Annotated in this window: 48 protein-coding genes, 1 rRNA gene and 3 pseudogenes (2 of these 52 only partly in view); 26 read left to right on the plus strand and 26 right to left on the minus strand. The window is 67.9% G+C overall.

Annotated features, from left to right (window positions below; translation table 11 throughout):
- From fabG to ACVWZN_RS13410, 3 genes are all read left to right on the plus strand, one after another.
- On the plus strand, nt 1-613 hold the 3' portion of the coding sequence (gene fabG / locus ACVWZN_RS13400; RefSeq protein ID WP_456954253.1) for a 3-oxoacyl-ACP reductase FabG. Its footprint begins 113 nt before the window's first position; the window shows 613 of its 726 coding nt (coding positions 114-726); the start codon falls outside the window, past its left edge; its stop codon occupies nt 611-613.
- A 124-nt stretch (nt 614-737) separates the two neighbouring features.
- Nucleotides 738-1,331 carry a hypothetical protein gene (locus ACVWZN_RS13405; RefSeq protein WP_456954254.1) on the plus strand — a complete coding sequence of 198 codons (594 nt, stop codon included), beginning with the start codon at nt 738-740 and terminating at the stop codon, nt 1,329-1,331.
- Between the two features lie 58 nt (nt 1,332-1,389).
- Nucleotides 1,390-1,833 carry a hypothetical protein gene (locus ACVWZN_RS13410; protein ID WP_027082287.1) on the plus strand — a complete coding sequence of 148 codons (444 nt, stop codon included), beginning with the start codon at nt 1,390-1,392 and terminating at the stop codon, nt 1,831-1,833.
- Between the two features lie 14 nt (nt 1,834-1,847).
- On the opposite strand, the gene ACVWZN_RS13415 is transcribed toward ACVWZN_RS13410, so the two are convergent.
- Genes ACVWZN_RS13415 through ACVWZN_RS13430 form a run of 4 tightly spaced genes read right to left on the minus strand, consistent with a single transcriptional unit; the run spans nt 1,848 to nt 6,287 of the window.
- Complete coding sequence (locus ACVWZN_RS13415; protein WP_456954255.1) at nt 1,848-3,503, minus strand: NAD(P)/FAD-dependent oxidoreductase; 1,656 nt, start codon at nt 3,501-3,503, stop codon at nt 1,848-1,850.
- A gap of 3 nt (nt 3,504-3,506) precedes the next feature.
- Nucleotides 3,507-4,325, minus strand: coding sequence for a glycosyltransferase family 2 protein (locus ACVWZN_RS13420; RefSeq protein WP_456954256.1), 819 nt, complete (start codon nt 4,323-4,325; stop codon nt 3,507-3,509).
- Complete coding sequence (locus ACVWZN_RS13425) at nt 4,318-5,094, minus strand: beta-ketoacyl synthase chain length factor (protein WP_456954257.1); 777 nt, start codon at nt 5,092-5,094, stop codon at nt 4,318-4,320. The genes ACVWZN_RS13420 and ACVWZN_RS13425 overlap by 8 nt, the downstream gene beginning before the upstream one ends.
- On the minus strand, nt 5,091-6,287 hold the full coding sequence (locus ACVWZN_RS13430) for a beta-ketoacyl-[acyl-carrier-protein] synthase family protein (protein WP_456954773.1): 1,197 nt from the start codon (nt 6,285-6,287) through the stop codon (nt 5,091-5,093). The genes ACVWZN_RS13425 and ACVWZN_RS13430 overlap by 4 nt, the downstream gene beginning before the upstream one ends.
- Before the next feature lie 130 nt (nt 6,288-6,417).
- On the opposite strand from ACVWZN_RS13430, the gene ACVWZN_RS13435 reads away from it, so the two are divergent.
- Nucleotides 6,418-7,098, plus strand: a complete 681-nt coding sequence (locus ACVWZN_RS13435) for a YdcF family protein (RefSeq protein WP_456954258.1) — start codon at nt 6,418-6,420, stop codon at nt 7,096-7,098.
- Nucleotides 7,099-7,183: 85 nt separating this feature from the next.
- Here the strand turns inward: ACVWZN_RS13435 and ACVWZN_RS13440 are convergent, their stop codons facing one another.
- Complete coding sequence (locus ACVWZN_RS13440; RefSeq protein ID WP_456954259.1) at nt 7,184-8,980, minus strand: DUF885 domain-containing protein; 1,797 nt, start codon at nt 8,978-8,980, stop codon at nt 7,184-7,186.
- A 68-nt stretch (nt 8,981-9,048) separates the two neighbouring features.
- Nucleotides 9,049-11,307 (minus strand): DPP IV N-terminal domain-containing protein, encoded by a 2,259-nt coding sequence (locus ACVWZN_RS13445; protein ID WP_456954260.1) that lies wholly within the window; start codon nt 11,305-11,307, stop codon nt 9,049-9,051.
- Between the two features lie 126 nt (nt 11,308-11,433).
- Here ACVWZN_RS13445 and uvrD point away from each other — a divergent pair.
- Both uvrD and ACVWZN_RS13455 read left to right on the plus strand, forming a co-directional pair.
- Nucleotides 11,434-13,613, plus strand: a pseudogene (gene uvrD / locus ACVWZN_RS13450) (DNA helicase II).
- A 122-nt stretch (nt 13,614-13,735) separates the two neighbouring features.
- On the plus strand, nt 13,736-14,287 hold the full coding sequence (locus tag ACVWZN_RS13455; RefSeq protein WP_456954261.1) for a hypothetical protein: 552 nt from the start codon (nt 13,736-13,738) through the stop codon (nt 14,285-14,287).
- Here the strand turns inward: ACVWZN_RS13455 and ACVWZN_RS13460 are convergent.
- Nucleotides 14,277-14,576, minus strand: coding sequence for a DUF2782 domain-containing protein (locus tag ACVWZN_RS13460; RefSeq protein WP_456954262.1), 300 nt, complete (start codon nt 14,574-14,576; stop codon nt 14,277-14,279). The two genes, ACVWZN_RS13455 and ACVWZN_RS13460, sit on opposite strands and share 11 nt — an antisense overlap.
- Nucleotides 14,577-14,667: 91 nt before the next feature.
- Between ACVWZN_RS13460 and polA the strand changes: the two genes are divergently transcribed.
- The 3 genes and pseudogenes from polA to ACVWZN_RS13475 all read left to right on the plus strand — a co-directional run bounded on the left by polA (nt 14,668) and on the right by ACVWZN_RS13475 (nt 18,627).
- Nucleotides 14,668-17,424 (plus strand): DNA polymerase I, encoded by a 2,757-nt coding sequence (polA, locus tag ACVWZN_RS13465; protein ID WP_456954263.1) that lies wholly within the window; start codon nt 14,668-14,670, stop codon nt 17,422-17,424.
- Between the two features lie 626 nt (nt 17,425-18,050).
- Nucleotides 18,051-18,179: pseudogene (locus ACVWZN_RS13470) on the plus strand (hypothetical protein); the annotation flags it as partial.
- A 118-nt stretch (nt 18,180-18,297) separates the two neighbouring features.
- Nucleotides 18,298-18,627 carry a hypothetical protein gene (locus ACVWZN_RS13475; RefSeq protein WP_456954264.1) on the plus strand — a complete coding sequence of 110 codons (330 nt, stop codon included), beginning with the start codon at nt 18,298-18,300 and terminating at the stop codon, nt 18,625-18,627.
- Here ACVWZN_RS13475 and hemF read toward each other — a convergent pair.
- From hemF to ACVWZN_RS13495, 4 genes are all read right to left on the minus strand, one after another.
- A complete protein-coding gene (gene hemF, locus ACVWZN_RS13480) occupies nt 18,588-19,526 on the minus strand; it encodes an oxygen-dependent coproporphyrinogen oxidase (RefSeq protein ID WP_456954265.1) in 939 nt (312 codons plus the stop codon). The two genes, ACVWZN_RS13475 and hemF, sit on opposite strands and share 40 nt — an antisense overlap.
- 105 nt (nt 19,527-19,631) lie before the next feature.
- On the minus strand, nt 19,632-20,021 hold the full coding sequence (locus ACVWZN_RS13485; RefSeq protein WP_456954266.1) for a tautomerase family protein: 390 nt from the start codon (nt 20,019-20,021) through the stop codon (nt 19,632-19,634).
- A gap of 42 nt (nt 20,022-20,063) precedes the next feature.
- Nucleotides 20,064-20,570: a DinB family protein gene (locus ACVWZN_RS13490; RefSeq protein WP_456954267.1), complete on the minus strand. Its 507-nt coding sequence runs from the start codon at nt 20,568-20,570 to the stop codon at nt 20,064-20,066.
- Between the two features lie 36 nt (nt 20,571-20,606).
- Nucleotides 20,607-21,137, minus strand: a complete 531-nt coding sequence (locus ACVWZN_RS13495) for an N-acetyltransferase family protein (RefSeq protein ID WP_456954268.1) — start codon at nt 21,135-21,137, stop codon at nt 20,607-20,609.
- A gap of 225 nt (nt 21,138-21,362) precedes the next feature.
- Between ACVWZN_RS13495 and ACVWZN_RS13500 the strand changes: the two genes are divergently transcribed.
- Genes ACVWZN_RS13500 through ACVWZN_RS13510 form a run of 3 tightly spaced genes read left to right on the plus strand, consistent with a single transcriptional unit; the run spans nt 21,363 to nt 23,145 of the window.
- Complete coding sequence (locus ACVWZN_RS13500) at nt 21,363-22,055, plus strand: pseudouridine synthase (RefSeq protein ID WP_456954269.1); 693 nt, start codon at nt 21,363-21,365, stop codon at nt 22,053-22,055.
- A 46-nt stretch (nt 22,056-22,101) separates the two neighbouring features.
- Nucleotides 22,102-22,518: an alternative ribosome rescue aminoacyl-tRNA hydrolase ArfB gene (gene arfB, locus ACVWZN_RS13505; protein WP_456954270.1), complete on the plus strand. Its 417-nt coding sequence runs from the start codon at nt 22,102-22,104 to the stop codon at nt 22,516-22,518.
- A gap of 3 nt (nt 22,519-22,521) precedes the next feature.
- Nucleotides 22,522-23,145, plus strand: coding sequence for a 1-acyl-sn-glycerol-3-phosphate acyltransferase (locus tag ACVWZN_RS13510; protein ID WP_456954271.1), 624 nt, complete (start codon nt 22,522-22,524; stop codon nt 23,143-23,145).
- A 7-nt stretch (nt 23,146-23,152) separates the two neighbouring features.
- Here the strand turns inward: ACVWZN_RS13510 and ACVWZN_RS13515 are convergent, their stop codons facing one another.
- Nucleotides 23,153-24,073 carry a LysR family transcriptional regulator gene (locus ACVWZN_RS13515; RefSeq protein ID WP_456954272.1) on the minus strand — a complete coding sequence of 307 codons (921 nt, stop codon included), beginning with the start codon at nt 24,071-24,073 and terminating at the stop codon, nt 23,153-23,155.
- Nucleotides 24,074-24,186: 113 nt separating this feature from the next.
- On the opposite strand from ACVWZN_RS13515, the gene aceB reads away from it, so the two are divergent.
- The 3 genes from aceB (at nt 24,187) to ACVWZN_RS13530 (ending at nt 27,864) form a co-directional block, all read left to right on the plus strand.
- Nucleotides 24,187-25,791, plus strand: coding sequence for a malate synthase A (aceB, locus tag ACVWZN_RS13520; protein WP_456954273.1), 1,605 nt, complete (start codon nt 24,187-24,189; stop codon nt 25,789-25,791).
- 98 nt (nt 25,792-25,889) lie between these two features.
- On the plus strand, nt 25,890-27,203 hold the full coding sequence (aceA, locus tag ACVWZN_RS13525; RefSeq protein ID WP_456954274.1) for an isocitrate lyase: 1,314 nt from the start codon (nt 25,890-25,892) through the stop codon (nt 27,201-27,203).
- Nucleotides 27,204-27,408: 205 nt separating this feature from the next.
- The gene (locus tag ACVWZN_RS13530) at nt 27,409-27,864 is read left to right on the plus strand and encodes a hypothetical protein (protein ID WP_456954275.1); all 456 of its coding nucleotides are present in this window, start codon (nt 27,409-27,411) and stop codon (nt 27,862-27,864) included.
- 160 nt (nt 27,865-28,024) lie between these two features.
- On the opposite strand, the gene ACVWZN_RS13535 is transcribed toward ACVWZN_RS13530, so the two are convergent.
- From ACVWZN_RS13535 to ACVWZN_RS13545, 3 genes are all read right to left on the minus strand, one after another.
- A complete protein-coding gene (locus tag ACVWZN_RS13535; protein ID WP_456954276.1) occupies nt 28,025-29,542 on the minus strand; it encodes a YifB family Mg chelatase-like AAA ATPase in 1,518 nt (505 codons plus the stop codon).
- 9 nt (nt 29,543-29,551) lie between these two features.
- Nucleotides 29,552-29,836 (minus strand): ubiquinone biosynthesis accessory factor UbiK, encoded by a 285-nt coding sequence (gene ubiK / locus ACVWZN_RS13540; protein ID WP_027082266.1) that lies wholly within the window; start codon nt 29,834-29,836, stop codon nt 29,552-29,554.
- A gap of 124 nt (nt 29,837-29,960) precedes the next feature.
- Nucleotides 29,961-30,110: a hypothetical protein gene (locus tag ACVWZN_RS13545; RefSeq protein ID WP_155914180.1), complete on the minus strand. Its 150-nt coding sequence runs from the start codon at nt 30,108-30,110 to the stop codon at nt 29,961-29,963.
- Between the two features lie 96 nt (nt 30,111-30,206).
- Between ACVWZN_RS13545 and ACVWZN_RS13550 the strand changes: the two genes are divergently transcribed.
- Complete coding sequence (locus ACVWZN_RS13550) at nt 30,207-30,545, plus strand: P-II family nitrogen regulator (protein ID WP_036141567.1); 339 nt, start codon at nt 30,207-30,209, stop codon at nt 30,543-30,545.
- 18 nt (nt 30,546-30,563) lie between these two features.
- Here the strand turns inward: ACVWZN_RS13550 and ACVWZN_RS13555 are convergent, their stop codons facing one another.
- The 3 genes from ACVWZN_RS13555 to ACVWZN_RS13565 all read right to left on the minus strand — a co-directional run bounded on the left by ACVWZN_RS13555 (nt 30,564) and on the right by ACVWZN_RS13565 (nt 35,273).
- On the minus strand, nt 30,564-32,438 hold the full coding sequence (locus tag ACVWZN_RS13555; RefSeq protein ID WP_456954277.1) for a diguanylate cyclase: 1,875 nt from the start codon (nt 32,436-32,438) through the stop codon (nt 30,564-30,566).
- A 53-nt stretch (nt 32,439-32,491) separates the two neighbouring features.
- On the minus strand, nt 32,492-33,340 hold the full coding sequence (speE, locus tag ACVWZN_RS13560; RefSeq protein ID WP_456954278.1) for a polyamine aminopropyltransferase: 849 nt from the start codon (nt 33,338-33,340) through the stop codon (nt 32,492-32,494).
- A gap of 64 nt (nt 33,341-33,404) precedes the next feature.
- The gene (locus ACVWZN_RS13565; protein ID WP_456954279.1) at nt 33,405-35,273 is read right to left on the minus strand and encodes a diguanylate cyclase; all 1,869 of its coding nucleotides are present in this window, start codon (nt 35,271-35,273) and stop codon (nt 33,405-33,407) included.
- Between the two features lie 184 nt (nt 35,274-35,457).
- Between ACVWZN_RS13565 and speA the strand changes: the two genes are divergently transcribed.
- Nucleotides 35,458-37,347: an arginine decarboxylase gene (gene speA / locus ACVWZN_RS13570; protein ID WP_456954280.1), complete on the plus strand. Its 1,890-nt coding sequence runs from the start codon at nt 35,458-35,460 to the stop codon at nt 37,345-37,347.
- A gap of 20 nt (nt 37,348-37,367) precedes the next feature.
- Nucleotides 37,368-38,225, plus strand: a complete 858-nt coding sequence (locus tag ACVWZN_RS13575; RefSeq protein WP_456954281.1) for an NAD(P)-dependent oxidoreductase — start codon at nt 37,368-37,370, stop codon at nt 38,223-38,225.
- Between the two features lie 3 nt (nt 38,226-38,228).
- Here ACVWZN_RS13575 and ACVWZN_RS13580 read toward each other — a convergent pair whose 3' ends face one another.
- The 4 genes from ACVWZN_RS13580 to radC all read right to left on the minus strand — a co-directional run bounded on the left by ACVWZN_RS13580 (nt 38,229) and on the right by radC (nt 42,282).
- Nucleotides 38,229-38,621, minus strand: coding sequence for a hypothetical protein (locus ACVWZN_RS13580; protein ID WP_456954282.1), 393 nt, complete (start codon nt 38,619-38,621; stop codon nt 38,229-38,231).
- Between the two features lie 309 nt (nt 38,622-38,930).
- Entirely contained in the window at nt 38,931-39,770 is an 840-nt protein-coding gene (locus ACVWZN_RS13585; RefSeq protein WP_456954283.1) for an SPOR domain-containing protein, read from the minus strand.
- Entirely contained in the window at nt 39,770-41,458 is a 1,689-nt protein-coding gene (gene argS / locus ACVWZN_RS13590) for an arginine--tRNA ligase (RefSeq protein ID WP_456954284.1), read from the minus strand. The genes ACVWZN_RS13585 and argS overlap by 1 nt, the downstream gene beginning before the upstream one ends.
- 149 nt (nt 41,459-41,607) lie before the next feature.
- A complete protein-coding gene (radC, locus tag ACVWZN_RS13595; protein WP_456954285.1) occupies nt 41,608-42,282 on the minus strand; it encodes a RadC family protein in 675 nt (224 codons plus the stop codon).
- Nucleotides 42,283-42,408: 126 nt separating this feature from the next.
- On the opposite strand from radC, the pseudogene coaBC reads away from it, so the two are divergent.
- The 4 genes and pseudogenes from coaBC (at nt 42,409) to ACVWZN_RS13615 (ending at nt 46,758) form a co-directional block, all read left to right on the plus strand.
- A pseudogene (gene coaBC / locus ACVWZN_RS13600) lies at nt 42,409-43,607 on the plus strand (bifunctional phosphopantothenoylcysteine decarboxylase/phosphopantothenate--cysteine ligase CoaBC).
- Entirely contained in the window at nt 43,604-44,065 is a 462-nt protein-coding gene (gene dut, locus ACVWZN_RS13605; protein WP_456954286.1) for a dUTP diphosphatase, read from the plus strand. Before coaBC ends, dut begins: the two are co-directional and overlap by 4 nt.
- 33 nt (nt 44,066-44,098) lie before the next feature.
- Nucleotides 44,099-46,402: a phosphomannomutase/phosphoglucomutase gene (locus tag ACVWZN_RS13610; protein WP_456954287.1), complete on the plus strand. Its 2,304-nt coding sequence runs from the start codon at nt 44,099-44,101 to the stop codon at nt 46,400-46,402.
- Between the two features lie 2 nt (nt 46,403-46,404).
- The gene (locus ACVWZN_RS13615) at nt 46,405-46,758 is read left to right on the plus strand and encodes a DUF3147 family protein (protein WP_456954288.1); all 354 of its coding nucleotides are present in this window, start codon (nt 46,405-46,407) and stop codon (nt 46,756-46,758) included.
- 18 nt (nt 46,759-46,776) lie between these two features.
- On the opposite strand, the gene ACVWZN_RS13620 is transcribed toward ACVWZN_RS13615, so the two are convergent.
- Together ACVWZN_RS13620 and pyrE are read right to left on the minus strand one after the other, a co-directional pair.
- Complete coding sequence (locus ACVWZN_RS13620) at nt 46,777-47,442, minus strand: hypothetical protein (protein ID WP_456954289.1); 666 nt, start codon at nt 47,440-47,442, stop codon at nt 46,777-46,779.
- Between the two features lie 59 nt (nt 47,443-47,501).
- On the minus strand, nt 47,502-48,152 hold the full coding sequence (gene pyrE, locus ACVWZN_RS13625; protein WP_456954290.1) for an orotate phosphoribosyltransferase: 651 nt from the start codon (nt 48,150-48,152) through the stop codon (nt 47,502-47,504).
- 81 nt (nt 48,153-48,233) lie between these two features.
- Here pyrE and ACVWZN_RS13630 point away from each other — a divergent pair, with 81 nt between their 5' ends.
- Both ACVWZN_RS13630 and ACVWZN_RS13635 read left to right on the plus strand, forming a co-directional pair.
- Nucleotides 48,234-49,040, plus strand: a complete 807-nt coding sequence (locus tag ACVWZN_RS13630; RefSeq protein ID WP_027082251.1) for an exodeoxyribonuclease III — start codon at nt 48,234-48,236, stop codon at nt 49,038-49,040.
- Nucleotides 49,030-50,382, plus strand: a complete 1,353-nt coding sequence (locus ACVWZN_RS13635; RefSeq protein WP_456954291.1) for an AmpG family muropeptide MFS transporter — start codon at nt 49,030-49,032, stop codon at nt 50,380-50,382. The genes ACVWZN_RS13630 and ACVWZN_RS13635 overlap by 11 nt, the downstream gene beginning before the upstream one ends.
- Here the strand turns inward: ACVWZN_RS13635 and ACVWZN_RS13640 are convergent.
- Complete coding sequence (locus tag ACVWZN_RS13640) at nt 50,370-51,515, minus strand: anhydro-N-acetylmuramic acid kinase (protein ID WP_456954292.1); 1,146 nt, start codon at nt 51,513-51,515, stop codon at nt 50,370-50,372. The genes ACVWZN_RS13635 and ACVWZN_RS13640 overlap by 13 nt on opposite strands.
- 1 nt (nt 51,516) lies before the next feature.
- Complete coding sequence (locus ACVWZN_RS13645) at nt 51,517-52,947, minus strand: M23 family metallopeptidase (protein ID WP_456954293.1); 1,431 nt, start codon at nt 52,945-52,947, stop codon at nt 51,517-51,519.
- 187 nt (nt 52,948-53,134) lie between these two features.
- Here ACVWZN_RS13645 and tyrS point away from each other — a divergent pair, with 187 nt between their 5' ends.
- Complete coding sequence (tyrS, locus tag ACVWZN_RS13650; RefSeq protein WP_456954294.1) at nt 53,135-54,343, plus strand: tyrosine--tRNA ligase; 1,209 nt, start codon at nt 53,135-53,137, stop codon at nt 54,341-54,343.
- Nucleotides 54,344-54,767: 424 nt separating this feature from the next.
- Nucleotides 54,768-54,772, plus strand: a 16S ribosomal RNA gene (locus tag ACVWZN_RS13655) (it continues 1,534 nt past the right edge of the window).

Here is a 54,772-nt window from a genome sequence, read left to right on the forward strand (position 1 = left end):
GGAGCGCGCGCAGTCGGTGGTCGATGCGATCCATGCGAGCGGTGGCTCGGCCGAGGCGATCGCGTTCGACGTCGCCGATGGCGACGCGAGCGGCGATGCGATCGCGCGCATCCTCGAAGCCGGCGCGGTGCAGATCGTCGTCAACAACGCCGGCATCCACGACGACGCGCCGCTGGCGGGCATGGGTCGCGAGCAGTGGACGCGCGTCATCGACGTCTCGCTGCACGGTTTCTACAACGTGACGCAGCCGCTGCTGCTGCCGATGGCGCGCGGGCGTTGGGGCCGCATCGTCAGCATCTCCTCGGTGGCGGCGGTGACCGGCAATCGCGGGCAGACCAACTACGCCGCGGCCAAGGCGGCGCTGCACGGCGCGTCGAAATCACTGGCGCGCGAGATGGCGAGCCGCGGGATCACGGTGAACGTGGTCGCGCCGGGCGTGATTGAGGGCTCGATGGCGAAGGACGCGTTCCCGGCCGAGACGATCAAGCAGATCGTGCCTGCGGCGCGGGCGGGCCGGCCCGAGGAAGTCGCGGCGGTCGTCGGGTTTCTGTGCAGCGACGACGCGGGCTACGTGACCGGGCAGGTGATCGGCGTCAACGGCGGCATGGCATAACGCCTCACGCGTCGACGACGAAGCTGAGCGATCGCCCGCGCCGCGCGCCTGCGTCGACGCGGCGATGTCACCGCCGCTGCTACACCGACTGCCCGGGCCGCATCTCGACGGCCGGAGCTTCCCGATGCTTCGTCGACTTGCGTCCGCCGCGCTGCTCGCGCTCTGCCTTGCCGGCCCTGTGGTTGCCGGCGAGCCGACGATCGATCCCGCGGCGCGCAATCCGCCGCCGACGGTCGCGCTGTCGACCTTCGACCACTTCGAGCTGCAGCCCGTGACGCTGGCACCAGGTCTGGAGGCGCACCGCGGCAACGTCATCGCGGCGCAATACCTGCAGGTCGACCTCGGCGAGCGCGTGCCCAAGCTGATCGACGCACGCAATGCGCTACCGCCGGACGCCGAGGTGCGCACACTGGTGATCCATCCCGAGGTGAGCGACATCCGCTTCATCACCGGCGGCAAGCGCGTGCTGTTCGGCGGATTTGCCGGCAAATCCTGGGCGCTGGTCACGCTGCACCTGATCGACAAGACCACCGGCGAGGTCATCGCCGAGCCGCAGTTCCTGCAGCACGCCAATTCGATCTTCGCCGGCTACAGCCTGGGCGCGGCCGACAAGCTGATGCTGGCGAGGCTTGCGGACATGGTGGCGTCGTACATCAAGACCAACTTCGATGCGCCGGTGGGCAGCGCGGTCGCCACCTCCGCGCCGGCGATGGACTGACGATGCACGTACGGTTCATCGATCCGGGGCAAGATGGCTTGAACCGACGGAGGCTGCCATGACCCTGCGCCCGCTGATCCCCGCACTGCTCGCCCTGGCGCTGACCGCCTGCGCGAGCGCATCGCACGTGATGATTTCCGACCCGCGCCCGCCGATCGCGGTGGAGCAGGTGCGCGTCTACGTGCAGCCGCCCGCCTCGCACTACGTCGAAATCGCGCTGCTCGATGCGAGCAGTGGCGAGTTCAGCTACGGCGCGCAGGCGCGCAGCGACAGCCTGATGCTCAAGTTGCGCACCGAAGCGGCGAAGCTCGGCGCGAACGGCGTGCTGCTGCAGGACCGCGGCCAGATCCCGTCGAACAGCGGTGTGGGTGTCGGCGTCGGCGGTGGCAGCTACCACGGCGGCGGCGGCTTCTCGAGCGGCGGCGTGAGCTTCGGCATCAGCCCGCCGAAGGAACTGGCCCACGCGATCGCGATCTACATACCGGACGCACCGGGCGGCTGACCGCCCGCATCGATTCAGGCCAGCGCGTCGGCCGTCGTGGTTTCCGCGTACCAGACCGCGGGCAACAGCGCCTCGCTCGGCGGACGATGTCCGTCGAGGATGAGTTCGAGGCCTGCATCGCCCAGCCCCGCGTGTTCGCGCCGGGCGTGCATGAGCAGTTCGGCGGCGAGGTCGCGCATGCGTTCGACGTCGCCACGCATGCGGGCAACGAACGCCTCGGCATCGAGCTGGTCGTTGAGCTGCCGATTGAGCTCGTGGAACCACGGGATCAGGTACTGGTCGAGCAGGCGATCGTCGAGCAGCGACGCTTCGCCGCGCGCGGTATTGCGTTCGCCCCACTTGCGCAGCAGTGACTGCACGCCGAGGTTGAGGGTGCGCGCCTCGCCGAACAGCGAGCGTAGCTGGCCCAGCACCTGCGGCGACGTCAGGTAGCCCGAGAAGAACAGCGGCGCGAGCAGCGACCAGTAGTACGTGTAGTCCCAGATCACCTTCAGCGGCATGACCTGCGCATCGCCGAACAGGCGGTACTGGTCCTGGTAGAGCGTCAGCGTGTTCTCGTAGAACGAGAAGTAGAGCTGCTGGTAGAGCTGCGCCATCGCGGTGATCGGCCGCCCCGCACGATCGGACGCGATCATCTCGGTGATGTACGTGTTCGAGATCGCGATGAAATCGCTGCCGGGCGAATAGAACGGGTCGAGGAACACACCGGCCTCGCCGGTGAGGGCCCAGCGATCGCCCGAGAACACCTGCTTCGCGCTGTGCGAGAAGTGGCGCATGAACATGAAGTCCTGCAGCTCGTGGCCGCCGGTTTCGAGCATCGACGCCACGCGCGGCTGGTGGCGATGCAGCCATGCCATCGCCTTCTCGTGCGTGTTGATCGTCTCCAGCGGGTGCAGGTCGCCGTCGCAGACGATGCCCAGCGAATGCTGGCCCGACGACAGCGGGATCAGCCAGAACCAGTAGCCCTCGCCGCACATGTGGTTGGTCGAGCGCCAGCGGTCGGGCGGCGTTGTGCGCGCCAGCCATTCGGCATCGGTCGACCAGTCGCGCGGATCGAGCAGGCCCGACACGCGCCACCACGCCGAATGCGCGTTGTGTTCGTTGGTCTGCGCGAGATCGAGCTTGCGCTTGATCAGCGCGGCGCGACCCGATGCGTCGACCACCCAGCGCGCGCTGATGTCGCGTGTGTCGCCGTCGGCCTCGAAGCGCACGCGATGCAGCGCGCCTTTGCTGCCGAGATCGAGCGAGCGCACCACCGCGCCGTCGATCAGTTCGACGCCCTGCGCACGCACGTGGTCGGTCAGGTAATTCTCGAAGCGACCGCGATCGATCTGCCACGACGTGGTGGGCAGCAGGCGGCTGACGCCGAGTTCCGTGCAGCGATCGACCTCGGTCTGGCCATCGCTGAAGAAAAAACGGAAGCCGAACTTTCGGATCTGCGCGGTATCGAGATGCTCACGCAGCCCGAGCACGGTGCCGAAATAATGCGCACCGATTTCGACGGTCGATTCGCCGACCTTGAATGCGCCTTCGCGCACCGGGTGATGATGGCGTTCGAGCACGGTAATGCGCACGTCGGGATCGCGCTGGCGCAATTGCAACGCGAGCGTCAGGCCGGCGAGGCCGCCGCCCAAGATGACGACGTCGGTATCGGGTGCGGCGGTCGTCATGGCTCAGCCGCTGTGCGCGGGCGCGGCCACGGCGTTCGGCGCGAACTCGCCGCTGGGGTCGTGGATGATCACCGGGTTGCCGCGCGTGCGGCGGTACTCGGTCACCAGGTTGCCGTAGGCGAGGACCTGCCCCACCACGTGCGAGGTGATGCGCCACAGGTCGCGCAGCGGGCGGAAATGGCTCTTGCGGAACTTCACCGGGCCGGACGCGGCCTGGTAGCGCGATTCGATCGGCACCGACACGCAGCGCACGCCGAGCTTGCGCGACGCGGAGATCAGCAGCTGCGCCTCATAGACGAAATCCTCGCCCGGAATGTCGCCCAGCGAACACACCGACGCCGGATAGAAACGCTGGCCGCTCTGTGTGTCGGCGATGCGGAAGCCGCAGCCGATCGCGATGCCCCAGTCGCCGAATTCGTTGGCAAGCCGGCGATACGTCGGCTGGCGAGAACGCTTGCGAAGGCGCGCGCCGATCACGATGTGCTCGGGATACGCATTGGCCGCGGCGAGCAGGCGCGGGATGTCGTCCGCCGCGTGCTGACCGTCGCCGTCCATGCTGATGACGCCCCGCATGCCGCGACGCATCGCTTCGTCGAAACCGTCGCGCAGGCCCGCGCCCTTGCCCATGCGGGTGGCGTGGCGGATCACGGTGATCGGCAGGTCGGAGACGCGTTCGACGGTGCCGTCGTCCGAGCCGTCGTCGATCAGGATCACGTTCGGGCAGTGCGCGAGCGCGCCTTCCACGACCTCGCGAATCCGCAGCTCCTCGTTGAGTGCGGGAATGACGATCGCGATATCGCGGGCGCTGATCGGCTCAGCCATGCAGGATCTCCACGTCGAGCACGCGTCCCGGGCCGGCCCGGAGCGTGCAGTGCGACCTTGCGGCCGCGAGGGCTTCGAACAACGGCAGCATCGGCCGCATCGCATTGTGCGGCGCGCGACCGGCCAGCGCACCGTCGGGCTCGTCCGCCGTTCCGTCGCGCAGGGAAAGGTTAAGGCGCGGCCCGCCGTCGCCGCGTGAGAGCACCAGCGCGCCGCCGAGCAGGCCTTCGCTGCGCTGCACCTTCGCCAGCGGACCGGCCGACGCCGCGTCGAACGCGGCCAGCAGCACGGCCTCGGCGCCCGTCGCGAGCTGCACGCAGGACTCGATCAGCGCCTGGGCGAACGTGGCGTCGTACGAACTGATGGACGTCGCGGGCGCCATCGCGCCGGCGCCGATGGTCCAGTAGCCCGCGGCGGCGTTGTGCACCGAGTTATGGAAGCGGATCGGCGATACCGATTCCGGTTGCTCGACCAGCGCCGCACACATGTAGTCGGTGATCGCGAGGTCACCGTGCATGGACGCGAACACCGAGGGCAGCGTCGTCGGATCGCGCCCCGCGGCGGCGCAGGCGGCCAGCGCGACGTCCAGCGCGACGGCGACGCTGTCCGGCGCGCGCCGGCGTTCGTTCGGCGGCAGCAGCTGCGGCGACGGTCGCGATGGCGCGTTGTCGGCGAGCGTGCCGTCGCGCACGAGTGCGAGCGCGGCGTTCCAGTCGGGCACGCCCGGCGCCCAGAAGCCGATGCCTTCGATGGTGGCGGCGAGCGTCATGCCGCGCGCCCGAACAGCAGCGAGCAGTTGTTGCCGCCGAAGCCGAAGGAATTGTTCATCGCGTAGCGGATGTCGCGATGCGCACTGTCGAAGCGGATCTGCGGGCCGCAGATCTCGTCCGGCGTGGAGGAACCGAGCGTGCCCGGCAGCTCGCCGCTTTCCAGCGCGAGCAGTGCGATCACCGATTCGACGATGCCCGCCGCGCCCAGCGTGTGGCCGGTGTAGGCCTTGGTCGAGCTCGCGTGCAGCGTGTCGGGGAACACCGCCTTGATCGCGAGTGATTCCGCGCGATCGTTCGCGGGCGTCGCGGTGCCGTGCAGGTTGAGGTAGCCGACGTCCGCGGCATCGACGCCACCACGCGCCAGCGCATCGCGCATCGCGTTCTGCGCGCCGAGGCCTTCCGGATGCGGCGCCGACATGTGGTGCGCATCGGAGGATTCGCCGTAGCCGCGCAGCTGCAGGCCGTTGTCGCCCTCGACCGCACGCTCGACGACGGCGAACCCGCCGGCCTCGCCGAGCGAGAGTCCGTCGCGCGTCGCGTCGAACGGCTTGCACGGATTCTTCGACACCAGCTGCAGCGAGTTGAAGCCGTAGATCACGCTGCCGCACAGCGTGTCGACGCCGCCCACGATCGCCGCATCGGCGACGCCGGCTTCGATCAGCCGAGCCGCCTGCGCGAACACCTTGGCGCTGGACGAACACGCGGTGGCGACGGTGACCGCCGGGCCGCGCGCGCCGGTGGCGTGCTGCACGAAGTCGCCGGGCGAATGCACGGTGTGGATGATCGGGCGACGCAGGTCTTCGGGGAAATTCGGCGTGCCGTCGGCGTCGTTGGTCAGGCGAGTGTAGGCCTCTTCGGTCGCGCCGATGCTGGAGGTCGACGTACCGATGACGACCGCCACGCGCTCGGCGCCGAAACGCGCGATCGCATCGTGCACCGCGTCGAGCACGCCGTCCTGCTGCAACGCGATCCACGCCAGCCGGTTGTTGCGGCATTCCCACTGCGCCCATTCGGCGGGCAGCGGCGACTCTTCAACGCCGTCGACGCGGCCGATCCAGCAGTCGAGCCGGTGCTCGCCGAAGTCGTTGCGACGCAGGCCGCTGCGCTGCTCACGCAATGCGCGGCGATGCGCTTCGAGACCACGGCCGAGCGCGCTGGTGGCGGTGAAGGCACGGATCGCCAGCGGCGGCATCGGGGGCGGAGCGGATGGCGACACGGCTGCTTCCATGAACGAGGCCGGGAAGTATGCCAGCCGTCCGCTTTCACGCCGTCCTCATGGCGTATTCTCCGCGCGTCGTCCTGCAGGCTGAACAGCCGCTTCGATGTCCTCGCGCACCCGCCACCAGTTCACGCTTTTCAAAGACCTTGACGTGCTGCAGACCGGCATCGTCGCGTTGGCTGCGTGCGTGTTGTCCGCCGGCATCGTGTATCTCGCCTACCTCGCGTATGTGGTCCGCACCGCGCGCCGCGCGCCGTGTTCGCCGCAGCAGGGTGCGCAACTTCTACTGTTCGGCAAGCACGCGCCGCATGGACGCGTCGATGGCGACTTCGCCGCGCGCCTCGATCGCGCCGCGCTGCTGTGGCGCGAACATCCGATGCGGCTCGTGCTGCTCGGCGGTGGCGCGCAGGGCGAGCCGACCGAAGCCGAGATCGCGCGCCGCGAACTGTTCGCGCGCGGCCTTGCCCCGGATGCGCCGCTGCAACTCGAATCCAGCTCGCGCGACACGCTGCAGAACCTGCGCAACGCGCGGCAGATGCTCGGCGGCACCGTGCGCGAGCGGGTGACGCTGCTGTCGAACCGTTATCACCTCGCACGCTGCGCACTGTTCGCGCGCCAGCTCGGCTTCGACGCCGAACTCTGCGCGGCCGAACCGCGACTTCGCCTCGGACCGCGCATGCTGGTGCGCCTCGCCGGTGAAGCAGCGTACGTTTGCTGGGCCGACATCGGTACACGCTGGGCGCGTTTCATCCGCAACGAGCGGATGCTGGCGCGGGTGACGTAACGCCACGACGCGACGTCGAAACACGCAATGAAAAACGCCCGCAGTCCTGCGGGCGTTTTCGTTTCGACGGCTAACGCGATCCGTCTTACTTCTTCGCCTTCTGCTGCGGAACGAACTGTTCGCGCACCGCCTTGGCCAGCAGCTTGGGCGGCAGCAGGCCCTGGTCGAGCAGGAAGTCGTTGAAGGCCTTGCGGTCGAACTTGTCGCCCAGCGCGATCTCGGTTTCCGTGCGCAGCTGCATCAGCTGCGAGTAGCCGTAGAAGTAGCTGCCGGCCTGGCCCGGCGAATTCACCGAGTAGCGGTCGATTTCCTGGCGCGCCATCGCCTTCGACAGGCCGACCTTGTTCACCAGCCATGCGAACGCGGTATCGCGATCGGTGAGGCCGAGGTTGATCATCGGGTCGAGGATTGCGCGGCTCGCGCGCAGCAGGCGCAGCTGCTGGGCGATGAGCTGGCCGTCGAGCGGCTCGTACGGAACCATCTCGGCTTCGGCATACAGCGCCCAGCCTTCGACGTTGACCGAATTGAACGCGTACAGCGTGCGCGCCAGCGAGATGCCGCGCTCGACCATCGCGGTGAACTGCAACTCATGTCCCGGGCGACCTTCGTGCGCGCTCAGCGTCCACGCGCCGGCCGGGTAGTTGAAGTCGTCGTACGGGCCGTCGGCGCCGGCATTCGGGTTGGATAGCGGCAGCACGAACACGCCCTGCTGGCCGGTATTGCCCACCAGCGGTGCGGGCAGGAAGTGGGGCGCAGGCTGCGACGCGTTCTCCGCCGGCGTACCGACGCGCATCTGCATCGGGCGATCGGGCAGGGTGACGACGCGGTTCGCGGCGATCAGGCGATCGAGTTCCGGCATCACCACCGTGCGGTAATGCGATTCGATCTTGTCGTCGGCGATCGGCGTCTTCTTGAGCTGGCGGATCACCGCGATGTAGTCGGTGTCGGTCCAGCCGTGTTCCTTCGCCACCAGCGGCGCGATCTGCTGCATCGCGTTGCGGGTCTCGGCGAATTCCATCTCGGCGCGTTCGATCAGCGTGTGCGGATCGATGTCGATGCCCACGCCCTTGAGCGACAACGCGTACAGCTCCGGCGGCAGCGAATACGTCGTGCGCGCGGTCGGCAGCACGGTGGACTTGGTCCACGCGGCGTAATCGGTGAGCTGCTTGTCGAACTGCGCAAGCGCGGGGCCCGCATCGAGCTTGTACTTGTCGAAGAGTTGCTTGATGCCGCTGCGGTAGGTCTCGAGGTTGTCGAGCGACTGCTGCACCTCAACCTGCGTCGGCTGCACCAGTCCGGCCTGCGCGCGTTCCTCATAGCGCTGGCGCGCGAGCGTGGTCAGCGGCGTGCTGCCCGGCGTCATGCCCGCGTACGCCTGCAGGCGCTTGATCGCCATCGCGCGGCGCGCGGCCGGGGTCTGGTCCGACAGCAGGCCCTGCAGGCCACCGAACACCGTCTGGCCGACGTCGAGCCACGGGCGCGTCATCTTCTCGCCGATGCTGCTGGCTTCGATCGAATCCTCGGCCGCCTGCACGAGGATCTCGAGATCCTGGCGCACGTTCGGATCCTTCTCGACCGCGAGCTTGGCCTTCAGTTCGTCACGCGCCTTGGCGATCGCGTCGCGATAGCGCGCCGGGAAGTTCGGGCCGTAGTCGAAGACCTTGTCGTCGAAGCCCGGAACGCCGAAGAAGGAGAGCTGCTCCGGCTGGAACGGGCCCTGCGCCTTGAGCAGGATCTGCGCGTATTCATTGCTGCGCGCGACCCAGGCCGGTGCCGGCTTCGGCGCGGCTTTCGCGGCGGGCGCGGGCGCCGCGGGTGCGGCGAGTGCGAGGCCCGGCGCGGACAGCGCGAGGGTGAGGGCGAGGACGAGCGGCTTGTGCATGGTCGATCTCCGGAAGACAGCCGAGCATGGCGCGGCAGCCGGCAGGCGGCCATGCGCCGAAGGTCACGTCAGGGCTTGAGGCAGCGGCCGAGGAACTCGTCGGTGATGCGCAGCCGATGCAGCAGGTCCTTGCCCTTGAGGCCGTGCTTGGCGCCCGGGTAGGTCATCAGCTCGAACGGTTGGCCGCGCTGCTGCAGCGCGCTCATCAGCGCGGTGGAGTTGGTGAACATGACGTTGTCGTCGGCCATGCCGTGGATCAGCAGCAACTTGGGCGCGTTCGGGCCGACCAGGCCGTCGATGTGCTCCAGCACGCGGGCGTTCTTGTAGCCGGCCGGGTTGTTCTTCGGCAGGTCCATGTACTGCTCGGTGTAGTGCGTGTCGTACAGACCCCAGTCGGTCACCGGCGCACCGGCGACGCCGCAGGTGTAATCACCTTCGCCGCGCGCCAGCAGCATCAGCGTCATGTAGCCGCCGTTGCTCCAGCCGTAGACGCCGACGCGATCCTTGTCGACGCCCGGCTGCGACGTCAGCCAGTGCAGCGCCTTGCGCTGGTCGTCGACTTCCACCGTGCCCTGCTTGCCGTACAGCGCGCCGCCGAACGCCGCGCCACGACGCGGCGTGCCGCGGTTGTCGACCGAGAACACCACGTAGCCGTGCTGCGCGAAGTACTGGTTGAGGTCGGGCTGCCACGTCTCCTTGACCGTCTGCGCGGCCGGGCCGCCGTACACGTTGACGACCACCGGATACTTCTTCGACGCATCGAAACCCTCGGGCTTGATGACGAAGTAGTGCAGCGGCGTCTTGCCGTCGGCGGCGGTGAGCGTGCCGAACTCGATCGGGCGCTGCGCGGCGCGGAACGGCGCGTACGGATGCGACGGGTCGGCGAGATCGTTCTTCACCAGCGTGGCGACGTCGCTGCCGTCGGCGCGATGCAGCACCAGCTGCGGCGGCGTGGTCGGGTTCGACCAGTTGTCGACATAGACGCTCGCATTCGCGGCGAACGTGGCGCTGTGCCAGCCGGCCTCCTTCGACAGCTTCTCGATCGCGCCGCCCTTGAGCGGCACGCGGTAGACCTGCGACTGCGTCGGCGACTCGCGCCCCGCGCTGAAATACACCCAGCCGTTGGACTGGTCGACCGCGAGCACGTCGTCGACCGGCCAGTCACCCGAGGTCAGCGCACGCGCCTTGCCGGCGTTGTCGACGACATAGAGATGTTCGAAGCCCGTGCGCTCGCTGCTCCACAGGAAGCTGCCGTCCTTGAGGAAGCGCAGCGCGTCGTGCAGCGGCACCCAGGTCTTGGAATGCTCAGTGGCGAGCGTGCGCTGCTTGTTCGACGACAGGTCGGTTTCGATCAGCTGCAGCGTGCGCTGGTCGCGCGACTGGCGCTGGAAGGTGAGGTGCTGCGGGTCGCGCCAGTTCACACGCGCCAGGTAGATGTCCGGGTTCTTGCCGAGGTCGATCCAGCGCGGTTCCTTCTTCGCGCCGGTCGGATCGATCACACCGAGCTGGATCGACGCGTTGGTATCGCCGGCGGCCGGATAGCGCTGCTCGACGACTTCCGTGCGATCCGGATACACCTCGTAGCGCTTCTGCACCGGCACCTTGGATTCGTCGATGCGCGCGAACGCGATCGAGCTGTCGTCCGGCGCCCACCAGTAACCGGTGTGGCGATCCATTTCCTCGTCGGCGACGAACTCGGCTTCGCCATTCGCGATCGCGCCGCCGCCGTCGAAGGTGAGCTGGCGCTGCTGGCCGGAGGCGAGGTCGATCACCCACAGGTTGCGGCCGCGCACGAAGCTGACGAACTTGCCGGCCGGCGAAATCTTGGGATCGGTCGCGAAGCCTTCCTTGTGGGTGAGCTGGCGCACCGCGCCCTTGCCGGACTTCGACAGGTCGTACAGATAAAGGTCGCCGCCGAGCGGGAACAGCAGCGATCGGCCGTCGGGCGACCACTGGTAGTCGACGATGCCGGAGAGCGCCGAGATGCGCTGGCGCTCGCGCCGCGCCTTTTCCTCGTCGCTCAACACTTCGGTGCCGGGCAGCACATCGTCGGCATCGACGAGGCGCTTGGTCGCGCCGCTGGCGATGTCGTACGCCCAGAGGTCGAGACGATTGCGGTCGCGATCCTTGCCGCGCAGGAACGTGACCCGCGTGCCGTCGGGCGAAATCTTCGGCTTGACCAGGCTCGGGCCGGACAGCGGTGCATCGCCGGCGAGCGCTTCGAGCGTGAGTTTCGAAGGCGGGGTCTCGGCGGAAGCGGTCGGCAGGCTCAAGGCAAAGGTCACGAGGAGGGCGGGGAGGACAGCACGAAGCCGGAGTCGGTTCATGGCGGGCGCGTTCGGAGAGTCGGGCGAGTGTAGGGCGCGCCACGGCCGCTTCGACGAGGAATCCTTCACGCCTCGAACCGTCGATGGCGAACAGGCCGTGCGACGCGCGGCCCGTAAACTGTCGTCATGGATGTCTCCCACCTTCTCGACGCGCTGAATCCCGCGCAGCGCGAGGCCGTCTGCGCGCCTCTCGGTCACTACCTCGTCCTCGCCGGCGCCGGCTCCGGCAAGACGCGCGTGCTCACCCATCGCATCGCCTGGCTCAACGAGGTCGAACGCGTGCCGGTGCACGGCATCCTCGCTGTCACGTTCACCAACAAGGCCGCGGCGGAAATGCGCCACCGCGTCGATATGCAGCTCGCCGGCGGCGTGCGCGGCATGTGGCTCGGCACCTTCCACGGCCTCGCGCATCGCCTGCTGCGCCTGCATTTCCAGCAGGCCAACCTGCCCGAAAGCTTCCAGGTGCTGGATTCCGACGACCAGCTGCGGCTGGTCAAGCGCGTGCTGCAGGCGCTGGAGCTCGACGACACCAAGTTCCCGCCGCGCCAGGCCGCGTGGTGGATCAACGCGCGCAAGGACGAAGGCCGCCGCCCGCAGAACATCCAGGGCGGCGAAGACGAGTGGACCGACACCATGCGTCGCATCTACGCCGCCTACCAGGAGCGTTGCGACCGCGCCGGGCTCGTTGACTTCGCCGAACTCCTGCTGCGCGCGCACGAACTGCTGCGCGATTCGCCACAACTGCTGTCGCATTACCGCAATCGCTTCAAGCAGATCCTGGTCGACGAATTCCAGGACACCAACGACATCCAGTACGCCTTCATCCGCGTGCTCGCTGGCGATACCGGGCAGGTGTTCGTGGTCGGCGACGACGACCAGGCGATCTACGGCTGGCGCGGCGCGAAGGTGGAGAACGTGCAGAAGTTCCTGCGCGACTTCAACGACGCCAAGACGATCCGCCTCGAACAGAACTACCGCTCCACTTCGACCATCCTCGACGCCGCCAACGCGGTGATCGCACACAACCCCGGGCGCCTCGGCAAGAAGCTGTGGACGGACGTCGGTGGCGGCGATCCCATCGATCTCTACGCGGCCTACAACGAGATCGACGAGGCGCGCTTCGTCGTCGAACGCGCCAAGCAATGGGTGCAGTCGGGCGGCAGCTATCGCGACACCGCGATCCTCTATCGAAGCAACGCGCAGTCGCGTGCATTCGAAGAAGTGCTGATCGGCGAACAGGTGCCGTATCGCGTGTATGGCGGCCTGCGCTTCTTCGAGCGCGCGGAAATCAAGGATTCGCTCGCGTACCTGCGCCTGATCGCGAACCGCGCGGACGACGCGGCCTTCGAGCGCGCGGTCAACACGCCGGCGCGCGGCATCGGCGAACGCACGCTGGACGAAGTGCGTCGCGTTGCGCGTACCGAAGGTTTTCCGCTCGCGGTCGCGGCGGTGAAGCTCGCCTCCGGCACGGGGCTGGCCGCACGCGCGCGCAATGCGCTGGCTACGTTCCTCAAGCTCATCGACGACCTGCAGGTCGAATGCGCCGAGCGCACGCTGCCCGAGAAGATCGACCACGTGCTTCTGCGCTCCGGCCTGCGCGAGTTCTACGCGCGCGAGCAGAAGGGCCAGCTCGATTCGCGCGTCGACAACCTCGACGAACTCGTGTCCGTCGCCTCGCGCTTCAACTATCGCGAGGAGGATGACGAGGAACCCGAACTGCCGGAGCTCGTCGCGTTCCTCTCGTACGCATCGCTGGAAGCCGGCGAAGGCCAGGCGCGCGCGGACCAGGACGGCGTGCAGCTCATGACGCTGCACAGCGCGAAGGGCCTGGAGTTTCCGCTGGTGTTCCTGGTCGGCCTCGAGGAAGGCCTGTTCCCGAACAATCGTTCGGCTGAGGAAGCCGGGCGCATGGAGGAAGAACGCCGTCTTGCCTACGTCGGCATCACCCGCGCGCGCGCGAAAAGCTCGTGCTCAGCTACGCCGAAGCACGCCGCATCCACGGCATGGATATGTACGGCATGCCGTCGCGCTTCCTGCGCGAGATCCCGTCGTCACTGGTCAACGAAGTGCGGCCCAAGGTGCAGGTGTCGCGACCGGTCTACGGCGCCGGCAACCGTCGTACCGACAACAGTCTCACCGAGACGCCAGCCATGCCGCTCGGTGCGTCGGTGCGGCATCCCACGTTCGGCACCGGCACGGTGACCGACGTGGAAGGCAGCGGTGCGCATGCGCGCGTGCAGGTCAATTTCGACGACGTCGGGAGCAAGTGGCTGGTGGCGGCGTTCGCCAACCTGCAGAAGATCTGACGCGTTACTGCGGCGCCTTGCCGCAGTGTTCGGCGGCAACGGTCGTGCCGTCGATATGCACGCGGTCGCAGGCGAGGATGACCTGCTGGCCGGGCGACATCGTCGCGGCCAAATCCCGCGGCATGCCGCGCAGTTCGACCGGTGCGAACGAGCCCCGCCGCGAAGTGCGCGACCGGGGCGCCGGGGCCGTCGACGCGAACGTCGCTGAGCACGCCGGTCACGAGCAGCGGGTCCTTGAACTGCGAGTCGGCCTGCGCGTGGTCGCCTGTGTATTCTCCGGCGATCTCGACGGCCGTGAAGGTCGGCCGGAATGCTGCGGCCGTGCGCACGAACGGCAGGCGCGGCGGGACGTCGGGGGCGGCTTTGGCGCGCATCGAACCGGCGGCGACGTAGAGCGCCGGCGACACCACGACAGCCGCCAGCAGCGGCGCGATACCCGCACGCAGTCCGCGCCGACGCATCGCCATCAATGCGAGCACTGCCGCGATCACCGCCAGCGGCACGCCGACATACAGCGCGAGCCGAGGCACCGACACGAAGAAGGCGATCCAGGCGAGCACCAGAAGCGCCCACGGGGCGACGGTCAGCGACTTCGATGCGGGTGCGGCAACTGCATTCATCGGCATGCTCCTTTCGACAGGGCGGCGCGCTCCGGCGCCGCGTTCACCATTTGAAGATCGTGTATTGCACCGGATTGATCGGGCCATCGCCACGGCGGTGATCCAGCCGGCCGTCGTTGTCGTCGTCCGTCAGGTAATAGGTCACGCCGGTCTTCGGCACGATCTTGACCACGCGCAGCAGGCCGGCCACGCGGTATTCCGACACCGTGTCGCCATTGTCGAGCGTGTGCGTGGTGACGTCGGCATCGCGCAACGCGGCGGTCGGATCATCGGCCGGCGCGGCCATGGACGCACAGCCCGCGAGCATCGAAAAACCCAGGACGAGCGGGACGAGACGGCGCATGGCGGACCTCCGGACGGGCGCCCAGCATACGGCCGCCTGCGCGTGAACGCGCGGCTCAGGGCACGCGACGGGCGCGGCCTACAATCGCCGCATGAAGAAGCTCGTGCTGATCGACGGTTCCAGTTACCTCTACCGCGCATTCCACGCATTGCCGCCGCTCACGAACGAGCACGGCGAGCCCACCGGCGCGCTGTTCGGTGTGGTCAACATGCTGAAGGCCGTGCTGGCCGAGAAGCCCGACTACGTCGCCTACGTGGTGGACGCGTCGGGCCCGACGTTCCGCGACGCACTGGACCCGCAATACAAGGCGCAGCGTCCGCCGATGCCCGACGACCTGCGTGCGCAGGTCGAGCCGCTGTGCCACATCGTGCAGGCGCTGGGTATCACCATCCTGCGCGAGGACGGCGTCGAGGCCGACGACGTGATCGGCACGCTCGCGTTGCGCGGTTTCGACGAAGGCCTCGATGTCACCGTGTCGACATCCGATAAGGATTTCGCGCAGCTGGTGCGCGACCCGGTCGACGGCCGCGGCATCGCACTGGTCAACACCATGAGCGGCAGCCGCATGGACTCGACGCAGCGCGTGATCGAGAAGTTCGGCGTGCGACCCGACCAGATCATCGACTACCTCGCGCTGATGGGCGATACGGTCGACAACATTCCCGGCGTCGAGAAGTGCGGGCCGAAAACCGCGGCGAAATGGCTGGCCGAATACGGCACGCTCGACGGCGTGATCGCGAACGCGTCGGCGATCAAGGGCAAGATCGGCGAGAACCTTGCGCGCGTGCTCGACCGCCTGCCGCTCAACCGCACGCTCACCACGATCAAGACCGACTGCGAACTCCCGCTCGCACCGCAGGAACTCGCGCTGCGCGAGCGCGACCACGAGAAGCTGCGCGAACTGTTCACGCGTTACGGCATGCGCCAATCGCTGCGTGAGCTCGAAGGTGGTGCGGCGGCCGCGCCGTCCGCGCCGGGCAGTCGCGGTGTCGCCGCGCAGGTCGCGCCGATCGAAGCGCTCGACCCCGCGCTCGCTGCGAAGGGCGACTACGAAGCGGTGATGACGCAGGAACAACTCGACGTCTGGGTGCAGCGCCTGCGCGACGCCGACGAATTCGCGTTCGACACGGAGACCGATTCGCTGGACGCGCTGTGCGCGAATCTCGTCGGCCTGAGCCTGTCGGTGGAACCCGGCAAGGCCTGCTACATCCCGGTCGGCCACGACTATCCCGGCGCGCCCGCGCAGCTCGACAAGGCGACGGTGCTGCGCACGCTGGGCCCGATCCTGTCGGATGCATCGAAGAAGAAGCTCGGCCAGCACGGCAAGTACGACATCCACGTGCTGCGCTGCCATGGCGTCGACGTTCGCGGTTATCACGACGACACGATGCTCGAAAGCTTCGTGCTCAATGCGACCGCCACGCGCCACGACATGGATTCGCTGGCGAAGAAGTACCTCGGCTACGACACGGTGAAATACGCGGACGTCGCCGGCAAGGGCGCCAAGCAGATTCCGTTCTCGCAGGTCGCACTCGACGATGCCACGCGTTACGCCGCCGAAGATGCGGACGTGACGCTGCGCCTGCATCGCGTGCTCGCACCGAAGCTGCGCGATGTTCCGGCTTTGGACAGCGTGTATCGCGATATCGAAATTCCGCTGATCCCGGTGCTCGAACGCATCGAAGCCAACGGCGTGATGATCGATCCCGATGAACTGCGTCGCCAGTCGGCCGACATGGGCCGCCGCATGCTGGAAATCCAGCAGCGTGCGACGGAAGTCGCCGGTCGCACGTTCAACATGGATTCGCCCAAGCAGATCGGTGCGTTGCTGTTCGACGAACTCGGCCTGCCCGCGACCGAGCGCACGCCGACCGGTGCGCCGTCGGTCAACGAAGCCGCGCTCGAAGCGATCGCCGACCAGCACGAACTGCCGAGGCTGATCCTCGACTACCGCGGCCTCGCCAAATTGCGCGGGACGTATACCGACAAGCTGCCGGAGATGCTGAACCCGCGCACGCATCGTCTGCATACGAGTTATCACCAGGCCGGCGCGGCGACGGGTCGCCTTGCATCCAGCGATCCCAACCTGCAGAACATCCCGATTCGCACCGAGGACGGGCGTCGCATCCGCACCGCGTTCATCGCGCCGCAGGGCCGACGCATCGTCGCCTGCGATTACTCGCAGATCGAGCTGCGCATCATGGCGCACCTCTCGGAAGACCCCGCGCTGCTGCGCGCATTCACGTCAAACGTCGACGTGCACACCGCGACCGCCGCCGAAGTGTTCGGCAAGACCGTCGACACGGTGGAGCCCGGCGAACGTCGCGCGGCGAAGGCGATCAACTTCGGCCTGATGTACGGCATGAGTGCGTTCGGGCTTGCAACGCGACTTGGCATTTCGCGCGGCGAAGCGCAGGACTACATCGCGCTGTACTTCGCACGCTATCCCGGCGTGCGCGACTACATGGACCGGACACGACAGCAGGCGCGCGACCAGGGCTACGTCGAGACGGTGTTCGGCCGCCGGCTGTACCTGGAGAACATCGCCGCGCGGAACCAGTCGCTGCGCGCCGGCGCCGAGCGCGCCGCGATCAATGCGCCGATGCAGGGCACCGCGGCCGACATCATCAAGCGGGCGATGATCGACATCCACGCCTGGTTGGCGGGCCACGCCGAGCAGGCGCTGATGGTGCTGCAGGTGCACGACGAACTGGTGTTCGAGGTCGACGAAGGCTTCGTGCCGACGCTGGTCGACGAGGTGAAGCGGCGCATGTCGGCGGCTGCCGAACTGAAGGTGCCGCTCGAGGTCGATGCGGGCATCGGGCTCAACTGGGACCAGGCCCACTAGGCGCCGGTTTTTCACGTTGCCGTGCGCCTGCGTTGCACCAAGCTGGCGCATCGGCACCAACGTGAAAGCGACGCTGCAGAGGTCGCCTGCGGACGCTGCAACATGCATTCTTCGGCGACTGTCACGCTTTACCGACGAACGGCGTCGAAGCAATGAATCGACCCTGAACTTTTACGGGCAGCTAACGGAAGTCTTCACTTTTCGTGCATGTTCCCGGTGTTTTCATACACCTGCGCCGGATGCAACGTCCGACGCTGATCCTCCCCTCCCCTGGAGCGATCTCGGAACGTAAGGTCCCTCCCCAGACCCCGTTCCCCAGCCCCGCCGGCCCCCCCTGCCTGCGGGGCTTTTTATTGCCCGCGATTCGGCGACGCCGCGTGATCTGCAAGCGGCCGGTAGCATGCCGGACCGTCCACGGCCCCGACCGCATGTCCCGACTCCACGTCACGCGCGCGCTCCTGCTGCTGATCACGCTCGCGGCCGTCGTCGCGCTCGCACTGCACGGCCCGATTCCGCAGGACCCCGGCTACCACCACTTCGCCGACACCCGCACGATCGCGGGCGTCCCGAACTTCTGGAACGTGCTCTCGAACCTGCCGTTCCTGCTGGTCGGTGTGTACGGGCTGATGCGCGTGCGCCACCTCGCGGTTGATCGGACGCGTGCGGGCTACATCGCGCTGTGCATCGGCGTCGCCGCGGTGGCCTTCGGTTCCGGCGCGTATCACTGGGCGCCGTCGAACACGACGCTGGTCGCGGACCGACTGCCGATGACGATCGCCTTCATGGCGTTCTTCGCATTGCTGTTCGACGAGCGCGTGGTCGACGACGTGCGTCATCGCGGTCGCGGCATTGCTCGGGCTCGGCGTTGCATCAGTGGCGTACTGGAACGTCACCGAACGCTTCGGTGCAGGCGACCTTCGGCCGTACGCGCTCGTGCAGTTCCTGCCGATGCTGCTCGTGCCGCTGATCCTGCTGCTGCGTCCGTCGCGCTGGCTGGATACGCGATGGCTCGTCGCAGCGCTGGTCGGCTATGCGCTCGCGAAGGCGCTCGAGCAGTTCGACGCGCAGGTGTATTCCGCGCTCGGCGACATGAGCGGTCGCGCGCTCAAGCATGTGGTCGCCGCGCTCGCGGCCGCGTGCATCGTGCGCGCGGTGCCGACGCGTCAGCCGAGTTCGGACAACCAGTCGCGCGGCCGCAGGTAGTCCGACAGCCGCGACTCGGGCGAGCCCGCTTCCGGCACGTAGCCGTACTCCCAGCGCACCAGCGGCGGCAGGCTCATCAGGATCGATTCGGTGCGGCCCCCCGATTGCAGGCCGAAGAGCGTGCCGCGGTCGAACACGAGATTGAACTCGACGTAGCGCCCGCGGCGATACAGCTGGAATGCGCGCTCGCGCTCGCCGTACGGCGTGTCGCGATGACGCTCGACGATCGGCAGATAGGCATCGAGGAAGCCGTCGCCCACCGCGCGCATGTAGGTGAAGTCCGCATCGAAGTCGCCATGCAGGTCGTCGAAGAACAGCCCGCCGATGCCGCGCGTCTCGTCGCGGTGCTTGAGGAAGAAGTACTCGTCGCACCAGCGCTTGTGCGCGTCGTAACGCGCCTCGCCGCCGAACGGCTCGCACAGACCGCGCGCGACGCGATGCCAGTGCAGCACGTCCTCGTCGATAGGATAGAACGGCGTGAGATCGAATCCTCCGCCGAACCACCACGCCACGGTTTCGCCGTCGCGCTCGGCGCGGAAGTGGCGCACGTTCGCGTGCGTGGTCGGCACGTGCGGGTTGCGTGGATGGAACACGAGCGACACGCCGACCGCGCGCCACGATGCGCCAGTGAGTTCCGGACGCGTTGCCGTCGCCGACGGCGGCAGCTTCGTGCCGGAGACGTCGGAAAAGCCGATGCCGGCCTGCTCGAACACCGCGCCGTCGCGCAGGATCCGCGTGCGCCCGCCGCCCTGGATCGGCGAGGTGTCGGGATCCTTGGCCCACGGATCCTCGAAGAACCGCGCGCTGCCGTCCGCCTGCTCGATCGCCGCGCAGATGCGGTCCTGCAGGCCGGTGAGGTAGTCGCGGACGGTGTCGAGGGCGGGTAGGGGCGTGGTCATGACGTCGATTCTATCGACGCATGCGTTCGTGGTTCTTCAGTTGCGCGCGTTGCGATGGCTGCAGCGGCCGTAGGTGCGCAGGCGATGGTACCGCCCGCCCTTCCGCTACACGTCCACCCGGTACGCAAGCGTCAGCTCGTCCCCCGGAACGCCACGAATACCCCAGTTCGCCTTCGGCGTTTCGAACAGCGTGATCTCGACGTCTTGGGGTGCGATCCCGCAGCGCTGCTCGATGCCGGCGAACAGCTTGGTGATGAGCTGACGTTTCGCCTCGGGCGAGCGTCCTTCGAACATCGAGATTTCGACGATGGTGTAGTCCTGCGAGCGATCGGCCGGATGGATGAAGTCGTCGGCGTCGAGCGGGATGAACCGGTGGAATCGCTTGCCCTGTGGCATGCCGAGCGCATCGACCACGGCCGCGTGTATCGCATCCGAAAGCTCGCGACGCCGCCGCGTCAGCGCATCGCGATAGCCGTAGATCTTCACTTGCGACATAGCGTTAGCGTTCCGGAAGCGACGGGTTGGTGCATCCGCGCATCACCCTGCGGGTGTCCTGCGTTCGGGCTCGCTCGCGTGCAGGAAACCCGCGTAGACGTCGCGCGGCGGTGCCACGCCTATGGACTTGAGGATCTGTCCGACGTTGCCGCGGTGGTAGCCGCCGTGGGTGATGAGGTGCAGCAGGATTTCCTCGCGCGTCATCCGACCCGTGTCGCCGTCGGTGAATTCGAAGGCCAGAACGGTCGCTGCGTCCGCATCGGAAAGCTGCGACACGTACGCGATGAACCACGCGTCGGTCGCCTGGATGTCGCGTCGCAGCTCATCGAGCGACGGCGTGCGCATGGTGTTGGTCGAGTCGAATGGCGGTGCTTCACCGCTGAGGCGGGCGCGGAACAGGCGATCGACCACATGGACGTGGTTCAACGTGCGCAGGCTCGCGTGCAGCTGTTCGGCATGCACGGGCGGAAGCGCGGCGAGCGCCGCGAGCAGCTCGGCATCGGCCCATGCCTTGAACGAGAACAGCGATCGAAGCGTGGCGAGCGACATGGCGATTCCCGTGGCGGATGGAAGCGAACGCGTGTTCTATGCGTCGAGCGGCAATGCCATCACGTGATCGTCGTAATCGCGGCCGCCGACGTTGAAGCGGCGATCGGCGACGTGCACGAAGCCGGCCCGGCGATAGAACGCGATCGCGGAAGCGTTGCCGGCATACACGCCCAGTAGGAGTCGCGCTGCGCCTGCGTCGCGCGCATACGTGGTCGCGTGCTGCAGCAGCGAACGCCCGACGCCGCCGCCGTGGTAGCGGCCGAGCAGGTAGATGCGCTTGAGCTCGAGATCGCGTGCGGCATCCGCGCCCGGCAGTTCGGCTTTCGCGACCACCGCGTAGCCGGCCGGTGCATTGCCCGGTGCGACTTCGGCGAGCCAGATCGCGACGTCGCCAGCGTCGAGCCAGCTGCGGTAGTGCGTCGGCGAATGCGCCCGCGCGCAGTGTTCGACGATCGCCGTGCCGTCGAGCACGCCGGCAAAGGTTTCGAGGAAGGTCGCCTGGCCGACCAGGGCGAGCGCGTGCTCGTCACCGGGTGCTGCAGCGCGGATGGATACATCACTGCTCATGGCGGTCCTTTGCGCGTTGCTTGCGAGGTGTCCAGCAATGCCAGTTGCGTCGACTTAGCGCATCGCGTGCCGCAACCGTCGCTGATCGATGCATGGGGTTCAAGGCGATGTTCGGCATATCCACAGCACGCACCGACATCATGACGACGGACGGACGGTCCGGTGTGCCGTTACCGGAACGCTGGCCGTGCGCCTGCGACAATGCACGTCCGCCGCGGAACCGACATGACCGAACTCGCCCTGCCCGTGCTGTATCGCGACGACCTGCTCGCGGTGGTCGACAAGCCCGCCGGCCTGATGGTCCACGACAGCGCGCTGGCACGCGGGGAAACCGACTTCGCCGCCGACCGGCTGCGCGAGCAGTTCGGGCGACAGGTGTTCCTCGTGCATCGGCTCGACCGCGCGACATCGGGCTGCCTGCTGCTCGCGTTCGACCGCGACACCGCCGGCGCGCTCGGTCGCACGCTGATGTCGCAGGAGTTCGAGAAGGTCTACTGGCTGATCTGCAGGGGCTGGCCCGAAGCCGAGTTCGTCATCGACTATCCGCTGGATGGCGGCCCGGGCAAGCCGGAGAAGAAGCCGGCGGTGACCGCGTTCCGAACGCTGGCGACGGCGGAACTCGACGCGCCATCGGCCAACCACCCGACCTCGCGTTACGCATGGCTGGAAGCGCGGCCGCGCACCGGGCGGTTCCGGCAGATCCGGCGTCACCTCAAGCACGTGTCGCATCACATGATCGGCGACACCAGCCACGGCGACGGCCGCCACAACCGCGCGTTCCGGATGATGGGCATCCACCGCATGCTGCTGCACGCGCAGGCGCTGGCGTTTCCACATCCGGCGAGCGGCGAGGTGCTGCGAGTCGAAGCGCCGGTCAGCGGCGAGTTCGCGAAAGCGCTCGCATTGTTCGGCGTGTGACCGCGGCTTCAAGGTCGATGCGCCAGCGGCCGTTACGATAGGCGCGATGAACACGCCTGCCTCCATCGAGATTCCCGACGACGAGATCGTCGAACGCTTCGTGCGTTCGAGCGGGCCGGGCGGGCAGAACGTCAACAAGGTGGCGAGCGCGGTCGAGCTGCGTTTCGACATCGCGAACTCGCCGTCGTTGCCGGACGAAGTGCGCGCACGCCTACTCGCGAAACGCGATCGTCGCGTCACCTTGGAGGGCGTGCTGGTGATCAGCGCGCAACGCTTCCGCACGCAGGACCGCAATCGTCAGGACGCGCGCGAACGCCTGCAGGCCTTCGTCGACGCCGGCCTGCACGTGCCGAAAAAGCGCGTAGCGACGCGGCCGACACGGGCGTCGAAAGAGCGCCGCCTGGATGCCAAGCGCGGCCGCAGTACGATCAAGAAGGGCCGCGCGTCGCGCGACTGGGACTGATCGATGAGCGAAGGCTATCCCGCACACGTCGGCGCGCCCGGCCGCGTGCCCGAGCTGCCGCCGAACGCGCCGCGCGTGACGCGAGCCGGGTTCGGACGATGGATCGGTCGCACGGTGTTGAAGCTTGGCGGCTGGCGCGTGGTCGGCGAGTTCCCCGACGTGCGCAAGCTGGTGCTGATCGGCGCGCCGCATTCGTCGAACTGGGATGGCGTCTGGGGCTTCGCCGCGAAGCTCGCGCTGGGGCTCGACATCCGCATCCTCGGCAAGGACACGCTGTTTCGCGTGCCGCTTGTGGGCCTGTTGTTGCGACGGCTGGGCGTGATTCCGGTCGACCGCAGCGCCGCGCACGGCGTGGTCGAGCAGGCCGCGGCGGTGATCCGCGCCGGCGACAAGGTCTGGTACGGGCTCGCGCCGGAAGGCACGCGCAAGCGTGTGGAGAAGTGGAAGACCGGCTTCTGGAAGATCGCGCGCGCCGCCGACGTGCCGGTGTTGCCCGTGTACTTCCACTATCCGGACAAGGTGATCGGCGTCGGCCCGCTGTGGACGCTCAGCGACGACTTCCCCGCCGACATGGCGCGCATCCGTGCCTGGTACGCGCCGTGGCAGGGCAAGAACCACGGCGTCTGACGGCGCTTCAGCCGGCCTGTTTCACCAGCTCGATGAACGCGCGTGCCTGTGGGCTCAGTGAGCGCCCGCGTCGCGTCACCACGCCATAGCTGCGCGACGGAAAGAACTCCGACAGCGAACGCGCGGCGAGGCGCGTGGCGTCGGCCTCGGTCAGGCAGATCGAGGTGACGATGCTGATGCCCAGCCCCATCGCCACGTACTGCTTGATCACCTCCCAGCCGCCGACCTCCAGCGCCACGGTGTACGGCACGTGCGCGCGCTGGAAGACCATGTCGACCATGCGATAGGTCGTCTGCCGCTGCGGCGGAAGAATCAGGCCGTAGGGCGAGAGGTCGGCCAGCGCGATCTCCGGCTTGGTCGCCAGCGCGTGCTCGCGCGGCGTGATCAGCATCGGCTCGTAGGAGACGACGGGCTGGTAGGCGAGGTCGCCCGGCACGTCGAGCATCGAGCCGACGGCGAGGTCCGCGCCGTCGTCGCGCAGCAGGTTCAGGCCGCGCGCGCCGGTGACGTTGTGCAGGATCAGGCGGATGTCGGGGTACGCCGCTCGGAAGGCTTCGACGATCCTCGGTAGCAGGTAGACGATGGTCGAGCTGCCGGCGGCGACATGCAGCTCGCCGGCGTCCAGCCCGCGGATGCGGTCGCGGAACATGGCGTCGAGGTTGTCCAGGCCCTCAACCAGTGGGCGCGAGAGGTCGTACAGCGCCTCGCCTTCGCGGGTGAGCGTGAGCCGGCGCCCGTTGCGCTCGAGCAGGGCGACGCCGAGGTCGCGCTCCAGCGCCTGCAGCTGCAGGGTCACCGCCGGCTGGCTGAGGAACAGCGCCTCGGCCGCGCGGGATACCGAGCCCAGCCGGGCGGTCTGGCAGAACGCACGTAGCGGCTTGAGGCGGTCGGCCTTATAGGCGAAGCGTGCCGGGGTCGACTTGGGCATGAAGGCCTCGTGTATTCGATTTCCAAATACATCGCATTGCCAAAACTTGTTTGTCAAATACAAGACGCCGGCGCATGGTCGACCTCCAGACAGAACCGTGGCGAGGTGGAGCGATGTCGGCAGTGCTGATGGAGTCGGGCGAGGCGGTCGGTGGCGTCGAAGTCCTGCGCCGGGTCGAAGGTCAGGACGCCGTGCTGACGCCGGCCGCGCTGGCCCTGCTCGCCGGTCTGCACCGCCGCTTCGAGCCCGAACGCCAGCGCCGCCTCGCCGCCCGCCGCGTCCGTCAGACCGCCTTCGACAAAGGCGCGCTGCCCGACTTCCGCGCCGATACCGCCGCCATCCGCGCCGCCGACTGGCGCGTCGCCCCGTTGCCGCCCGCGCTGCAGGACCGCCGGGTCGAGATCACCGGGCCGGTCGACCCGAAGATGGTGATCAACGCGCTGAACTCGGGCGCGAAGGTCTACATGGCGGACTTCGAGGACAGCACCTCGCCGACCTGGGCCAATCTGATCACCGGCCAGCTGGCGCTGCGCGACGCCGTCGCCGGCACGCTCGAGTTCACCGCGCCGAACGGCAAGCACTACGCGCTCAAGCCGTTCGAGCAACAGGCGGTGCTGATGGTCCGACCGCGCGGCTGGCACCTGGACGAGAAGCACGTCGTCGTCGACGGCCAGCCGATCTCCGGCGGCCTGTTCGACGCCGCGCTGTTCGCCTTCCATAACGCCCACGCTTTGGCTGCGAAGGACCGCGGCCCCTTCCTCTACCTGCCCAAGCTCGAATCGATGGAGGAGGCGCAGCTCTGGAACGACGCGCTCGAGCACATCGAAGGCGAGCTCAAGCTGCCGCGCGGGCAGATCCGCGTCACCGTTCTCATCGAGACGCTGCCCGCCGCGTTCGAGATGGACGAGATCCTTTACGCGCTGCGCGACCGCATCGCCGGCCTCAACTGCGGTCGCTGGGACTACGTCTTCTCCTACATCAAGACGTTCCGCCGCCATCGCGACAAGGTGCTGCCCGAGCGCAGCCAGGTGACGATGACGCAGCCGTTCCTGCGCGCCTACTCCGAACTGCTGATCCAGATCTGCCATCGCCGCGGCGCGCACGCGATGGGCGGCATGGCCGCGCAGATCCCGATTTCCGGGGACAGTGATGCGAACGACGCCGCGCTCGCCAAGGTGCGCGCCGACAAGCTGCGTGAAGTCACCGCCGGCCACGACGGCACCTGGGTCGCGCATCCCGCGCTGATCCCGCTCGCGCAGGCGGTATTCGACGAACGCATGCCCGGCGCGCACCAGAAGCATCTCGCGCGCGAGGACGTGCTGGTGACGCGCGACGACCTCGTCACGCCGCCGCGCGGTTCGATCACCCGCGCCGGCTTCGAGAACAACGTCGAAGTCTGCGTGCGTTATCTCGCCGCGTGGCTCGATGGCAACGGCTGTGTGCCGATCCACTGGCTGATGGAAGACGCCGCAACGGCCGAGATCGCGCGCGCGCAGCTGTGGCAGTGGCTGCACGCCGGCGACCTGCATCTGGACGACGGCACGCCGCTCGACGAAACGCTGTTCGAGCGCGCGCTGATGAAGCTGCCGAGCCTGGCGACCACCGACATTCCCGGCGCCAGCCGCATCAACGAGGCGATCGGCATGCTCGACCGGCTCACGCACTGCGATGAACTCGAGGACTTCCTGACGCTGCCCGCGTACAAGCGCCTCGACTGAGTTTTCCGAACAACACGCGATGTCCCGAACCGTCTGCACTGCAGCCGGAACGGCCCTGATTTGTCCGACGACAACGAATGAAAGACAGGAGATCCGCCATGACCACGCTTCCGAACGCCGACCAGCTCCGCCAGCAATGGGCCACCGATGCGCGCTGGACGGGCATTACCCGCCCGTATTCGGCCGAGGACGTCGTGCGACTGCGTGGTCGCATTCCGGTCGAGCATTCCATCGCGAAGCTCGGCGCGGAGAAGCTGTGGAATTCGCTGCAGACCGAGGACTTCGTCAACGCGCTCGGCGCGATGACCGGCAACCAGGCGATGCAGCAGGTCAAAGCGGGTTTGAAGGCGATCTATCTCTCCGGCTGGCAGGTTGCCGCCGACGCGAACATCGCGGGCGAGATGTATCCCGACCAGTCGCTGTATCCGGCGAACTCGGTGCCGCAGGTCGTCAAGCGCATCAACAACACGCTGCTGCGCGCCGACCAGATCCAGTGCGCGGAAGGCCAGGGCGACATCGACTTCCTGCAGCCGATCGTGGCCGACGCCGAAGCCGGCTTCGGCGGCGTGCTCAACGCGTTCGAACTGATGAAGGCGATGATCGAAGCAGGCGCCGCCGGCGTGCATTTCGAAGATCAGCTGGCCAGCGTCAAGAAGTGCGGCCACATGGGCGGCAAGGTGCTGGTGCCGACCCGCGAAGCGGTCGAGAAGCTCGTGGCCGCGCGCCTCGCCGCCGACGTCATGGGCGTGCCGACGCTGATCGTCGCGCGCACCGATGCCGAAGCCGCCGACCTCATCACCTCCGACGTCGACGACAACGACAAGCCGTTCTGCACCGGCGCACGCACCGTCGAAGGCTTCTACAAGACCAACAAGGGTCTCGACCAGGCGATCAGCCGCGGCCTCGCGTACGCGCCGTACGCCGACCTCGTCTGGTGCGAAACCGGCAAGCCCGATCTCGAGTTCGCGCGCAAGTTCGCCGAAGCGATCCATGCGAAGTACCCAGGCAAGATGCTGGCCTACAACTGCTCGCCGAGCTTCAACTGGAAGAAGAACCTCGACGACGCGACCATCGCGAAGTTCCAGAAGGAAATCGCGACCTACGGTTACAAGTTCCAGTTCATCACGCTGGCCGGCTTCCACGCGCTGAACTACGGCATGTTCGACCTCGCCTATGGCTATGCGCGCCGGCAGATGAGCGCGTTCGTCGAACTGCAGGAACGCGAGTTCGCCGCCGCCGATCGCGGCTTCACCGCGGTGAAGCACCAGCGCGAAGTCGGCACTGGCTACTTTGACGCCGTGACCCAGACGATCCAGGGCGCACAGTCGTCGACCGTCGCGCTGAAGGGGTCGACCGAGGAGGAGCAGTTCCGTAGCGATGCGCCGTCGACGCAGGTGCGTGCTGCTGCCTAACGGTGCTCGAGGCACTTGCCGCGCTGTTATGCGTGCACCCTGCAGTGCCTCTGCCAGCGCGGCGCCAATCGGCGCCGCGCAACGTGTTCATCGGGTGTTTTTCCAGGGGTGCGAGTGGCACAGGCGACCGCCGGCGCGACTCGCTAGACTGCGCTCGACCGGGGCCGGTGCGGCGCCGGAGCATCCAGGGGGCTTGAGGATCACGATGAAGAGGACATTCACGCTGTTGTTGGCGGCCGGACTGTTTGCGTCCAGCGCGTTCGCCACCACGCCGCCGACGGCACCGCTGCAGATCGATGCGATCGTCACGCAGCAGGCGCAGATTCGCGAAGAGGTGCTGTCCGGCACCGGTCGGTACAAGGAGATGCCGCAGGCTACGCGCGACGAGTTGCTTGCGAAGCAGGGCGCGCTCCTCAAGCTTCTCGACGGCAAGCACGACACCGGCGAGCTTACGAACGCGCAGCGCTTGGAAGCGTTCAACACGCTCGAGTGGATCGAGGCGACGATCAACAAGGAGCCTGACGAACGCATGATCTGCCAGCGCACGCGTGCGACCGGTAGCCTGCGCACCACGACGGTTTGCAAGACGAAGCGCCAGATCAAGGAAGCGCAGGATCGTGCACGCAAGCAGATGGACGGCTCCATGCCGATCGACATCTGAAGCCAGAGATTAGTGGGTCGACAGAACGCCGGGTTCGCCCGGCGTTTTTTTTATGAGCCGATGCGCGAGTGATGAAAGTGATCGCCATTCGCATGCTTACGGCTTCAGTGACTGTTGCCGTCTGTTCTCGATACAGCGCTGTCGCGTACCGCGTGTGACGTCACGCGGCGCATGAGGTCGGCTGCGATCGATCGAGAGTGCGGTAGCCGATCGCTTCCGCGAGATGCGACGTGCCAATGTCGCTCTCGCCAGCAAGATCCGCGATCGTTCGCGCGGTGCGCAGGATTCGCACCATCGAACGCGCGGACAGCTGCAGGCGTTCGACCGCGTTTTCGAGCAAGGCTTGGTCGCATGGCTGCAATCGGCACATCGCCAGCGTCTCGCCCGGCGTCATGCGCGCGCTCGGTTGCCCGCAGCGTGCGATCTGCACGGCGCGTGCGCGTTCGACGCGTTGGCGCACGTCCGCGCTCGATTCACCCGCAGGACCAGTCGAGCTGAGTTCGCTCGCCGGCAGACGCGTCAGGCCGACATGCAGGTCGATGCGGTCGAGCAGCGGCCCGGATACCTTCGAGCGATAGCGTTGCACCATGTCGCCACTGCAGCGGCAACGACCGCTCGGGTCGCCCGCCCAACCGCAGGGACACGGATTCATCGCGGCGACGAGCTGGAAGCGCGCGGGAAACTCCGAGCTACGCGCCGCACGCGAAACGGTGACGACGCCGGATTCCAGAGGTTCACGCAGCACTTCGAGCGCGCGTCGTTCCCACTCGGGAAATTCGTCGAGAAACAACACGCCGTTGTGTGCGAGCGAGACTTCGCCGGGACGAGGTTGCGCGCCGCCGCCGATCAATGCGACGGCACTCGCCGTGTGATGCGGCGAACGGAACGGGCGTTCCAGCCATCGCGACGGATCAAGTCCGCGCCCGCTGATGGATGCGATCGCGGCCGATTCCAGCGCTTCGGCTTCGCTCGCTTCCGGCAGCAAGCCCGGCAGCCGTGATGCAAGCAACGTCTTGCCGCAACCCGGCGGACCAATCAGCAGGAGATGGTGACCGCCAGCGGCCGCGATCTCCAACGCACGCCGCGCATGCAACTGCCCGCGCACGTCGGCGAGATCCGGTCCCGCAACACGCACGACAGGCGACGCCACCGCAGCCGGCAACGATTCGCGACCCGCGAGCATCGCGCAGACCTGCAACAACGTCCGCGCGGTACGTGTTTCGACGCGCGCAGCGAGCGCGGCTTCCGGTCCGTTCGCTTCCGGAACGACGAGCCGACGTTGCGCGTCACCGACCGCGAGCGCCGCCGGCAGCACGCCATCGACCGCACGCAGTTCGCCCGTCAGCGCGAGTTCGCCGAGAAACTCGGCGTCACGCAATGCCTCGAGTGGAATCTGTCCGCTCGCGGCAAGAATGCCGAGCGCGATCGGAAGATCGAAGCGCCCGCCGTCCTTCGGCAGATCCGCCGGTGCGAGATTCACCGTGATCCGCCGCTGCGGAAATTCGAACTGCGCACAGGCGATCGCCGCACGCACGCGATCCTTCGCTTCGCGCACCGCGGCTTCGGGCAGGCCGACGATGTTCATCGCCGGCAGGCCGCCGCCGAGATGCACTTCGACACGCACTTCGGGCGCACGAATGCCCGTTCGCGCACGGCTGTGCACGATCGCGAGGTTCATGGTGGCGACTCAGTGGCGCTGGGACGCGGTCGCGCTGGACTGCTGCGCTTCCATGCCGGCGACGGCGCGCTCGAGGTGCTCGAGCTTTTCGCGCGTGCGCAACAGCACCGCACGTTGCACTTCGAATTCCTCGCGGGTGACGAGGTCGAGGCGCGTCAGCCCGGCCTGCAGCACGGCGCGGAAGTTCTGCTGAAGTTCGGTGCGCAGTTCGCTCGCGGATTCGCCACGGAGTCCGGGCGGCACGAGGGCGCTGAGTCGGCGGGCGAGTTCGTCGAGTTGGTCGAGGTCGATCATTGGTCGTGTCTCCGGCGTTGCGCGCACTGTGCCCACTACGGCCGGTCGGCGCCGTCGGAGCGCCTCGATGCGGCATGTCGGGGAAATCCGACGGACGCCACTTTACCGCCCGACGCCTGCGTCGTCAGTGGCGCTTGAAGTACTGCACGTCGCGCTCGTGCTTCTCGGCCGCGGCGCGCGTGCCGAACGTGCCGAGGTTGCGGCGCTTGCCGGTTTTCGGGTCGACCTTGCGCGAGTACAGCCGGTACTCGCCGGACTTGAGCTTGCGGATCATGCGAACGCCTCCGGGCGGGATGTCCAGCCTGCGTCGGCATGCGCGAACGCGGCGTCGGCGCGTGACGCTATGCTGCGCGGCACAGGAGGAATACCGATGAAGATGGTCATGGCGGTGGTCAAGCCGTTCAAGCTCGACGACGTGCGCGAGGCGCTGGCCGAAGTGGGCGTCGCCGGCATCACCGCGACCGAGGTGAAGGGTTTCGGGCGCCAGAAGGGCCATACGGAGCTCTATCGCGGCGCCGAATACGTGGTCGACTTCCTGCCGAAGATCAAGCTCGAGGTTGCGGTGGCGGACGACCAGCTCGACGCGGTGGTCGAGGCGATCATGAAGGCCGCGGGCACCGGCAAGATCGGCGACGGCAAGATCTTCGTCTGGGATCTGGAGCGCGTGGTGCGCATCCGCACGGGCGAGCTGGACGCCGACGCGCTGTAAGCGTCTAAACCGCGCGACCTAGGTCGTGCGAACGCAGTTCCGACCCGCCGCCTTCGCCTGGTAGAGCGCCTGGTCGGCGCGTGCGAGCAGGTCGGACAGGCCCGCATCGCGCGGCGCCAGCGGGGTGACGCCGACGCTGATCGTCACGCGCAGGTCGGGCGCGGCATCGCGGAAGTCGAGTGCTTCGACATTCGCACGCAGGCGTTCGGCGACCTGGCTCGCGGCGTCGATCGCCGTATCCGGTAGCAGCACGACGAATTCCTCGCCGCCCATGCGACCGATCTCGTCGAACTGGCGCAGCGTGTGCTGGCAGGTTTCGGCAACGCGCGCGATCACCTGGTCGCCGACCAGATGGCCGTGTGCATCGTTGATCGCCTTGAAGCCGTCGATGTCGAAGGTGATCACGCACAGCGGGCGTTCGTCCGCGCGCGCCTGCGCGACCGCGTAGGCGCCGATCAGTTCGATGCGGCGACGATTCGCGACGCCGGTGAGTTCGTCGGTGGCGGCGAGCACGCGCAACCGACGCGTGCGCACGATCTGTCGGCCGACGAGCAGCCCGAGCACCGCGATCAGCGCGACGCCCAAACCGATTGCGATGCGCTGCCAGCGTCGCACCTTCAGCAATGCTTCGACATCCTTCTCGCGCATCGACTTCTCGGCGCGCAGCCGCTGGTTTTCGAAGTCGCGCTGCGCGGCGTCCGTCTGCTGGCGCAGCATCAGCGTGCGTTGCTCGCTGCGCGCGGCGACGCGTTTCTCGCGCAGCGCAAGGAAACGCTTGTAGTCGGCAAGTGCCGCGGTCGCATTGCCAGTGCGCTCGTACAGCGCGGCGCGGTGCGGATACATCATTTCCAGATAGCGATCGTTCTCGTCGGCCTGCAGGATCTTCTCGGCGGTCGCGTACAGCGCGAGCGCCTGGTCGGTCTGGCCGAGCCCGGCACGCGCGCGCGCTTCCATCACCGCGAGCATGCCGGCATCGCCCTGGTCGCCGACGCTCGCGAAGCCGGCCTTCGACGCCTGCACCGACGCGAGCGCCTGCGCATAACGGCCGAGGTCGACCTGCGCTGCAGACAGCGCGAGCTGCGTGCCGGCGACGAGCGAAGGATCGAGACGCCGGCGCGCGATACGCAGGCCTTCCTCGAAGCGCGGCAACGCGAGGTCCGGACGACCGGTGTCCTGGTAAAGAAAGCCCATCTGCACTTCGACGACGGCGATGCTTGCCCAGTCGTCGTGGCGCTTGGCGATCTCGCGGCTGCGCTCGAGGTATTCGCGCGCCTTCTCGGTTTCGCCCATGCGCCGGTAGGCGACCGCGATGTTCTGCAGGTTGCCTTCCGAACGTTCGGCCTGGTGCGAGCTGTCGTAGAGATGCTGCGCGTTGGTGAAGTCGATCAGCGCCTCGGCGTGACGGCCGAGGTAGGAATACGTATTGCCGCGCAGGACCATGCCGTCGGCGACCAGCGCGGGGTGCTCGGAGCGCCGCGCGAGTTCGATGCCTCGCGTGTACAGCTCGAGCGACGTCTGCACCGCACCGAGCATTTCCTGGACGGATGCCTCGCACAGCTGGAAGCGTGCTTCGACCTCGACATCACCCAGCGCCTTCGCGGCCGCGGTGCCCTGCTGCGCGTAGGCGAGCGAGGCATGCACGTCTTCAGGCGGCTGGAAGCATTCGGTGGATTCGTAGAGCAGTTCGCGGCGACGATCGCCGGGCGGCACCAACGCGCGCAGGCGTGCGATCTCGGCCTGCGCGGCTTCGGGCGTGGCGGGGTTGAGGCGCTCGCTGTCGAGCTGGTCGAACAGCTTGTCGAACGCCGCGGCGCGGTCGACCTGCGCGTGCGCTGACGTCGCCGTAAGGACGGCGAGCGTCAGAGCCAGTAGCGACGCGCGGGTTCGAGGCATCGGGATCCGTCGTGCGCGCCCGGTACGTCTTTCGACGGCCGGGCGACGCGGGCTCAGTCGTCCAGGGCTTCGGCGACGAAGGGCGGCGTTGCCAGTGCCCCACGATGGATATCGGCGCTGTAGTACTTCGTCTTGAGACCGGAGCTGCGCGCGTCCTGCTCGCGGAACTCGAAGCCGCCGGACTTGCGCGCCAGCGTGCAGCTCCACCAGCCCGTCGGGTAGCAGGGCTGCGGGAAGGGCAGCGTCTTGAACGACGTGAACCCGGCCTTGCGCATCTCGGCGCGCATGGAGCGGATCAGGTCGAGCAGCGCGAGCGGCGATTCGGACTGCTGCACGAGGATGCCGTCGTCCTTCAGCGCGCGGAAGCAGGATTCGTAGAAGGCCTTGTTGAACAGACCTTCGGCCGGGCCGACCGGATCGGTGGAATCGACGATCACGATGTCGACGCTGCGGGCTTCGCAGTTCTTCATGTAGGCGACGCCGTCGTCGAACAGCAGCTCGGCGCGTGCGTCACCGTTGGAATCGCACAGCTCCGGGAACCACTTCTCGGCCATGCGCGTGACCTGCTCGTCGATGTCGCACTGCACGGCCTTTTCGACGGCGCGATGCTTGAGCACTTCGCGCAGCGTGCCGCAGTCGCCGCCGCCGATGATCACGACGCGCTTCGGATTCGCATGGGTGAACAGCGCGGGGTGCGACATCATCTCGTGGTAGAGGAAGTTGTCGCGCGTGGTCAGCATCACCGCGCCGTCGATCAGCATGAGGTTGCCCCAGTCGGTCGTCTCGAAGATCTCGATCTTCTGGAACGGCGACTGCACTTCATCGAGCTTGCGATTGATGCGGAAGCCAATCGCCGAGCCGGTGTGCTCGAAGTTCTCGTACTGCCAGGTGGGTTCGCTCATGTCGCTCTGCATCTCGGGCCGGATATCGGCAAACACCCGAGTGTAGCGGACCGGGCCTCGATGCTCAGTCGGCGGTGACCACGCGGTCGCGGCCCGCCGATTTGGCCCGGTAGAGCGCGGCGTCGGCACGGCCGAGCAGGTCGTCGATGCGGTCGTCGCTGGGCGCGGAGGTCGCCACGCCCGCGCTGGTGCTCACCACCAGCCCCGGCACCTGGGGGCGGATGTCGAGCGCGGCCACCGCCAGGCGAAGGCGTTCGGCGATGACGACGGCGTCCTCGCGGCGCGTGGCCGGCAGCACCACCACGAACTCCTCGCCGCCCGTCCGGCCGATGCGGTCCTGCGGGCGCAGCACCCTGGCCAGCGCACGGGTGGCCTCGACCAGCACGACGTCGCCGGTGGCGTGGCCGTGCTGGTCGTTCACGCGCTTGAAGTGGTCGAGGTCGAGCAGGACGACGCTGACCGGCCGGCCGTCGGCTTGGGCGCTGGCGAACGCGTCCTCGGCCAGACGGCGCAGGCCGCGACGGTTGGCCAGCCCGGTCAGGGGGTCGGTGAGGGCGAGCACGCGCAGGCGCCGCGACTCGCGCGCCTGCAGCAGGCCGAGTGCGGCGAGCGCGGCGGCCAGCGCGGCACCCAACCCGATCGCCGTCCACCGCCACGGGCGCTGGCGTTCCAGCGCGCGGATTTCCCGTTCGCGGCCGCGGCGGTCGAGATCGAGGCGGGCGTGCTCGAGCGCGCGACGGCCGGCGTCGAACTGCATGCGGGCGACTGCGACGTCGCGACCGTCGGCCGACGCCTGCAGGCGTTCGTTGAGCGCGACGTACTGGCGCAGGTCCGCCAGCGCGGCGGCGGGATCGCCGACGGCTTCTTCGCTGCGCGCCCGCGCCTGGTGCAGCAGCGCGAGATAGCGCGTGCTGTGCTGCGCGCGCATCAGCGGTTCGGCGTGGTTGAAGGTGGCGATCGCAGCGCGATGCCGGCCCAGCGCGGCGTCGGCGAGGCCTTCGGCCTGGTCGAGCATGGGTTCGCTGACCGCGATGCGGTCGTATGCGAGCTCGCGACGCGCCTGCGCGACCGCGTCCAGCGCGCGGGTCGGCTGCCCCGCGGCGAGCCAAGCGTTGGCGAGGCCGAGCTGGGCGTAGCCGCGATCGATCGGATCCGAACGCTGCGCGACCGCCAGCGCAGCGCGGAATCGTTCGACCGCCGCGGCGCCGCGATGCTGCTCCTCGAACGCATAGCCCTGCTGCATCAACGCGGCGTAGAGATCCGGCACGCTGTCGATGCGGCGCGCGTAGGCCTCGGTTTCGCGCAGGTAGCCCATCGCTTCGGCGTACAGGCCCATGCGGCGGTAGGCCATGCCGATGTTGAGCAGGTTGGTCTCGGAGCGACGCGCGAGGTGCGCGCGGTCGAACACCGCCTGCGCGGCGAGGAAATCCTGCAGCGCGCGGGCGTGGTCGCCCTGAAGCGAGGCGATGCCGCCGCGATACGTGTAGCCGTCGCCGATCAGGCGGGCGTCTTCGGCGCGACGGGCGAGCTGCAGGCCGGCGTCGTAGGCGTTCCAAGCCCCGTTGGGGTCGGTGGTCTCGAGCGCGAAGCCTTGGCAGTAGGTGAAGCGCGCCTGCGCATCGACGTCCCCGGCGCGGCGGGCGGCCTCGAGCTCGCGGCGCGCGTAGGCCAGGCCGGCGCGGGTGTCCTTGACGAAGGTCAGGTCGCAGACCGCGGTGCGGTAGCGGCGTTCGCGGCGCTGGTCGCCGGGTGGCAGCGCAGCGCGCAGGCGAGCGAGCGCGTCGGCGGTCTGGCCGTCGTCATCGACGGCGACTTCGCCATCGTCGATCTGCAGGAATAGGCGGTCGAAGGCCTCGGACGACGGCGCGGCATGCGCCGTCGCGACGGCGAGCGTCGCGGCGACGGACAGCGTGACGAGGAGGCGTCGGAGCACGGGCAAGGTCGCGAGCGTAACGGACGGCAGCGCCGCACGGCCGCTGGGGGATTCACCCAGATCGGCCGGCCTTCAGCCTTCTTGAGCCGGCGACCGCAGCCGCTGGACGGGCGCCCTGCCGCAATCGGCGATCGGTCACGCCACTGGCCCTAGAATGCGCGCCTTCCTCGCTGGGGTGCGCCCGATGTCCGACTGGTCGACCGACCTGGCCCGCAAGACCTATTCGATTCCGTACTGGTCGGAAGGCTATTACGACGTCGACGGCGCCGGCCGCGTCAGCGTGCATCCGCAGGGCATGGGCGGGCCGACCATCGCGCTCGCCGAAGCGGTGGATCGCGCGCTCGAAGGCGGCGCGCAGCTCCCGCTACTGGTGCGCTTCCCGCAGATCCTGTCCGATCGCCTGCACAAATTGCAGGACGCGTTCGATTGGGCGATCAAGGAGACCGGCTACGGCGGCGGCTACACCGCGGTGTATCCGATCAAGGTGAACCAGCACGAGTCCGTCGCCGGCACGCTGGCGTCGAACGTGGGCGAGGGTTTCGGCCTCGAGGCGGGCAGCAAACCCGAGCTGATGGCGGTGATGGCGCTGTCGCGCCCCGGCGGGCTGATCGTCTGCAACGGGTACAAGGACCGCGAATACATCCGCCTCGCGCTGATCGGTCGCAAGCTCGGGCTGGAGACGTACATCGTCGTCGAGAAGCCGTCCGAGCTTCAGCTCGTGATCGAGGAAGCCGAAGCACTCGGCGTGAAGCCGGGCCTCGGCGTGCGCATGCGGCTGGCATCGCTCGGTGCGGGCAAGTGGCAGAACAGCGGTGGCGACAAGGCGAAGTTCGGACTGTCGCCGCGTCAGGTGCTGGATCTCTGGAAGCGCCTGCGCGACGCCGGCATGGGCGACTGCCTGGGCCTGCTGCATTTCCACATGGGCTCGCAGATTTCCAACGTTCGCGACATCGCCAACGGCATGCGCGAGGCCGTGCGGTATTTCATTGAGCTCTCGCGGCTCGGCGCGAACGTGCGCTTCATGGATGTCGGTGGCGGTCTCGGCGTCGACTACGAAGGCACGCGTTCGCGCAGCTACTACTCGATCAACTACGGTGTGCGGCAGTACGCGCTCAACATCGTCCAACCACTTGCCGACGCCTGCGAAGCGAACGGCCTGACGCCGCCGCGCATCGTCACCGAATGCGGCCGCGCGATGACGGCGCACCATGCGGTGCTGGTCACCAACGTCAGTGAAGTCGAACGCGCGCCGGAAGGCCGCGTGCCGGATGCGCACGACGACGAACCGCTGGTGATCCGCCACCTGCGCAGCATCCACGCCGAACTTGCGACGCGCCCCGCGGTGGAGCTGTTCCACGAAGCCACGCACTACCACGCCGAAGGCCTCGACGCATACGCGGTCGGTCAGATCGACCTCGTGCATCGCGCGCGCATCGACGATCTCTACTACGCGATCCTCAACGACGTGCGCACCCGGTTGAACCCGGCCGAGAAGACGCAGCGCACCGTGCTCGACGAACTCAACGAACGCCTGGTCGACAAGTACTTCGTCAACTTCAGCGTGTTCGAGTCGATGCCCGACGTGTGGGCGATCCAGCAGGTGTTCCCGATTGTGCCGATCGAACGCCTCGACGAAGCGCCGATGCGTCGCGGCGTGATCGCCGATCTCACCTGCGACTCCGACGGCCGCATCGATACGTACGTCGAGAACGAAACACTGTCGACCTCGATGCCGGTGCATCCACCGCGCTCGGGCGAGGTGTATCGCCTCGGCTTCTTCCTGGTTGGCGCATACCAGGAAATCCTCGGCGACATCCACAACCTGTTCGGCGACACCGACGCCGTCGCTGTTCAGGTTAGCGAGTCCGGTTTCGAGTTCGTGCAGCAGCGCCGCGGCGACACGATTGACGTGATGCTCGACTACGTCGGGTACGATATCGCCCAGCTCCGGCAGACGTATCGCGACAAGGTCGCGGCCGCCGGGCTCGCCGCCGACGAAACACTGCGGCTCAACGAGGCACTCGAAGCAGGCCTCACCGGCTACACCTATCTGGACGACGCGCCGTTCGACTGACGGCGCGCGGGGAACCAACAATGAAGACGGGATTCATCGGCCTCGGCGCGATGGGCGCACCGATGGCGCGACACGTGCATGCACGCGGTCTGCTCACCGTGGTCGGCACGCGCACGCAGGAAAAAGCCGACGCGCTCGCCGCGGAACTCGGCGTTCGTGCCGCGCGTTCGGCGCAGAACTTCGCCGACTGCGACGTCGTCGCGCTGTGCGTGCCGCTTGATGCCGACGTGCTGGAAAACGTCGCGGGTCTTGCGGACGTGCTGCGTCCCGGCTCCGTCGTCATCGATCATTCGACCGTCTCCGTCGATACTGCCAAGCGCGCGGCCGCGATGCTGGCGACACACGACATCGGCTTCATCGACGCGCCGGTGTCCGGCGGCGTCGAAGGCGCTCGCAACGGCAAACTGTCGGTGATGGCGGGCGGCGATGAAGTGGTGCTCGAAAAAGCACGCGCGATGCTCGAGTGCTATGCCGCGCGACTTGCGCACATGGGCGAAACGGGTGCGGGTCAGGCAACGAAAGCGGTGAATCAGGTCCTGGTCGCTGGCATCAACGAAGCGGTGTGCGAAGGCTTGGCCCTTGGCGAGAAGCTCGGCCTCGACGCCGAACGCCTGTTGCCGACGCTGATGGCCGGCGCGGCGTCGAACTGGTTCCTCGACAAGCGCGGCGCGACGATGCTGCGCGACGAGTTCGCACCCGGTTTCAAAAGCGCGCACATGCTCAAGGACCTGCGCATCGTGCAGGGCATGGCGCAGTCCACCGGCATCCGCACCACGGTCATCGACCAGGCGCTCGCGGATTACTCGGAGCTGGTGACCGAACGCGGCCTAGGCGACTCCGACACGTCGGCGCTGATCGCGCTCAAGCGCGCGCGCTGAGGTTCAGCGGCGGATCGCGGCGACGCGCTCGCCGACCATCGCCGCCGCCCAAGCAACGATCGCCGACAACACGAGTTGCAGCGCGGTGTTGCGCATCAGCCATCGTGCCGCGCCGGTCTGCTCAGCCGGTGCGTAGGCGAACGCGGCGATCGCGCTGCCGATGCCGATCAGCACCACAAGCGCGACCGCCGGGATACCGAAGCCGCGTCGCGCGATAAATCCGCCGGCTGCCATCGCGAATGCGACTGCAAGAAGATCGAGCGGTGCGATCAGCCCGATCGGCGTCATCCATCCGGCGAACGAACGTCGCGTCAGGAACAGCAGGCCGGTCAGCGCGAGCATGACCAGCAGCGCGACGGCGCAGGCGACGAGTCGGCGGGACGGAGGCGTCGGCATCGGCGTTGGCTTCGGGACTGGGATGCGCCGAGTGTAGGCAGTGCGCCGCCCGCGATGCGAGACGTATCGCACGGGCGGGGCATTCGAGGGCGTGGGCGGCGCTGTTTCGCGGTCAGCGATATGCGCTGATGGTGCACAGCGCGACGCGTCGACCACGCACGAGGACGAGGGCCGCGCAGACGACGACTGCGATGTGCGCATGTCCGTTGCTGGCCTGCGGTATCACGACAGGGCGATGACCAACCCCGGTCACGCAACGACCAACTCGATAACGCGCACCGCGACCTCGGCGGTGCGCGATGCGTCCGATCAGTTCGTCCTGACCGCCATCGCCGACAAGCCGCCGCTCGCCAGCTTGCGCTTCGCATCGGCGAGTTCGCTGGCGCTGCCGTACGGCCCCATGCGCACGCGATAGACCGTCTTGCCGTTGATCTTCGCGGATTCGACGCGCGCACCGACACCGAGCAGGGCGATCTTCGCCTTCAACTCTTCGGCCTGGCCCGACGCCTGGAATGCGCCCGCCTGCAGGATGTAATGCGTATCGGCTGCAGCAGTCGCGGTCGCGGTCGTCGTTGCAGCCGTAGTGCTCGGAGCGTTGTTCGACGCCGCTGCCGTGGTCGACGCGTGCGTTTCGGTCGACACCGGTTTCGGCAGCGACTGATCGACCGGCGCGGGCAACGACTTCGTGTCGATGCTCGCTGTCGGAGTGGTCGCGGCGGTCGTCGAAGGAGTCTGCGCCGGCGCATTGACCTGCGCGGACTGGTGCGCCTTTTCCGCCTGCTCGCTCGCGGCGAGTTCGGCGTCGCTCATCGGCACTTCCTTGCCCGGCAGCAGCGTGTAGAAGTCAAACGCCTGCTTCTTTTTCTCTGCATCGGTAGCTGCGGCCGCCGGCTTCGGCGTCGCGGTCTTGTCGGCCGCCGTTTCGTCGTCGACCACGGTTTCCTCGTTCGCCGCCTTCGGCAGCGCATCGGGGTTCGGGGTCGGACGGAAGAAACCGTCCTTGTCGCGATGCATGAGCTTCGGAGCCGCGATCACGACCAGCAGCGTGATCGCCACGCCGATCACCAGCCATGCCCAACCCGGCATTCCGCTACCACCACCACCGCCACCGGAGCGGCGCGCCTGGGTCTTGCCGCGCTTCTGCGCCATCACATCACCTCGGGGGCGGACACGCCCAGCAGCGCAAGTCCATTGGAAATCACCTGACGCGTTGCTGAAGCGAGCGCGAGGCGCGCGTCGCGCACGTCCGCGTCGTCGACCAGGATCTGGTGTTCGTTGTAGTACGACTGGAACGCCTGCGCGAGTTCGAGCAGGTAGGCCGCGATCTGGTGCGGCTCGAGATCGCGACCGGCCGTCTCCACCACTTCCGCATAGCGCGACAGCGTGGTCACGAGTTCGTGTGTCGTCGCGTCGTCGAGATCGAGCGGTTGCGCGACGCCGTTGTCGTGGTCGAACGACAGCCCACGTTCCTTCAGCTGCCGCATCAGTCCGCACATGCGCGCATGGCTGACCTGCACGTAGTACACGGGGTTGTCGAGCGACTGGCTGCGCGCGAGGTCGATGTCGAACGTGAGCTGCGAGTCCGGCTTGCGCGCGATCAGGAACCAGCGCACCGCATCGCTGCCGACTTCGTCGATCAGGTCGCGTAGCGTGAGGTAGCTGCCGGCGCGCTTGGAGAGCTTCACTTCCTCGCCGCCGCGCATGACGGTGACCATCTGGTGCAGCACGTATTCCGGCCAGCCCTGCGGGATGCCGGTGTCGAGCGCCTGCAGCCCGGCTTTGACGCGCGCCAGCGAGCCGTGGTGATCGGCGCCGAGTTCGGTGATCGCGCGCTCGTAGCCGCGCTGCCACTTCGACAGGTGATACGCGACGTCCGGCACGAAGTAGGTGTACGTGCCGTCGGACTTGCGCATCACGCGGTCCTTGTCGTCGCCGAAGTCCGTCGTGCGCAGCCACAGCGCGCCGCCTTCCTCGTACGTATGTCCGTGCGCGATGAGTTCGCGCACGGTCTCCTCGACCTTGCCGTCGGTGTACAGCGACGACTCGAGGAAATACACGTCGAACGACACGCCGTACGCGGCGAGGTCGAGGTTCTGCTCGCGGCGCAGGTAGGCGACGGCGAATGCGCGGATCGCGTCGAGATCGTTCGCGTCCTTCGCACCGACGACGATGTGGCCATCGACTTCGACGGTATCGCCGCGCAGGTAGGCGTCGGCGACGTCCTTGATGTAATCGCCTCGATAGCCGTCTTCCGGCCAGCCCGCGTCGTCCGGGCCGCGGCCCTGCGCGCGCGCCTGCACGGAGATCGCGAGGTTGTTGATCTGCGCGCCGGCGTCGTTGTAGTAGAACTCCCGCGCCACGGCCCAGCCGTTGGCTTCGAGCACGCGCGCGATGCAGTCGCCGATCACCGCAGCGCGGCCGTGGCCGACGTGCAGCGGGCCGGTGGGATTCGCGGAGACGTATTCGACGCCGGCGCGGCGGCCTTCACCGCTGCTGTTGCGGCCGAACGTTTCGCCCTGCGACGCGACGTCACGCAGCGTCGAACGCCACGCGCCTTCGGCGATGCGGAAATTGATGAAGCCGGGGCCGGCGATCTCGACCGACGCGATCTGCTCGTTGGCCGGCAGTGCGTCGACCAGCGCCTGCGCGATGGCGCGCGGGTTCGACTTTGCCGGCTTGGCCAGCAGCATCGCGGCGTTGGTCGAGAAGTCGCCCTGCGCGCGGTTCTTCGGCCGCTCGATCACGAAGTCGGGCGTGGGCGCATCGGCGGGGAGCGTGCCGGCGCCGCGCAGGGCGTCGACGGCCTGCTCGACGAGGGCGCGGAGGGTCGATTTCACGGACGATCCGGGACTTCTGGATGGGGGCGCATTGTACGGCGCTGCGTTAGGGGTCGTGCCGCGGCGGTCCGCAACGCGCCGCCGCGCGCTGCGTCACCCGCTTGCGATCGCATCGTCGAAAATCCCACCACGACGAAGGTTGGCGCGGTTCACACCCAGCCGCGCGCCGCCATCGACACCGGCGGGCCGTCGCCGACCACGAAATGGTCCAGCAGTCGCACGTCCACCAGCGCCAGCGCCTGCTTCAGCCGGGCAGTGACGGCACGATCGGCCGCGCTCGGCTCCGGATTTCCGCTCGGGTGGTTATGGCCGACGATCAGCGCCGCGGCGTTGTGCGCGAGCGCGCGCCGGGCCACGTCACGCGGATGCACCTCGGCGCCGTCGAGCGTGCCGTGGAACATCTCCTCGAACGCGAGCATGCGGTGGCGGGTGTCGAGGAACATCACCGCGAACACCTCGTGGTCAAAAGCGCGCAGCCGCTGCGCGAACAGGCGGCCGGCCGATGGCGGGTCGGTCAGTGCGTCGCCGCGTTCCAGCTCCGACGCGAGCACGCGCTGGCCGATCTCCAGGGCCGCGGCCAGCGTGCACGCACGCGCCGGACCGACGCCGCGCAGCTTGGCGAGGTCGACCGGCGGCCGTTCGAGCAGGCGCCGCAGCGGGCCGTGTTCGACGAGCAGACCGCGCGCGGTGGTGACCGCGTCCTGCCCGCGCAGGCCCGAGCCGAGGAACAGCGCGACGAGTTCGGCGTCGGACAATGCGCCGGCGCCGCGGGCGAGCAGCTTCTCGCGCGGCCGCTCGGCGGCGGGCCAATCGTGGATGCGCATGCGTCCCTCCGTGGACGTGATTCGTGGGCGGTCATTGCAACGTGATGCACGGCACGTCGCGCATCGGGCGATTCCGGGCGTTCGGGTAAGCTGTCGGCCGCTTTCTCCGTCGGACTTTTCCGCCCCGTGACCGCGCTTTCCGGCCATCGCATCCTGCTCTGCGTGACCGGCGGCATCGCCGCCTACAAGTCCGCCGACCTGGTTCGTCGCCTGCGCGACGCCGACGCCGAGGTGCGCGTGGCCATGACCGAGAACGCGCAGCATTTCGTCGGCGCCGCGACCTTCCAGGCGCTGTCCGGCCAGCCGGTGCGCACGTCGCTGTGGGACGAGCACGCCGAAGCCGCGATGGGCCACATCGAACTCGCGCGCTGGGCCAGCGTGGTGGTCATCGCGCCGGCCACCGCCAACACGATCGCGAAGATCGCGCACGGCTTCGCCGACGACCTCGTCAGCACGTTGTGCCTCGCGACCGAAGCGCCGATCGCGATCGCGCCGGCGATGAACCGCGTGATGTGGGCGAATGCCGCAACGCAAGCCAACGTGGCGGCGCTGCGCGACCGCGGCGTGCTGGTGATCGGCCCCGCGGCCGGCGACCAGGCCTGTGGCGAGATCGGCGAAGGCCGCATGGTCGAACCGATGGCGATCGTGCGCGTGCTGTCGGGCGAGGCCGCATGAGCGCGCTGTCCGGGCGCCGCGTCGTGGTCACCGCCGGGCCGACGTTCGAGGATCTCGATCCCGTGCGTTTCCTTGGCAATCGCAGCAGCGGAAAGATGGGGTTTGCGGTGGCGAGCGCGGCCGCCGCGCGCGGCGCGCACGTGCTGCTGATCGCCGGCCCGGTCACGCTGCCGACGCCGCCGGACCTCAAGCGCATCGACGTGCGCAGCGCCGCGCAGATGCATGCCGCGGTGATGGCCGCGCTGCCCTGCGACGTCTATATCGGCGCGGCCGCGGTCGCGGACTACACGCCGGTGTCGATCTCGCCGAACAAGCTCAAGAAGCAGCCCGGGCAGGACGGCCTGACGCTCACGCTGGTGCGCACGCGCGACATCCTTGCCGAGGTCGCGGCGCATCCGAAACGTCCGCAACTCGTCGTCGGTTTCGCCGCGGAAACGCACGACGTCGAAACCTACGCGCGCGGCAAGCTCGTCGCGAAGAAGGTCGACCTGATCGCCGCCAATCGCGTCGGCGTGGAAGGCAGTGGTTTCGAGAGCGACGAGAACACGCTGGTCGTCTACGACGCCGATGCATCGACCACGCTCGGCCCGGGGGCGAAGTCCGATATCGCAGGCGGCCTGCTCGACCTGATCGAGGCGCGCCTCGCATGACCGAACGCACCATCGAAGTCCGCCTGCTCGACGCGCGCCACGGCGATGCGTGGCCGCTGCCGGAATACGCGACCGCCGCGAGCGCCGGCGTCGACCTGCGCGCCGCGCTGGACACGCCACTGACCATCGCGCCGCGCGAAACGCACCTCGTGCCGACCGGGCTGTCGATCCACATCGCCGATCCGACGCTGTGCGCCGTCATCCTGCCGAGATCGGGGCTGGGGCATAAACACGGCATCGTGCTCGGCAACGGCACGGGCCTGATCGACGCGGACTACCAGGGTCCGCTGATGGTGAGCATCTGGAACCGCGGCGACGCGGCTTTTACGATCGAGCGGGGGGATCGCATCGCCCAGCTGGTCGTGCTGCCGATCGTGCGCGCGACGTTCCGCGTGGTCGACGAATTCGAAACCAGTGCGCGCGGCGAAGGTGGCTTCGGCCACACCGGCGTGCGTTGAACAATTTGCAATGAGTTGCAGGGAGTAATCGCGATGCCGAATGCCCAGGTCGACCGTCTGAAGCCGCTGATCCCGCTCGGTGCGGGTGTCGCGCTGCTGCTTGCCGGCTGGTTCGGATGGAATGCCTGGGCGCAGTGGCGCGACGAGGTGCGGCGCACCGACGTGCAGGCCGCGCGCGACAGCGTCGTGCAGGCGGCGCAGTCGATGATCGGCACCGCGCAGAAGCGCTTCGCCGAGCAGCTCGCCAGCCCCGGCGTGCAGGACGCGCTGAAGAACGGACTGTTGGACCGCGCCGCCGAGCAGCTAACCGCCGGCTGGAAGGGCGCGACCGGCGGCGAAGTGCGCCCGGCCGCACTCGACGGTGTCTACGACGCGCTCGGCGCGCCGGGCAACAAGGGTCCGGGCTACGGCCATGTCGCCGTGCTGGAATCGGCGATCGCCGCCGGCAAGCCGGTCGCATCCGCGATCCGCGACGCCGGCACCGCATACATCGCGCTGGCCGCACCGGTCGCCGCGGGCAATACGCCCGCCGTCGCGATGGTCCGCCTGCCGATGGCGAAGCTCGCCGACGCAGTGAACAACGCCGACATCGGCGACGCGAACTACCTCGCGCTGCGCCAGGGCAATGCGAGCCTCGCCGAGAAGGGCGACGCCAGCCTCGCGACCAGCGCCGAAGCGCTCGCGGCGAAGGTGCCGAACACCGACCTGCGCGTCTCGGCCGCGGTACCCGATGTCGCTGGCGGCCCGTTCGGCCTCGGCTCGATCGGCTGCGCGGTCGCCACGCTGGTGTGCCTGCTGCTCGCCGCCGTGATCGCCTCGCTGCCGAAGCTGCTGTCGCGTCGCGGCACCGCGGTGGTCGAAGACGCCGACGACGCGCCGACGCTCGCCGAATCGGTCCGGCCGACCACGCCGCCGCCGCTCCCGGCCGGTGAAAAGCCCGAAGCGGTGAAGCAGACGCTCGCGCTGGATCGCGGCATCTTCCGCGCGTACGACATCCGCGGCATCGTCGGCCAGAGCCTCGATGCCGGCATCGCCGAACTCATCGGCCAGGCCATCGGCACGGTGATGCAGGAGCAGGGCCTGCGCGACATCGTGGTTGGCCGCGACGGCCGCCTGTCCGGGCCGACCATGGTCGAAGGCCTGATCACCGGCCTGCGCCGCGCGGGCCGCAACGTGCTCGACGTCGGCATGGTGCCGACGCCCGTCGTCTACTTCGGCGCCTACCACCTGCGCGCGGGGTCGTGCGTGTCGGTGACCGGCTCGCACAACCCGCCGGACTACAACGGCTTCAAGGTCGTGGTCGGGGGCGAAACGCTGTCGGGCGACGCGATCACGGATCTGTACTCGCGCATCGCCGACGACCGCCTGCATACCGCGCCGACGCCGGGCAACCTCGACGAGCGCGACATCGCCGAGGACTACGTCCAGCGCATCGCCGCCGACATCCAGATCGACCGCCCGCTCAAGGTCGTAGTCGACGCGGGCAATGGCGTGGCCGGCGACATCGGCCCGCGCGTGCTCGAGGCGATCGGCGCGGAAGTCATCCCGCTGCATTGCGATATCGATGGCACGTTCCCGAACCACCATCCCGACCCGAGCGAACCGCACAACCTCGTCGATCTGATCCAGATGGTCGAGCGCCTGGATGCGGACCTCGGCATCGCCTTCGACGGCGACGGCGACCGCCTCGGTGTGGTCACGCGCACCGGCGACAACATCTTCCCGGATCGCCTGCTGATGCTGTTCGCGGCCGACGTGCTCGAACGCAATCCGGGCGCGGTGATCCTATTCGACGTGAAGTGCACCGGCCGCCTGCCGGGCCACATCCTGCGCCACGGCGGCAGCCCGCTGATGTGGAAGACGGGCCACTCGCTGATCAAGGCGAAGATGCGCGAGACCGATGCCGAACTGGCCGGCGAGATGAGCGGCCACTTCTTCTTCAAGGAGCGCTGGTACGGCTTCGACGACGGCGTCTACGCCGCCGCGCGCCTGATGGAGATCCTCGCTACCAGCCCGCGCACGCCGACCGAAACGCTCAACGCGCTGCCCAACGGCGTGTCGACGCCGGAGATCAAGGTCGACGCACCGAACGGCAATCCGCACGCGTTCGTGGATCGCTTCCAGAGCGAGGCGAAGTTCGAAGGCGCGCGCCTGTCGACCATCGACGGCCTGCGTGTCGACTATGCCGACGGCTGGGGCCTGGTGCGTGCATCGAACACCACGCCGGTGCTGGTCATGCGTTTCGACGCGGATTCGTCGGAGGCGCTGCTGCGCATCCAGAACGCGTTCCGTGAGCAGATCGCCGCGATCCAGCCGGACCTCGTCCTGCCGTTCTGACGATGGCCTGGCTTGCCGTGAAATACCTAGTCACCGCGGCGATCGTCGTCGTGGTATCCGAGGTCGCCAAGCGCAGCGACCGGCTCGGCGGCTTCATCGCGGCGTTGCCGCTGGTGACCGTGCTTGCGCTGGTCTGGCTGCACGTCGAGAAGCAACCGCCGGCCAAGCTCGCCAACCACGCGTACTACACGTTCTGGTACGTGCTGCCGACGCTGCCGATGTTCCTGCTGTTTCCCGCGATGCTCGCGCGCATCGGCTTCTGGCCAACACTGGCCGCATCGGCCGCGATCACAATCGCGTGCTTCGGATTGACGGCCTGGCTGGTGCGGCCGTTCGGGATCGAACTGCTGCCCTGAGGCGGGCAGCGCGGTGACTCAGCCTGCGGGCGTTGCCGCGGTCGACGTGGCGCCGGCCTGCTGCTGCGGCTTGAGTTCGCGATAACGCGCCACGGCTTCGTCGAGCTGCGCCTGCAGCGTCGTCGCCTGCGACTGCAGCGTCGTCAGTGCCGACTGCTGCGCCATGAGCTGGCCGTGTTGCGTGTGGATCTCGTCGCGCAGCATCTTCGGCACCGGCTTCTTGTTGAGCTCCAGCTCGCCGGCGCGCTGCAGTCGCGATACGAGGCCCTGGCGCAGGCCATCGATGCCCATGCGCGCGGTCTTCATCGCGTCGGCATTGAGCGAGACGCGCTCGCCGAACGCCTTGCGCAGGTCGGCTTCGGTCGCGAAGGTTTCGATCATCGCCATCAGTCGGCGATGTTCGGCTTCGGCCGCAGCGGCGGCATCGGCCTGCGCCTTCGCCTGCGCGGCCGCGGCGGCCTGCTCGTCCGGCGTCAGCGCGCGATCGAGCGTGGTCATCGCCATGCCGCTCTTGGCGTTGAATTCGGTGCGCGCGGCGTCGACCGCGCTGGACGGCAGTGCGTCGCCGCAGACCTTGCGGCCACCCTCGTTCCAGCAATAGAGCTTCTTGGCCGGCGCCGACTGCGCGTGCAGCGCGGGCACGACGGCAAGGAGGGCAAGGGCGAGCAGCGGGGTGCGGGTCATGGCGGGCCGGTTGGGCGGTCGTGTCACGCGATTGCAAGCAACTTTCGCGCCACCGGCGCTCAGTCGCAACCGTAGGCCGCGCGATACGCCAACAGCCGCTCGCGGCGGGCGTGGTCGGCATCGCCGGCGGTGAAGTCGAGCAGGTCGGCCAGGCGGGCGACGGCGACCACGGGCAGGCCCTGCTCGTCCGCGACCGTTTGTGCCGCGGAGCGTCGGGAGACGGTGGGGTCGACGGCTTCCTGCCGATCGAGCGCGATCACGATGCCGGCCGGCACGCCGCCTGCGGCGCGGATCTGCGCCAGCGCCTCGCGGATCGCGGTGCCGGCGGTGATCACGTCATCGACGATCAGCACGCGGCGGCCCTCGAGCGGCGCGCCGATCAGCAGCCCGCCTTCACCGTGATCCTTGGCTTCCTTGCGATTGAACGCGACGGGCAGGTCGCGGCCGCGACGCGCGAACTCGCAGGCCAGCGCCGTCGCGAGCGGGATGCCCTTGTACGCCGGCCCGAATAGCACCTCGAACTGCACGCCCGCGGCGTCGACCGCATCCGCATAGCAAGCCGCCAGTTCCGCCAGCGCGGCACCCGAATCGAAGCGGCCCGCGTTGAAGAAGTACGGGCTGGTGCGGCCCGATTTCAGCGTGAACTCGCCGAAGCGCAGCGCGTCGACGCGCAGGGCGAGTTCGAGGAAGCGGGTGCGGTGGTCGGCCATGGCGAAGTCGCGCGATGAAGAACCGGCATCGTAAAGCAGCGAGCGGCTACGCTTGGCGCCGGTATCCCATACGGATCACGCATGCGCGTCATCAGCTTCAACGCCAACGGCTGGCGGTCGGCCACGAAGAAGGGTTTCATCGACTGGATGCAGCAGAAGGACGCCGACATCCTCTGCGTGCAGGAAACCAAGGCGCAGGAACACCAGCTGCGCCTGCCCGAACTGATCCCGCCGGGTTACCACGCCAACTTCCGCGACGCGACGACGAAGAAGGGCTACAGCGGCGTCGCGATCTACAGCAAACGCGAGCCCGACGAAGTGCGCACGGGGCTGGGCTGGGACGCGTTCGACGAGGAAGGGCGCTACATCGAAGCGCGCTTCGGCGACCTGTCGGTGGTGTCGCTGTACGTGCCGTCCGGTACCACCGGCGACCTGCGCCAGGGCTTCAAGGTATCGGTGATGGACTGGTTCGCGCCGATCCTGCGCGAGTGGCTGGACAGCGGCCGCCAGTACATCGTCTGCGGCGACTGGAACATCGTGCGTTCGCAACGCGACATCACCAACTGGCGCGGCAACCAGAAGCAGACCGGCTGCCTACCGCACGAACGCGCATGGCTCAATGCTTTGATCGCCGACCAGCACGGCGACGGCTCGCCCTGCGCCGGCGACCTCGGCTGGCTCGACAGTTTCCGCGTGCACAAACCCGATGAATCCGCCGAGTACACGTGGTGGAGCAACCGCGGACAGGCCCGTGCGAACAACGTAGGCTGGCGCATCGACTACCAGCTGGTGACGCCGAACCTGCGCGGCGCCATCCGCCACTGCGAAACGCATCGCGAGCCGCGTTTCTCCGACCACGCGCCTTACATCGTCGACTATGACCTCTGACAACGTCCGCCTTCCGAAAGACCCGGCGACCGCGGGGCTGCCGCCACCGCCCGCGCAGAAGATGTCGGTCTGGAAGGCGTTTACCCAGCCGTCCGCGTGGACGATGTTCTTCTTCGGGTTCAGCTCCGGGCTGCCGTTCCTGCTCGTCGCCGGCACGCTCGCGTACTGGCTGAAGGAAAACGGGATCGTGCTGAAAGAGATCACGATCATCGCCAGCGCCGGCATGACCTACGCGCTGAAGTTCCTCTGGGCGCCACTGCTCGACCACAGCCGCGTGCCCGGTTTCGCACGCCTGGGCCTGCGACGCGGCTGGCTGCTGCTGGCGCAGGTCGCGGTGACCGCGGGGTTGGTGGTGATGGCGATGCTGACGCCGGCGCAGCTCGCGCCTTTCATCGTCGCGACCGTGTTCGTCGCCTTCGCGGGCGCGACGCAGGACATCGCGGTCGACGCCTATCGCATCGAGATCGCGCCGATGGCCGCGCAGGGCGCGCTCGTTGCGACGTATTCGCTCGGTTACCGCATCGCGCTGATTGTCACCGGTGCGCTCGCACTCGCGATGGCCGACCACGTGCCGTGGAGCACGGTCTACCTCGCGATGGCCGGGCTCATGCTGCTGCCGATCGCAGCGAACCTGCTGTCGCGCGAACCCGAGGCGTATCGGCCGTCGCCCAGTTCATGGGGCGAGGCGATGCAGATCGCGGTGGTCGAGCCGTTCACCGATTTCTTCCGCCGCTACGGCGTGCAGACGGCGCTGCTGACGCTGCTCTTCATCCTGCTGTTCAAGATCCCGGAACAGGCGCTGGTCGGCGGGATCATGAGCCCGTTCTACCTCGACATGGGCTTCGCGAAGACGCAGATCGGCGCGATCACCAAGTTCTACGGCATATGGGTGGGCATCGCCGGCGTGTTCGCCGCCGGGGTCGCGATCGCGCGCTTCGGCGTGCGCTGGCCGCTGATCGTCTCGATCGTGGTGTGCGCGAGCTGCAACCTGCTGTACGTCTGGCTGACGCGTCACCACGGCGACCTCGGCGCGCTCACGCTGGTGATCTCCGCCGAGAACTTCTCGCTGGGCTTCCTCGGCACTGCGGCCGTCGCGTTCCTGTCGTCGCTGGTCAACCGACAGCACACGGCGACGCAGTACGCGCTGCTGAGTTCGATGGTGAACCTGCCGGGCAAGGTGCTCGGCGTGTTCGCCGGCACGATCGTCGAAGCGACGAGCTACTCGCAGTACTTCGTGATCGCGACGATCGCTGTGCTGCCGGCCACGCTTCTGTTCGTCTATCTGTGGCCGCGCTTCGCGCCTGCCGATAGCGGCACCGCGCCGGGCGCTCAGGCGGGATAAACCGTCCCGAGCACGCGCGGGCCTTTCGCGCCCGTCACCGCCGCGACGTTGCCCGGCAGACCCGCCAGCGTCTGCCGCGCCAGCCACGCGAACGCCATCGCTTCGACGAAATCCGCGTCGAGGCCATGCGCATCCGTCGCTTCGATCGTGCAGTTCGGAAGGTGCGCGGCGATGCGCGCGATCAACGCGGGATTGCGCACGCCGCCGCCGCAAACCAGCACGCGACGCGTCGACGGCTGATGCGCGAGCAGCGCCCTCGCAACCGTCGCCGCACTGAGTTCGAGCAGCGTTGCCTGCACGTCCGCCGCTGATTCCGAACCGCCGAGCTTCGCGTCCACCCAGTCGAGATGGAACTGCTCGCGACCGCTGCTCTTCGGCGGCGGCAACGCGAACCATGGCTCGTCGAGCAGCCGCCCAAGCAATGCACCGTCGACGCGACCACTCGCCGCGAACGCGCCGTCGCGATCGAAGGCTTCGCCGCGATGGCGCAGGCACCACGCATCGAGCAACGCGTTCGCCGGGCCGGTGTCGAAACCGCGTACGTCGCCCAGGCGCGGCAGCAGCGTGAAGTTGGCGATGCCGCCGAGATTGAGCACCGCGCGATCTTCCGCATGCGAATGCAGCATGGCCGCATGGAACGCAGGCACCAGCGGCGCGCCTTGACCGCCGGCCGCAACGTCGCGACGGCGAAAGTCCGCAACTGTCGCGACACCGCAGCGTTCGGCGATGACGTTGCCGTCGCCGATCTGCCACGTGAAAGGATGTTTGCCGTCGTACGCCGCGCCCGCGGCGCGATGGCGTATCGTCTGCCCGTGCGAACCGATCGCAACGACGTCGCGCGCACCGACGCCCGCAACCGCGAGCAACTCATGCACCGCGTTCGCAAACGCTTCGCCGACCTGCACGTCCAGCGTGCCGATTTCGTCCAGTCCGCGTGCATCGCCGCCTTGGCCGAGCGCAACCAGCCGCGTGCGCAGCGCGTCGTCCCAGGGCACCACGACGCCGTGCTCGAGCCGGCATCCGGTGTCGGATACACCGGCACCAAAACGAACGAGCGCCGCGTCAATGCCGTCGGCGCTCGTTCCGGAGATGAGGCCGACGTAAAGCCCGTCGGCCGGCATCGATGTCGTCATGTCAGGAGCGGCGGCGCGACTTGGTGTCCGGCTTGGCGGCGGCCTTCGCGACCTGCGGCTCGTCATCGCCCGCGTAGATGATGTTCTCGACTTCGCGGATGCGCGCCAGCGACGTGCGCGTCTGCGTGCGGAACGCGGCGTAGGCCGGGCCCGACAGCGGTTCCGGCGGCGGCATCGTGATCGACAGCGGATTGCGCTGCGCGCCGTTGACCTTGAATTCGTAGTGCAGGTGCGGGCCGGTCGCCAGGCCCGACGCGCCGACATAGCCGATCACCGTGCCCTGCGAGATGCGCTGGCCGACGTGTTCCTTGCCGAACGCCGACATGTGGCCGTACAGCGTCGAATAACCACGGCCGTGGTCAAGTTCGACGACGCGGCCGTAGCCGCCCTTCCAGCCGACAAACGCCACGCGCGCATCACCCGCCGCCATGATCGGCGTGCCGGTGCCCGCGGCGTAGTCGACGCCCTTGTGCATGCGCCAGCGGCCCAGCACCGGGTGGAAGCGGTTGCCGAAGCCCGAGCTCAGTCGCGCATACGGAATCGGCATGCGGATGAAGCTGCGCTTGAGCGAGCGGCCATCGGCGGTGAAGTACTCGGGCTTGCCGTTGCGGTCGAAGCGGAACGCCGAATGCAGCGTATCGCCGGTGGTGAACGTCGCGGCGAGCACCGGGCCCGTCGCGACGAGTTGTCCGTCGCGCCACGTCTGCTCGACGACCACGCTGAAGCGGTCGTCGGCGCCGACATCGTCATTGAAGTCGATGTCGTACTTGAACATGTCGTCGGTCAGCGTGTTGACGTGCGCGCTGGTCAGTCCGACCTTGCGCGCCGACGCATACAGCGAATTGCCGACCTTGCCGCTGAGCACCACGGTGCGCGTTTCGGTCGGGCTCACCAGCACGTTCTGCTTGACGTCGCCGTTGGCGAACGTCAGCTCGACGCGATGGCTCTCGTCTTGGTCGAAACGGAACGCACGCAGCCCACCACCGACCGGAAGATCGAACGCGAGCTGCGTGCCCGGCTTCATCGAACGCAGCAGCTGGCTCTTCACCGACGACTGCGCGAGCAGCTGGTCGCGCTGCGCCTGCGGAATCTCGAGGTCCTTCATGATCGACGCGAGCGTCTGGCCGCGCTTGACCTGCACGATCTGCCAGCTGTCGCCCTGCTGCTGCGCCAGACGGAGCGGCGGCAGCGCGAGCGCCATCGAATGGCTCGGCGTCGCGGCATGACCGCGTGCAACCACCGGGCGATCGAAGCCCGGTACGATCGCGGCCGCCAGCATCGCCGCGGTGGCGAACAGGCTGGCGTGCGCCCACTGCCTGCGCGACCAGCGTCCGTTGAAGCCGTGTCCTTCGTGCGCGGTCACCGGACGGTGCAGCGTCTCTTCGCGAAGGGCATCCAGGCGCGCGCGGCGCGCCGAGGCGGTGTCTGTCATGCTGGTTGTTCCCCACAAGGCCGTGTAGGCCCCGTCACGACCGTAAAATAGACACGCGAGATCGACGCGTCAAACCATTGATGTAAATGGTTTTTTTCGTCAACGTCCGTTTTACGTTCAATTAACTTTTGACCGGTCCTTCACGGGACCGGGGTCGCAAGTCGCGACCTTCTGTGAGACCGAAACGATGTCGATCCAGGACGCCCTTGACCTCATCGCGCGCGGCGCGGACGAGATTCTCAAGCCTGACGAGCTCGCCAAGCGGCTGGAAGACGGCCGCCCGCTGCGCATCAAAGCGGGCTTCGACCCGACCGCGCCGGACCTGCACCTCGGCCACACCGTGCTGCTCAACAAGATGCGGCAGTTCCAGGACCTCGGCCATCAGGTGATCTTCCTGATCGGCGATTTCACCGGAATGATCGGCGACCCGACCGGCAAGAACGTCACCCGCAAGCCGCTGACGCGCGAAGACGTGCTCGCCAATGCGGAGACCTATTCCGAACAGGTCTTCAAGGTGCTCGATCGCGAGCGCACCGAAGTGCGCTTCAACTCCGAATGGTTCGGCGCGATGTCGGCCGCCGACATGATCAAGCTCGCTGGCCAGCACACGGTCGCCCGCATGCTCGAGCGCGACGATTTCGCCAAGCGCTACGCCGCGCACCAGTCGATCGCGATCCACGAGTTCCTGTATCCGCTCGTGCAGGGCTATGACTCCGTCGCCCTGAAGGCGGACGTCGAGCTCGGCGGCACCGATCAGAAGTTCAACCTGCTGATGGGCCGCGGCCTGCAGGAACACTTCGGTCAGAAACCGCAGATCGTGCTGACCATGCCGTTGCTGGAAGGCCTCGACGGCGTCCAGAAGATGAGCAAGTCGCTGGGCAACTACATCGGCATCAACGAGTCCGCGATCGATATCGTCACCAAGACAATGAAGATCGACGACACATTGATGTGGCGCTGGATCGACCTGCTGAGCTTCGAGATCTCGATCGCCGAAGCGCAGCGCCTGCGAGGCGAAATCGATTCAGGCGCGCTCAATCCGCGCGACCTCAAAATGCGCCTCGCCCGCGAACTGGCCGCGCGCTTCCATAGCGCTGCTGCTGCGGACCAGGCGGTCGCCGGATGGAACGCGGCGGTGCGTGGCGAAGGCGATGTCGCCCAGCTTCCTTTGATCGACGTCGTCGTTCCGGCTGAAGGCCTGCGCATTGCCGCGCTGTTGACGGCCGCAGGGCTGACACCCAGCAACTCCGAAGCGAATCGCAAGCTCAAGGAGCGCGCGGTCCGCGTCGACGGCGACATCTTTGAAGACGCGGCACGCGTATTCGCGCCGGGCTTCGAAGGCGTTGTCGCAGTAGGCAAGCGCACCTTCGCGCGCGTACGCCTCATCGCAGGCTGAATCGTTCGTTTCGCCGCTCTCACCAGGGCTTCACAAGAACGATCGGCCGCGACATAATGGTCGACCCTGCTGATGACGGCCACGCGCTCCGGCGCGCTGAACGGAACCGGCAGGGCAGCAAAAATCTTCGATCACAGGGTGTTGACAGTGATCGAAACTGCCCTAAAATGGGCGGCTCACTCGGACGGACTGAGGTCTGGTTCGAGGGGTGGAAAAGACGAGGCGCTGAGGCCGAAGTCTTCTGATCTTTGACAGTGTGCGCAGGTGACTTGTGCGGGCGTCTGGTGGTGGATGACTGTCCATCGCAGATGTCTCGTCACAAGCAACAAGATTTAAATGCATGCAAATGCAAGCGAGTTTTGAGGCTTGGAGCGAGCTCTGCACTAAAAGCTTTAGCTGATCCTTCGGGATCGGTTGCAAAACTTAAGT

It is taken from the genome of Lysobacter sp. HA35 (genome assembly GCF_054061195.1).

Coding starts and splice junctions, on each gene's coding strand:
- ACVWZN_RS13530 (WP_456954275.1), top strand. CDS start 27,409: ATGAAGAGGACATTCACGCTGTTGTTGGCGGCCGGACTGTTTGCGTCC.
- ACVWZN_RS13585 (WP_456954283.1), bottom strand. CDS start 39,770: ATGGCGCAGAAGCGCGGCAAGACCCAGGCGCGCCGCTCCGGTGGCGGT.
- ACVWZN_RS13610 (WP_456954287.1), top strand. CDS start 44,099: ATGCCGAATGCCCAGGTCGACCGTCTGAAGCCGCTGATCCCGCTCGGT.
- ACVWZN_RS13420 (WP_456954256.1), bottom strand. CDS start 4,325: ATGGCTGAGCCGATCAGCGCCCGCGATATCGCGATCGTCATTCCCGCA.
- ACVWZN_RS13495 (WP_456954268.1), bottom strand. CDS start 21,137: ATGAGCAGTGATGTATCCATCCGCGCTGCAGCACCCGGTGACGAGCAC.
- ACVWZN_RS13500 (WP_456954269.1), top strand. CDS start 21,363: ATGACCGAACTCGCCCTGCCCGTGCTGTATCGCGACGACCTGCTCGCG.
- aceA (WP_456954274.1), top strand. CDS start 25,890: ATGACCACGCTTCCGAACGCCGACCAGCTCCGCCAGCAATGGGCCACC.
- ACVWZN_RS13515 (WP_456954272.1), bottom strand. CDS start 24,073: ATGCCCAAGTCGACCCCGGCACGCTTCGCCTATAAGGCCGACCGCCTC.
- ACVWZN_RS13510 (WP_456954271.1), top strand. CDS start 22,522: ATGAGCGAAGGCTATCCCGCACACGTCGGCGCGCCCGGCCGCGTGCCC.
- ACVWZN_RS13415 (WP_456954255.1), bottom strand. CDS start 3,503: ATGACGACCGCCGCACCCGATACCGACGTCGTCATCTTGGGCGGCGGC.
- ACVWZN_RS13620 (WP_456954289.1), bottom strand. CDS start 47,442: ATGACCCGCACCCCGCTGCTCGCCCTTGCCCTCCTTGCCGTCGTGCCC.
- ACVWZN_RS13430 (WP_456954773.1), bottom strand. CDS start 6,287: ATGCCGCCGCTGGCGATCCGTGCCTTCACCGCCACCAGCGCGCTCGGC.
- ACVWZN_RS13640 (WP_456954292.1), bottom strand. CDS start 51,515: ATGACGACATCGATGCCGGCCGACGGGCTTTACGTCGGCCTCATCTCC.
- ACVWZN_RS13635 (WP_456954291.1), top strand. CDS start 49,030: ATGACCTCTGACAACGTCCGCCTTCCGAAAGACCCGGCGACCGCGGGG.
- ACVWZN_RS13615 (WP_456954288.1), top strand. CDS start 46,405: ATGGCCTGGCTTGCCGTGAAATACCTAGTCACCGCGGCGATCGTCGTC.
- speA (WP_456954280.1), top strand. CDS start 35,458: ATGTCCGACTGGTCGACCGACCTGGCCCGCAAGACCTATTCGATTCCG.
- ACVWZN_RS13410 (WP_027082287.1), top strand. CDS start 1,390: ATGACCCTGCGCCCGCTGATCCCCGCACTGCTCGCCCTGGCGCTGACC.
- ACVWZN_RS13435 (WP_456954258.1), top strand. CDS start 6,418: ATGTCCTCGCGCACCCGCCACCAGTTCACGCTTTTCAAAGACCTTGAC.
- ACVWZN_RS13535 (WP_456954276.1), bottom strand. CDS start 29,542: ATGAACCTCGCGATCGTGCACAGCCGTGCGCGAACGGGCATTCGTGCG.
- ACVWZN_RS13645 (WP_456954293.1), bottom strand. CDS start 52,947: ATGACAGACACCGCCTCGGCGCGCCGCGCGCGCCTGGATGCCCTTCGC.
- tyrS (WP_456954294.1), top strand. CDS start 53,135: ATGTCGATCCAGGACGCCCTTGACCTCATCGCGCGCGGCGCGGACGAG.
- ACVWZN_RS13405 (WP_456954254.1), top strand. CDS start 738: ATGCTTCGTCGACTTGCGTCCGCCGCGCTGCTCGCGCTCTGCCTTGCC.
- pyrE (WP_456954290.1), bottom strand. CDS start 48,152: ATGGCCGACCACCGCACCCGCTTCCTCGAACTCGCCCTGCGCGTCGAC.
- arfB (WP_456954270.1), top strand. CDS start 22,102: ATGAACACGCCTGCCTCCATCGAGATTCCCGACGACGAGATCGTCGAA.
- ACVWZN_RS13440 (WP_456954259.1), bottom strand. CDS start 8,980: ATGCACAAGCCGCTCGTCCTCGCCCTCACCCTCGCGCTGTCCGCGCCG.
- ACVWZN_RS13630 (WP_027082251.1), top strand. CDS start 48,234: ATGCGCGTCATCAGCTTCAACGCCAACGGCTGGCGGTCGGCCACGAAG.
- ACVWZN_RS13555 (WP_456954277.1), bottom strand. CDS start 32,438: ATGCCTCGAACCCGCGCGTCGCTACTGGCTCTGACGCTCGCCGTCCTT.
- hemF (WP_456954265.1), bottom strand. CDS start 19,526: ATGACCACGCCCCTACCCGCCCTCGACACCGTCCGCGACTACCTCACC.
- ACVWZN_RS13550 (WP_036141567.1), top strand. CDS start 30,207: ATGAAGATGGTCATGGCGGTGGTCAAGCCGTTCAAGCTCGACGACGTG.
- ACVWZN_RS13575 (WP_456954281.1), top strand. CDS start 37,368: ATGAAGACGGGATTCATCGGCCTCGGCGCGATGGGCGCACCGATGGCG.
- ACVWZN_RS13545 (WP_155914180.1), bottom strand. CDS start 30,110: ATGATCCGCAAGCTCAAGTCCGGCGAGTACCGGCTGTACTCGCGCAAG.
- polA (WP_456954263.1), top strand. CDS start 14,668: ATGAAGAAGCTCGTGCTGATCGACGGTTCCAGTTACCTCTACCGCGCA.
- ACVWZN_RS13485 (WP_456954266.1), bottom strand. CDS start 20,021: ATGTCGCAAGTGAAGATCTACGGCTATCGCGATGCGCTGACGCGGCGG.
- dut (WP_456954286.1), top strand. CDS start 43,604: ATGACCGAACGCACCATCGAAGTCCGCCTGCTCGACGCGCGCCACGGC.
- ACVWZN_RS13425 (WP_456954257.1), bottom strand. CDS start 5,094: ATGACGCTCGCCGCCACCATCGAAGGCATCGGCTTCTGGGCGCCGGGC.
- ACVWZN_RS13490 (WP_456954267.1), bottom strand. CDS start 20,570: ATGTCGCTCGCCACGCTTCGATCGCTGTTCTCGTTCAAGGCATGGGCC.
- ACVWZN_RS13445 (WP_456954260.1), bottom strand. CDS start 11,307: ATGAACCGACTCCGGCTTCGTGCTGTCCTCCCCGCCCTCCTCGTGACC.
- ubiK (WP_027082266.1), bottom strand. CDS start 29,836: ATGATCGACCTCGACCAACTCGACGAACTCGCCCGCCGACTCAGCGCC.
- ACVWZN_RS13580 (WP_456954282.1), bottom strand. CDS start 38,621: ATGCCGACGCCTCCGTCCCGCCGACTCGTCGCCTGCGCCGTCGCGCTG.
- radC (WP_456954285.1), bottom strand. CDS start 42,282: ATGCGCATCCACGATTGGCCCGCCGCCGAGCGGCCGCGCGAGAAGCTG.
- ACVWZN_RS13455 (WP_456954261.1), top strand. CDS start 13,736: ATGCCGCGCAGTTCGACCGGTGCGAACGAGCCCCGCCGCGAAGTGCGC.
- aceB (WP_456954273.1), top strand. CDS start 24,187: ATGTCGGCAGTGCTGATGGAGTCGGGCGAGGCGGTCGGTGGCGTCGAA.
- speE (WP_456954278.1), bottom strand. CDS start 33,340: ATGAGCGAACCCACCTGGCAGTACGAGAACTTCGAGCACACCGGCTCG.
- ACVWZN_RS13460 (WP_456954262.1), bottom strand. CDS start 14,576: ATGCGCCGTCTCGTCCCGCTCGTCCTGGGTTTTTCGATGCTCGCGGGC.